This is a genomic window from Pseudomonas sp. GD03875 (assembly GCF_029840585.1).
Lineage (GTDB): Bacteria > Pseudomonadota > Gammaproteobacteria > Pseudomonadales > Pseudomonadaceae > Aquipseudomonas > Aquipseudomonas paralcaligenes.
Genome location: NZ_JAOCCV010000030.1, coordinates 1 through 57,552, shown reverse-complemented (window position 1 = coordinate 57,552; position 57,552 = coordinate 1). Strand labels below are relative to the sequence as shown.

The following is a 57,552-nucleotide window of genomic DNA, read 5'->3' as shown; positions in this document are numbered from 1 at the left end:
CTGGGCAGGCGCACCAGGGTGTAGTACTGGTCGGCCTTGAGGTTGACCGGCAGCGACTTGCCCGCGGCACTGGCGCTGTAGCTGCCCGCCGGCAGGAAGGAAAAGTCGCTGCTGCCACGGGGCTGCACGTCCTTGATGTTGACCGAGCCGAGGCTCAGGTCCAGCTCCGAGGAGCCGGCGTTGTAGGCACGGACGAAGGCCGAGCCGGCCGGCGCGGTCGGGCCGTAGAGGCCGCCCTCGTCGGCGTGGGCGACGTTGAAGGTGGCTGCGAGGCTCAGGCAGCCCAGTCCCAGGGCCAGCTTGCGAAGGGTGGTTTGCATGGTCATCTCCTTTGGTGAGTGCTCGTCTTCAGGGCGCCGCCACGGATTTGGCGGGGCCTTTGGCGGCCAGCTGCTGCTGGGCCGGTTCACGGCCGGAACCCAGCTGGGCCAGCCATTGGGGATCGAATTCGCTGAGGTCGCTGGGCAGGGTCAGGTAGCGCTCGGGCACCTCCCACAGCACCAGCTTGAGGCCCTGGGTCTCTTCCTCGCCCTTTGCCAGCAGGCGCAGCATCGGCACCAGCGGGCCGTGGCCGTCCTCGGCGTAGTTGTAGAGGTCGGTGCCCAGCGACTGGCGCAGCGCGCCGAGGAAGTTCCACTTCGGGTTGGCGCTGTAGCTGGTGCCGACCAGGGCCACCTGGGGCGCGCTGTCGCCGAACAGGTCGCCACCCGCGTCGTCGCTCTGCTCGGTCACGCGCTTCTCCAGCGGCTCCTTGGCCGGCTGCATGGCGGCGAAGTACGGGTCCAGCGGCAGGTAGCTGAGCAGATCGCCCTTGTGGGTCTCGCTGCCGACCTGGCGGGTCGCGTAGCTCAGCTCACCGTGGGGCAGCAGGTGGCGCCGCTGCAAGTCGTCGGCCACGGCGCGGGCGGCCAGCTCGGCGCCCAGCGGCGTCCAGTGGGTGTCGGTGCGCAAGAACACCAGGCCCTGCTGCTTGCCGCCCTCCAGCGCGGCGTACAGGTCCGCGCCCTGCAGGCCGAGCTGGCCGAGGCGCTCGCGGGCCTGGTCGTACAGCGCCTGCTGCTCGGCCACCGGGCGCTGCTCGGCGACGAACTCCGGGTAGAGCCGGGCCTTGGCCGGCAGCAGCACGACCTGCAGCTGGATGCCCCGGCTGCGCAGCTCGTCGCGCACGCGGGTGATCAGCTTCCAGTTGTCCTCGACCTGGTCGGGCTTGGTCGCCGGCTTGAATTCCTCGCTGGTGAACAGCCAGCCGTCGCGGCCGATCACCACGCCGGGGCGGCCCTCGCCGAACAGGCCGTATTCCACCGCCGCCCAGACGTTGGTGCCGAACTCCTTGACCGGGAAACCCTTGTCGTAGTGCTTCTCGATGGCATGGGTCAGCTTGCCGTTGAGGAAGGTGGTCTCGCCGGCCGCCGAGAAGCGGAACAGGTTGGGCATCGACGCCAGCGACAGGGCCACGAGGACCAGGGCGAAGGTGGCGCTGTAGAGGATGTGGATGGTGCGCATGTCGGCTCCTCCTCAGAACTGGAAGTACAGGAAGGGTGAAAAGCTTTGCGCCGACAGCTTCAGGACCGAGGCGACAAACAGCAGCAGGACCAGCAGCCGGCCGAGCGCCACGGCGTAGGCCGGGGCGACGCCGGCGGCCACCGCGGTGGCGCCGCCAAGCGGGGCGACGGTGCCCTCCTCGCCCGCCTTGGCCTTGGGCGCGCGGCTGGCCAGGGGGTTGGTGTAGAACTGGCGCAGGCCGAAGACGACGATGACGCCATAGGCCAGCACCAGGGTGCCGATCTGCAGGCTGGTCAGCTGGGCCAGGGTCAGGTCGGACAGGCGCCAGTCGGAGAACTCGAACATGGCGGCGTACATGCGCCAGGCCACGTCCAGGTTCTCGGCGCGGAAGATCACCCAGCCGGTCACCACCAGCAGGAAGGTGAAGGCCCATTTCAGCGGGTTGATGGTGCGCGGCGCGGCGTCCACGCCCAGGGCCCGCTCGATGGCCAGCCACATGCCGTGCCAGGCGCCCCAGATCACGTAGGTGAAGTTGGCGCCGTGCCACAGGCCGCCCAGCAGCATGGTCAGGAACAGGTTGCGGTAGGTGGCGAAGGTGCTGCCGCGGTTGCCGCCCAGGCTGATGTAGAGGTAGTCGCGCAACCAGGTGGACAGGCTGATGTGCCAGCGCCGCCAGAACTCGGTGATCGACTGGCTGATGTAGGGCTGGTTGAAGTTCTCCATGAAGCGGAAGCCCATCATCAGGCCCAGGCCGATGGCCATGCTGCTGTAGCCGGCGAAGTCGAAGTACAGCTGCGCGGTGTAGGCCACGGCGCCCAGCCAGGCCTCGCCCGTGGTCGGGTCGGACAGGGCGAAGCAGTGGTCGGCGATGGGCGCCACGCTGTCGGCGATGAACACCTTCATGATGAAGCCCTGCATGAAGCGCGTGCAGCCCTCGGCGAACTTGTCCACGGTGTGGGTGCGGTGGTTGAACTGGTCCACCAGGTCGCGGAAGCGCAGCACCGGGCCGGCGATCAGGTGCGGGAAGATCGCCACGAAGGCCGCGAAATCGATCAGGTTGTGGGTCGCCGGGGTGTCGCCGCGGTACACGTCGATGATGTAGCTGATCGACTCGAACACGTAGAACGAGATGCCGATGGGCAGCAGGATGTGGGTCAGCACGAAGGGGTCCATGCCGAACGAGCTGACCACCATGTTGAAGCTCTCGACCCCGAAGTTGGCGTACTTGAAGTAGCCCAGCACGCACAGGTCGACCACCACCCCGAGTATCAGCCAGCGCTGGGCCGCCTTGGTGCGCACCCCCGCCGCGCCGATGCGCAGGCCGATCCAGTAGTTGAACACGGTGACCCCGGCGAACAGCGCGAGGAAGTCCACCCGCCACCAGGCGTAGAAGATGTAGCTGGCGACCAGCAGCAGCAGGTTGCGATACCGGTTCCCGCACAGGTAGTACAGCGTGAGGAAGATCGGCAGGAACAGGAACAGGAATACGTTGGACGAGAAAACCATCCTAGCTTCTCCAGAAAAGAGGTTGACCCAGGGCGCGCATCAGTTGCTCGCCATTCGCTGGCTGCCGTCGTGGCGACGGCACACGGTCGCCTCCACGGTGAGGCCTTCGGGCATGTTTTCCGGCGCGTCCACCTCGAGCCCCATCAGGGTCAGGTCGCGCCAGTCGCCCTCGTCACGCAGTTCGAAGAGGTAGCGGCCGCCGGTGTCGATGCGGTCGCTCTGCTCCAGGTCGAAGCGCTCCTTGCGCCCGCTGAAGTACCAGACGGTGGACTTGGTGTCGTGGATGCCCGGGTCGCTGAAGCGCAGGTCGATCATGTGGTCGGCGCTGCGCAGCTCCTTCAGCCCGCTGGTGCCGTTGAGGAACACCTGGGTGCTGCCCGGGCCCAGCTTGGCCTTGCCGGTGAGCAGCGCCGGCTGGCCGGCGCAGCCGTTGTCGACCATGGGCACGGCCTGGCGGTAGAAGTCGCGCAGGGACATGTCGTAGTGGGTGGCGAATTCCCAGACGACCACCTTCGGCGGCTTCTTCTGGAAATCCTCGCTGGCCAGCAGCTGCAGCATGGCGCTCTCGTAGCCGCCACCGGTGACCGCCATGTTCATCACCTGCACGCCGCTGTACTGCTCCAGGTAGCCGGCGAAGTTGTAGGCCACGCCGCTGTTACTGGTGCCCACCAGCACCACTTCCGGGCTGGACTCGTCGCCGAACAGGCTGTCGCCGGAACTCTCGTCGGCCGGCTCGGTGGCGAAGCGGTCGACGTACTCGGTGTCGTAGGTGTTGTTGCAGATCTTGCCCGCCGCCTCGCCCGAGCTGCCGGGGCTGCCGAGGATGCCGACGCGCTTGGTGACGAACTCCTTCTTCGGCATGTCGGCGTAGGCCGGAATCTGCTTCAGCACCTCGGCGGTCAGCTTGGCCGCGTCCTTGGCCCCGCGCGGGGTCCAGTGGTGGTCGTCCTTGAAGAAGAAGTCGGTGTCCTTGCCCTGCTCGTCGAACAGCGGCGAGTAGTCGGCGGCCCAGATGCCGATCCGGCGGAATTCGCCGATGGTCTTGATGTAGTTGGCGCGAGCGGTCTCCCAGTCGAACTTGCTCTGCCAATCGGGCGTCAGCTTGCGCCGGTTGACCAGGCCCTTGGTCGGCTGGAACACGATCAGCAGCTCCACCCCGCGCGCCTTGAGCGCATCGCGGAAGCGCTTGAGCTGGGCGTAGCCCTCCGGCGTGGTGCCGATGTCGGTGCGCAGGTCGTTCTTGGTGCGGAACAGCCAGCCGTCCTGGCCGTCGATCAGGGTGCTGTGGAAGTCGAGTTCCTTGGTGTCGTAGCTGGCGGGGTTGGACGCCGCCGGGCACAGGCCGCCGATCAGCTCGATGTCATAGGTGGGGAACTGCGCCGCCGCGGCGGACGAAGCGGCCAGCAGCAGGCCCAGCGCCAGGGCGCCGCGAGGGCTCGGGAAACGGTTCATCGTTTGGCCTCCATGTCCGTGCCGAGGTAGTCGATCAGCACCGGCTTGTCCTGCCGCACCAGCAGATCGAGGATCTTGTCCTGGTAGGGGCCGAGGATGCCCGGCAGGGTGATGCCGGCGCTCTTGGTCGGGGACAGCATCTGCACCCGGTACAGCTCCAGGCTCAGGGGCGAGTCCACCCCCATCGGTCCGGAGGCGTTGGCCACCAGCTTGCCGCCGACGATGAGCATGGAGATGTTGGTCTCGAAGGGGTCGAGCAGGAGGTCGCGGTCGGTGTTGCTGAGGTCCTTCACGTGGCCGTAGACGCCGAGCTTGCCGTTGCTCACCACTAGGTTCTCGTACAGCTTGACGTTGACGCTGTTGCGCACCCGGATGCCGTGGCGCTCGTTGTTGTAGGCCTTGTTGCCCCACAACAGGTTGTCGCCGCTCTCGTAGATGGTCACGCCGTCCGACTTGTTGCGGTACGTCTCGTTGTAGGCCAGCACGTTGTTCACGCTGCTGCGGTCGATGACGATGCCGGACAGCTCGTTGTCGTAGGAGCGGTTGTTGAAGATCCAGCTGTCGTTCACCTCCCGCGAGACGATGATGCCGTGCTTCTCGCGGGTGCCGTAGGCGGTGTTCTCGGCGATGATCAGCCGGCGCGAGCGGTCGTGCGGGTCGATGCCGTAGACCAGGTTGTTGCGGTAGGTGTTGCCGCGGATCACCACGTCGTCGGCCTCGTAGCAGTAGAAGCCGTACCACATGTCATCCCACATCGAGTTGAGCAGCCAGCCGGTGGGGTGGTCCCGGCCCATCTTCGGCGCCATCGACGGGCTGTACTGGGAGATCGAGAAGCCGTAGGACTTGCTCTTGGTGTAGCCGAGGCTGGAGATCGTCGAGTTGACGATGTAGGTCTCGGTGCCACCCCAGGCGTTGATGAACGGACGGAACTCGCCCTTCTTCTCGAACCAGTCCTGGCGGTTCTCGGCCTCGCGCCAGGCGGTGATCCGGCTGTCGGTGACGAACAGCTTGCCGTCGTTGATGACGAAGGCGCCGCGGTCCTTGGACAGGCGCAGGTCCTTGGTCTTCTCGTCCACGTGCAGGGTCGCGCCCGGCATCACCACCAGCGGCAGGCGCAGCACGTAGATGCCGGGCTCGACCTCGTGGAAGTACTTGGGCTGCGCCCTGGCCAGGTCGGCGGGGGTGACGTAGCCGCCCTCCACCACCAGCGCCTGGGGCATGCCGCCCTGGCGGGTCACCCATTCGCGCAGGCGTTCGTCGCCGCCGGTGAACTCGGTCAGCTGGTCCATACCGATCATGCGCCGCAGGCTGACCTGGCCCGCCGGCTTGGTGACGATCTTCTCGTACACGGCCTCGGGGGTGAACGGCGTCAGGTCCGGCAGCTTGGGCGGGTCCATCTTCAGCGGCTCGGCCGGCGCGCTGCGAATCTGGTAGGCCTCGGGCGATACCTCGGTATTCACCGCCTGGGCGCCGGCCGCGTAGAGCAGCCAGGCGCAGGTGCCTAGCACAAGGCTTCTGGTGGGCTGGATCATGGCTCGCTCCTCAATATCGCCAGATCACATCGAGCATGACCCGATGCATGCTGGAATCGGTGCCGCTGGCGAAGGCGTCGCCAGGGAAGAACACGCCGCCGCGCAGGCGCACCAGCGCCGAGTCGGCCTCGACCACACCCAGTTCGGAGCGGTCGAAGTAGCGGGTCAGCACCAGGTCGACTTCCTGGCCCAGGTCCTTGTCGCCGGGCTCCAGGGCGACGTTCAGGCCGCTGGCGCTGTCCAGGTCCTCGTCCACCCGCCAGAAGCGGTGGTAGACCAGGCTGGCGTCGTACTTCCGGTCCAGCACCCAGCTGCCGAACAGCGACGCGGCCTGCAGGTTGTTCAGCTCGCCGCGGTAGGCCTCGCCGAAGCGGTGGACGCTGGAGCGAGTGCCGGTGAAGCGCGCGCGGTTGCTCTGCAGGTCGGTCTGCATGAACTGCTCGGAATCGTCGGCGTCACCGCCGCCGCTGGCCCGCGACAGGGTGCCGCCGAGGCGCCAGTTTTCATCGATGTTCCAGCGCAGGCCGAGGTCGACGGCCCAGCCGTCCAGGTCCTGGTCGCGGCTGCCCACGGCTCGGCGCTCGCCGCTGGCGCTGCTGGTCTGCAGCAGCTCGGCGTCGCCGCGCATCAGAGTGGCGGCCACCCAGTAGTTGACGGGCGCGGTGCTGCGCGGGTTGAAGAAGTCGCCGTTGAGTTCGGCGCCGAACCAGGTGACGTCGCCGGTGTAGCGCTTGCTCAGCTCGTCGACCGTCTCGCCGGCGTGGGCCAGGCTGCCGTTGTCGCGGCTGTGGTGCAGTTTGAGCCCGGCCCAGTGGCCCGGGCGCCACTGGGTGGAGAGGCCGGCCAGGAAGTGCTGGCGGTCCTCGTCCTGGGGCGCCAGGTCGTCGAGGTCGGTGCGGTAGTCGCTGAAGCGCTCGGCCACCGCCACCTGGGCGTTGAGCAGGGTGGTGTCGAAGTTCCAGCGCAGCGCCTCGATGTTGGTGTCCCACCACAGGCCATCGTCGGCGCGGATGCGCTGGCGGCCGAAGCGCAGCGACTCGCCCGGGTAGGCGGTGAGGCCGGAGTAGTCGACCCAGAGTTCGTGCAGGGCGAGGAAGTTCTTCTCGCGCTCGCGGCTGTCGGTCGCCTCCAGGGTGTCGTTGTTGACCTGGGAGGACTCCAGCACGTCGGTGGCGACGAAGGCCTCGCCCATGGCGTAGCCGGACCAGTTGCCGCGCGAGCCGTACACCCAGGGCCGCGCGCTGGCACCGAGGCCGTTGAAGTCGCCGCCGTCGCGGGTGCCCAGGTCCAGGTCTTCGATGGATTGGGCGGTGAGCTTGAAGTTGATGCCGTAGTCGAGGCTGGACGCCTCGTCGGCACTCACGCCATTGACGGTCAGTGTCCCGCTGGCCGCGATGACGAAACTGAGAAACGATCTGCTGAAGGTCATAGCATGTCCCGTGCTTGATTATCGTTGGGTGTGCAGGCTGACCTGCTCGCCGCCGCTCCGCGCCGCCCTCTCCCGCTCCACCATGGAGCGCACCCGCGCCATGTCGCCGGGCTGCAGGCGGGGCGTCATGCGCTCCATCCACATGTCGGCCTGGGGCATGCCCTGCTCCTTGGCCAGGGTGGCGAAGCCGTAGGCGTACACCGGGTTGATGCGGATGCCGCGGCCATCGCCGAACAGCTGGGCCAGGGCGACGTCGGCCTGCGGGTTGCCCGCGCGCGCGGCGATCAGCAGCTGTTCCAGCGCCTTGTCGGCATGCACCCGGCCGAGCTTGCCCTCGCGATAGAGGCGGGCCAGGATGAGCCGCGCCTTGGGGTCCTGGGGGATGGCGGTGAGCAGGTACTGCTCGGCCTTCGCCGGCTCGGCCGGCACCAGCTGGCCGTTGAGGTAGATCTGCCCGAGGGCCACCGCGGCGCGGCCGGAGCCCGCCTCGACGCCTTTTTCCAGGTACTCCAGCACCTGCTCGGTCTCGCCCAGCTGCGGGTTGCGCCGCACCAGGTCGGCGAGGCCGGCCCAGGCGTCCGGCCACACGGGAGCGATGGCCTCGTACAGCTGCCTGGCCTCTTCCGGGCGCGGCTGCCCGGCGCCGTCGCCGGCCAGCACGCGGGCCACCGTCTGCACCTGGTTGGGCGCGACGCGCTGGGAACGGAAGTCGTTCTCCATGCGCTCGGCCAGCCCCTTCACCGCCTCCTCGTCACCCTGGATGCGGTAGACGGCGGCCAGCTCGGCGTAGCAGTCGCTCACCTCAGACAGCCAGGCCTCGCAGGACGCACGAATCTCGTCCAGGTGCGCCTCGTAGTCGCCACGGGCGCGGTACAGCATCACCCAGCCCAGGCGGGCCTGGGGCATGCCCTGGGCCTGCCACTCGGTCAGCTGCCGCTCGATGGCCGCCAGGTCGGCGGTCTGCGGGTCTTCCAGCTGCAGGCGCACCAGCGCCAGCAGCACGCTCTGGTCGCCGCTGGCGATGCCCGCCCGCAGCAGTTCGACCGCCTCCTGCCGCTCGGCCGGGGTCGCGTTGGGCTTGTTCACCAGCCACTTGCCGAGCTTGACCCGGGCAATGGGCGACTCCGCCGCCACGCGGCGGTAGATGGACTCGCCCTCGGCCTGGCGGGCCGCGTCGGGCTGCTGCACCAGCACATCGGCCAGCCCCAGCTCGGCGTCGGCGTAGCCCAGTTCGGCCAGCGGCCGGAAGTTCTCCTCCGCGACCTGCAGGTCGCCACCGGTCCTGGCCTGCTTGGCCAGTTCGAGATCGGGCAGCTGCGCGCAACCGGCGGCGGTCAGGCACAGCGCGATCGCTGACAGCCGCGCGTTCATTCGCCGGCCGCCACGTTGCGGGAGTCGCCGGCGGGCAGCAGCTTGCTGGCCAGCACTTCGCCCTCTTTCACCAGGCGATCGTCGAAGACGTTGCCGAACGGGCGGATGCGCACGTCCACCGGGCGCTTGGCCAGTTCGGTGCCGAGCGGCTCGTCCGGCTGGATCATGACCCGGATGTCGGACGCCAGGCCGCCGTCCTGCAAGGCCAGGGTGGTGATGTGGCCGGCTCGCTCCTCCTTCTCGCCGGCGACGATGAAGCTGACCGCCGTGCCGGGCTGCAGCTCGTTGAAGGCGCGGTACGGGAAGCGCGCCTCGACGGTGGCCACGCTGTCCACCGGCGACATCAGGAACACCGCCGAGCCCTTGCCGGCGGTCTGCCCGTCGCCGATCAGCTGGGCGGTCACGCGGCAGTCGCAGGGGCTGGTCAGGGTGCCCTGGAAGGTCTTGCCGAACAGGCGCTGGAGGTTGTCCGGGGTCAGGTCCTCGGTCGGCAGCACGCCCTTGAGCACGTCCATCATGTTCGACGAGAAGGTGCCCACCGGCGCGCCCTTGGCCACCGTGTCGCCGACCTTGACCAGGGCCTGCACCGCGCCCTCGCGGGGCATCGACACCTGCTGGCCGGGCACCGCGACCTGGGCCGAGTCGGCGTGGGTGATGAAATAGATGTCGTACAGCTGGTACAGCACGTAGCCGGCGGCGACCACGCCGACCATGAACAGGCCGAAGCTCAGGCTGACCGCGCGCATGCGGCCGAACAGGCCGGCCGGCGCGGCGTCACCGCCCTTGCGCGGCTTGGTGAAGTTGTCGCGCTGCAGGGTACTGATCAGGTCGCCGACGTTGATCAGCTCGCCGCTGAGGAAGGAGCTGATCACGTAGCGCAGTGCCGCCTGTTCGCGCGGGCGCAGGTGGTGGAACTCGCAGCCGGCGCGGCGCGAGCCTTCCAGCGAGCGGACCTGGAATTCCACGTCCATGGCGAAGCCGATGCCTTCGACCTCGAACATCAGCTTGCCGTGGCAGTACTGGCCTTCCTTGAGCAGGCTGTTGCCCGGCTGGAAGGAGAAACCGCCGACCGACAGATCGAGCAGCGGCGCCTCGATCTCCTGGCCCTGCGGGGTGACGTAGCGGATCCTGGCCGGCAGCTTGAGGCGCGCGTACTGTCGCTGGGCTTCGGCTTCGTGGACCACGTTGCTGTTGATGCTGGGGCTGATCACTGCGCTCATGTTCGTTCCTTTATGCAATCGAGAGTCTGGGGGCGAGAGTTCTGGAGAGTTGGCGGGCGGCCGCTCACACCATCCACATCAGGGTGGCGACGAAGACACTGCCGGCAGAAAAGGTCATGGCCCGCGACGACCAGGTGTTGAACCAGCGCTGGAAGCTGGCGAGATCGCGGTCGAGCTTGGTCTTCTGGCGCGTCCAGGACTGCTGGTCGAGGCGGAAGAACACGTACACCTTCACCAGTGCGCCGACGATCTGGTTGTAATAGAGGATCAGCGGGTAGGCCGGCCCGATGCTGTGGCCGGACGCCAGCAGCAGCAGAGTCAGCACCAGTCGGGTCAGGCCGATCCACAGCAGGTAGATCAGCAGGTAGGCGAAGCCGTACTTGATGCTGGCGATGATCGCCACCGAGGGGCCGAGCAGGCTGGTCCACATCGACACCCGCTGGTCCAGCAGGACCACGCTGGTGAAGGCGCCCAGGCGGCGGATGCCGAGGCCCAGGGCCCGCGAGTTCTGCCGCAGGTTGTTGCCGTACCAGCGGAACATCAGCTTGCGACTGGCCTTGAGGAAGCTCTTCTCCGGCGGGTGCTCGACGGTGTTGATCGAGGCGTCCGGCACGTAGAAGGTGTCGTAGCCCAGGCGCATCAGGCTGTACCAGCTGGACTTGTCGTCGCCGGTGAGGAACTTGAAGCGACCGAGGCGCCAGTGCTCCAGGTGGTCGTTCTCCACGTCCATGATGAAGCCCGGGTCGGTCACCACCTCGGCGCGGAACACCGACATGCGCCCGGTCAGGGTCAGCACCCGCTTGGACAGGGCCATCGAGCACATGTTGATGTGGCGCTGGGCGAAGCGCAGCTTGTGCCACTCCTGCATCACGTAGCTGCCGCGCACCTCGCAGAACTCGTTGGTGGTGAGCCCGCCGAGGTTGTCGAACAGCTTGAAGTACGGCGCGGTCTGGCGCACCACGCCGGCGGTGAGCACGGTATCGCCGTCCACCACCGCGACCACCGCGCGCTCGTCCGGCTGATGCCGGGAGATGGCGCGGAAGCCTTGGGCCAGGCCGTCGCGCTTGCCGGTGCCGGGAATCCGCACGATGTCCAGGCGCACCCGCTCCGGCGGCGCCAGGCGGTTCCACAGGTTCTTGACCAGCAGCTCGTCGGACAACTCGACGATCGAGCACACCACGGTGCTCGGGTAGCCGCAGTCGATCGCCTCCTGGATCACCGAGCGGTACACCGCCGCGGTGGTCAGCGCGTCGATGCGAAAGCTGGTGACCAGCAGGTAGACGTGGGAGGGATCGCCCGCCTCGCCCAGCCGGCGCGCCTTGCGCCGGTAGTACGGGTAGACGATGTAGAGGAAGATCAGGCCGCGAACGTAGTGGATCGCGCCCATCGAGTAGCGCCAGATGCCCACCACCCCGAGGAGCAGCAGGAAGTCGGCGGACTCCGGATCGAAGATGCTGTGGGGCAGCAGCAAGGCCATGCCACCCAACGCAGACAAATAGAACAGCCAGCCTGCGGCGTTGCGCAAGCTACCCTGAACACTTTCCATGAAATGTCACCCCGTTTGAGTTACCGCTCTGCAACGGGGGCGTCGTTGTTGTTGTTGTAACGCCCTGTGCACCTTGTCCTGCAGCAGTCGCTACCAGCAGAGGCCTTCTTTCACTTCATCGCTGCACTGGCGCATGAAGCCGACAAGGTCGATCAGCTTCTTGCCGGGCGGCAGTTGCTGAACCACGGTCTCGAACAGCTCGTCGCCGTTGCCCAGCACGATGACGTCCGCCTCGGCCACCACCTGGGCCAGGTCCGAGCGCAGCAGCGAGGAGACGTGGGGGATCTTGGACTCGATGTACTCGCGGTTGGCGCCGTGGACGCGGGCGTACTCGACGTTGCGGTCGAAGATCTTCAGGTCGAAGCCCTTGCCGATCAGCATCTCGGCCAGTTCGACCAGGGGACTCTCACGCAGGTCGTCGGTACCGGCCTTGAAGCTCAGGCCGAGCAGCGCGATGCTGCGCTTGTCCTGGCTGGCGATGAGGTTGTAGGCGTTGCGCACCTGGGCCTCGTTGCTCGGCATCAGCGAACTGATCAGCGGCGACTCGACGTCCAGTTGGGTGGCGCGGTAGTTCAGGGCGCGCACGTCCTTGGGCAGGCAGGAGCCGCCGAAGGCGAAGCCGGGGCGCATGTAGTACTTGGAGAGGTTGAGCTTGTGGTCCTGGCAGATCACGTCCATCACCTCGCGGCCATCGACGCCCACCGCCTTGGCGATGTTGCCGATCTCGTTGGCGAAGGTGATCTTGGTCGCGTGCCAGACGTTGCAGGTGTACTTGATCATCTCGGCGACTTCGACGCTCTTGCGGATGATCGGGGCGTCCAGCTCGCCGTAGATCTCTTCCAGCAGGTCGCCGGAGGTCTGGTCCAACTCGCCGATCACGGTCATGGCCGGGAAGTCGTAGTCCTTGATCGCGGTGCTCTCGCGCAGGAACTCGGGGTTCACCGCCACGCCGAAGTCCTTGCCGGCCTTCAGCCCGGAATAGCGTTCGAGGGTGGGGATCACCACGTTGCGCAGGGTGCCCGGCAGCACGGTGCTGCGCACCACCACGGTATGGCGGCTGTTCTTCTCCGGCAGGACCTTGCCGATCTGCTGGCAGACTTCCTCGATGTAGGACACGTCGAGGTCGCCGTTGCGCTTGCTCGGCGTCGGCGGCGCCAGGAAGGAAATGTCGGTGTTCAGCACCGCTTCGCGCATATCCAGCGTGCCGCGCAGCTTGCCGCTGGCGACCCCCTTCTGCAGCAGCTCTTCCAGCCCGGGCTCCACGATCGGCGACCTGCCGTCGTTGATCAGATCGATCTTCAGCGGCGAGATGTCCACCCCGATGATCTGGTGCCCTCTGGCCGACAGGCACCCCGCACACACAGCCCCAACATAGCCCAGCCCAAAGATGCTGATACGCATTGGACGATCTCCTCCTTGCGTGGATCGATGCGACAGCCCCATGGCTGACGCTCACTTCGCGACGAGACCGGACAACAGGTACTGCAACTTCCTCTGGTCTCTGTTTACCGCTTCGGCTGTTATCCGTTCAATCTAAAGTGAAACAGGAAGTTCAATCAGCCTCGAGCAAAACAGATGCCACTCAAAACAACAAAGTTCCGTGGCGGGCAGTAGGAAAGTTAAATATCTGAAAACAGTGATCTAGTTTTCATATTGAGGCGCCGCTTCGACACAAAGATGCCATTAGTTTGACACCAATCTGTAGGGGAGGCTCTGGAGCGCAGAATACAGCGGATTTTTAGAAAGCCAAACCTAGATTTCAAACGGCCATCAAGAATTAAAAGTGCAATTAGCATAACACTCCAAATTCTATCGACAATTTTATGACGCCATAAAACAGGCAATATCAATGACTATATGAAAGAGCGGCAAAGTGCCATGCCATGACAACTAAGCGGAGCGGCGACATAACTAACCACGATAAGTTTCATCACCACCCCGTGGAACTAATCGGCAATAAGGAGTCGGCAGCCCGAAAATACTTATCCGCTCGGACAGGTAATCCCCTAAACTTCCGCGCTCCACGGCCGATTTGCTAGGCATAGCCCACTCGAACAAGAAGCCCTCCGGATGAGAAACAACCAGCCCGTCACCCAGCGCGAACGCACCTTTCCCGACCAGCAACGGCTGATCTCCACCACCGATCTGAAAGGCCAGATCACCTATTGCAACCAGGCCTTCGTCGAGATCAGCGGCTTCGCCCGTGAGGAGCTGCTGCGGGCGCCGCACAACATCGTGCGCCACCCGGACGTGCCGCCGGCGGTGTTCGACCACATGTGGCAGACGCTGAAGAAGGGCCGCCCGTGGATGGGCGTGGTGAAGAATCGCAGCAAGAACGGCGATCACTACTGGGTCAACGCCTACGTCACGCCCATGCTGGAGAAGGGCCAGGTGGTGGGCTACGAATCGGTGCGGGTCAAGCCCACCGCCGAGCAGGTGCAACGGGCCGAGGCGCTGTACCAGCGGATCAATGCCGGCAAGGCGGCGATTCCCGCCACCGACCGCTGGCTGCCGGTGCTGCAGGCGTGGCTGCCGTTCATCCTGATCAGCCAGATCGGCTTCATGATCGGCCACTGGATCGGCTCGACCTGGGGCTTCCTGCTGGCCGCCCTGCTCTCCGTGCCGCTGGGCCTGGCCGGCCTCGGCTGGCAGACCCGCGGCGTCAAGCGCCTGCTGCGCCTGGCCGAGCAGACCACCTCGGACCCGCTGATCGCGCAGATGTACACCGACAGCCGCGGCGCCGAGGCGCGCCTGGAAATGGCCATGCTCAGCCAGGAAGCGCGCCTGAAGACCTGCCTGACCCGCCTGCAGGACACCGCGGAGCGCCTGACCAGCCAGGCCAAGCACGCCGACCACCTGGCCCACAGCAGCTCGGCTGGCCTGGAGCGCCAGCGGATCGAGACCGAGCAGGTGGTGACCGCGATCAACGAGATGGCCGCCACCACCCTGGAAGTGGCCAACAACGTGGCGCGCACCGCCATCGCCACCCAGGAGGCCAACCGCCTGACCGGCGAGGGCCGCCATGTCGCCTCGGAGACCCGCGAGGCGATCCAGCGCCTGTCGGTCTCCGTCGGCGAAACCGGCGAGACGGTGTCGCGCCTGGCCCAGGACAGCAACGAGATCGGCGGTGTGGTCGACGTGATCAAGGGCATCGCCGACCAGACCAACCTGCTCGCCCTCAACGCCGCCATCGAGGCGGCGCGGGCCGGCGAGATGGGTCGCGGCTTCGCCGTGGTGGCCGACGAGGTGCGCTCTCTGGCCCAGCGCACGGCGGAATCCACCGGGCAGATCCACGCGCTGATCGCCAAGCTGCAGCGCACCGCCGAAGAGGCGGTGATGACCATGGAGATCGGCCGCAGGCAGGCCGACGAAGGCGTGGAGCACGTGCTGCAGGCCGACCAGGCGCTGCAGGGCATCAGCGAGGCGGTGGGCAACATCGCGGACATGGCCAACCAGATCGCCGCGGCGGCCGAGCAGCAGAGCGCCGTGGCCGACGAGATCAATCAGAACATCACCACCATCGCCCAGCTGGCCGACCAGACCTCGGGCGAAGCGCAGAACACCGCGCTGCTCAGCGAGGAACTCACCTCCACCGCCCAGGACCAGTATTCCCTGGTGGAGCGCTTCAACCGCTGAGCGTCGCGTCACCCGCCGGCCCGCCCGGGCCGGCCGCTCACGCCCGTCCGAGATAATCCATCTTGCCGATTTCCAGGCCGTTGTGGCGCAGGATGGCGTAGGCGGTGGTGACGTGGAAGTAGAAGTTGGGCAGCACGAAGTGCAGCAGGTAGTCCGGGCCGCTGAACCGCAATTCGCTGCCCGGGACCTTCAGGACGATCTCGCGCCCTTCCCCGCTGTCGATCTGCTCGGGCGTCAGGCTGCCGATGAACTCCAGTGTGCGGCCGATGCGCGCCTGCAGTTCGGCGAAGCTGCTCTCCGTGTCCGCGAAGCTGGGCACCTCGACCCCGGCCAGGCGCGCCGCGCAGCCCTTGGCGGCATCGCTGGCGATCTGCACCTGGCGGGTCAGCGGGTGCATGTCCGGCGCCAGGCGCGCGTCGAGCAGCACGGCGGGGTCGATCTTCCTGGCTTCGGCATGGGCTGCGGCCTTGTCGAGAATGGCCGACAGGTTGCCGAACATGCGGACGAACTGGGGCACGGAGGCCTGGTAGAGGGACAGCGACATGGAGAACTCCTTGGCGGAAGAAGGACGAAACTCTGCTAGGTTAGCCGCACCAAGAAGGAGAGGCAGGAACCATGATGACCCCGGAGCAGATCGCCGCATTCTGCCTGCAGCTGCCAGGCGCGCGCGAGGACTACAAATGGGGCGGCGCCCGGGTGTTCTCGGTGGCCGGCAACAAGATGTTCGCCCTGCTCAGCGGCGGCCTGGCCTTCAAGGTGGCGCCGGAGCTGTTCCTCGGCATGGTCGACCGGCCGGGCATCCGTCCCGCGCCCTACCTGGCCCGGGCCTACTGGGTCAGCATGAACGAGCCGTACCCGCTGGGTGATGACGAGATGCGCGATCTGCTGACCCGCTCCCACCAGCTGGTGGTGCGCAAGCTGCCGAAGGTTCGCCAGGCGGGGCTGCTGCTCGACTAGAGCGGCAGCAGATGGCCCAGGTAACGCCCGCCCAGCACCAGCTGGTCGATCCAGAAGGCCTGGTGCAACGCGATTATCGCCCAGAACACCAGCTGGAAGGACACCTTGCGCGTCTTGTGGCGGAACACCTGCTGGGCCACCAGGGCGCCGGGCCAGCCACCCACCAGCTCGGCGATGTGCAGGCTGTTCTCCGGCGTGCGCCAGCGCCCCTTCTGCGCGGACTGCTTGTCCAACCAGTACTGGCCGAAGCTGAACAGGCTGACCAGCGGATAGGCCAGCGCCACCCAGACCACACCACGCTCCAGCAGCGCCAGGGCGCCCCAGGCCGGCAGCGCGCACAGCGCCGCCAGCACCAGTAGCTTGGCCTGCAGGTTGCGGATGGCCGGTGAATCCGGGCCGGGCTGACGCGGGTTCCTGGCGGCTTTTGGCGTGTCCTGGCCCGGTTTGCGGCGAATGGCCGGGCGATCCAGGCTGAGCGCCAGGTGGCGCATGTGCTGGGCGCGCGGCCGGCCCTGCTCGTCGCGCCCGGCGACATAGGCCACCGCATCGCCGGCCTGAGGGCGCCGGTCCCCGCGCACCGCGGAGATGTGCACGAACAGCTGCTCGCCGCCACCGTCAGGCAGGATGAAGCCGAAGCCCTTGTCGTCGTTCCAGCTCTTCAGGATGCCTTGTCGTTCCATGCTCAGCCCTGGGCGCTGCTCCAGTCGATCAGGTGGAACTGCCAGGTGGCCAGGATCAGCAAGCCGAAGGCGATGCGGTACCAGGCGAACAGCGCGTAGCTGTGGTTGGCGATGAACTTGAGCAGGCCGCGCACGGCGATCATGGCGAAGATGAAGGACACCACGAAGCCCAGGGCGAACACCGGCAGGTCGCCGGGCTGGAACAGGTCGCGGTACTTGTAGCCGGAATACACGGCCGCGCCGACCATGGTCGGCATCGCCAGGAAGAACGAGAACTCGGTGGCGGCGCGGCGCGACAGGCCGAACAGCAGGCCGCCGATGATGGTGGAGGCCGAGCGCGAGGTGCCCGGGATCATCGCCAGGCACTGGGCGAAGCCGATCTTCAGGGCTTCCTTCCAGGTCATGTCGTCCACCTCCTCGACGGTGATCTCGTGCTGGCGGCGCTCGGCCCAGAGCATCACCACGCCACCGACCACCAGGGCGACGGCCACGGTGACAGCGTTGAACAGGTACTCGTGGATCAGGTCGGCGAAGGCCACGCCGATGACCACCGCCGGCAGGAAGGCGATCAGCAGGTTGGCGGTGAAGCGCTGGGCCTGCCGCTGCCGCGGCACGTTGAACGCGGTGATGAGAATCTTGCGGCGGTACTCCCACATCACCGCCAGGATGGCGCCGAGCTGGATGATGATGTTGAAGGCCATCGCCCGCTCGCCGCCGAAGCCGAGCAGGTCGGCGACGACGATCTGGTGGCCGGTGCTGGAGATCGGCAGGAACTCGGTCAGGCCCTCGACGATGCCCAGGATCACTACCTGCAGGGCTGTCCACAAATCCATGAAATACCTCGGCACTGGCCGCCTCAGAGAAGCGGCCGATAACGGAATAGACGCCTGGTCGCAGACGGAAAACGGCGGGCATCCTACCAGATAGGCACCTCTGCGCGCCTCCTTGCCAACGGCGGATGGCGCAGCGCCTAGACTGGCTGTTGGCTATTACAAGAACTGACCCGGAGCCACCCCTCATGAGCAGCCTGCGCACCCTTCCCATCAGCCGCCGCCTGTGGCTGATCCTGCTGTCGTCCATCGTCATGCTGCTGCTCCTCACCGGGCTGATGCTGCAGCAGATCCACACCGGCCTGTACCAGGCCAAGGCCCAGCAGACCCGTCATCTGGTGGAAAGCGCCATCGGCGTGCTCAAGCACTACCAGGGCCTGGAGAGCGGCGGTCTGGCCCGGGAGGAGGCGCAGCGGCAGGCAATGGAGATCATCCGCGGCCTGCGCTACGACCAGGACGACTACTTCTGGATCAACGACATGACCCCGACCATGGTCATGCACCCGACCAACCCCAAGCTGGAAGGCCGCCAGCTCGGTGAACTGAAGGACCCGGACGGCAAGTTCCTGTTCAACGAGATGGTCGCCATCGCCAGGCAGAGCGGCGCCGGCCAGGTCGACTACCGCTGGAACAAGCCGGGCTCCGAGGAGCCGGTGCCGAAGATTTCCTACATCGAGCTGTTCCAGCCCTGGGGCTGGATACTCGGCACCGGCGTCTACGTCGACGACGTGCAGGCCGAGTTCCGCACCCAGGCCCTGCGCGCGCTCGGCATCCTGGCCGTGATCGCCCTGCTGCTGGCCGGCCTGGTCATCCTCATCGCGCGCAGCATCGCCCGCCCGCTGGACGAAGCGGTCGACGCCATGGCCAGCATCGCCAGCGGCGACGCCGACCTCACGCGCAGCCTGGACAACCACGGCCGCGACGAACTGACCGCCCTGGGCGGCCACTTCAACGCCTTCACCGGCAAGCTGCGCGGGGTGATCGGCGAGTCGCTGCAGGCCGCCGGCAGCCTCAACGAGGCCTCGCACTCCCTCGGCGGGATTTCCGCCAACGCCCGCCAGTACAGCCAGCAGCAATCGCAGCAGATGGAACTGGTGGCTACCGCCGTCAACCAGGTGTCGTACGCCGTGCAGGACGTGGCGAAGAACGCCGAGCACGCCGCCGGCGAGGTGCGCCAGGCCGAGCAGCAGGCGCTGCAGGGCCAGCAGAACATCGACGGCAGCCTGCGCCAGATCGACCAGCTGTCCGAGACCATCGCCCGGGCGGTGCAGGTGATCCAGGACCTGGCCCAGGAAAGCACCCAGATCGGCAGCGTGCTGGAGGTGATCCGCTCCATCGCCGAGCAGACCAACCTGCTGGCGCTGAACGCGGCCATCGAGGCGGCGCGGGCCGGCGAGCAGGGCCGCGGCTTCGCCGTGGTGGCCGACGAGGTGCGCATGCTGGCCCAGCGTACCCAGCAATCCACCGCCGAGATCCACGGCATGATCGAGCGCCTGCAGGGCAACTCCGAGGCGGCGGTGAAGGTCATCGACGCCAGCAGCCAGGCCTCCCGGCAGACGGTCGAGCAGGCCCGCCAGGCCGGCGAGAGCCTCGACCAGATCGCCGCCTCGCTGCGCAACCTGACGGGCTTGAATGCCTCCATCGCCAGTGCCACCCTGCAGCAGTCCCACGTGGTGGACGACATCAATCAGAACGTGACCCAGGCCGCCAGCCTGGCTCACGAGAACGCGCTGGCGGCCGAGCAGTTCAGCGAGGCCAGCGGTCACCTCGGCCAGCTCGCCGAACGACTGAACCGCCTGCTGGGCCAATTCCGGGTATGAGGTGACGATGAGCGGCATGGAGCATCAGGAGGTCGATCTCGGCCAGCCGCAGAACCAGGACCTGGTCTGGGACCTGGACAGCATCGCCCGCCGCGAGCTGGCCGAACGCTTCATCAGGCTGTTCGAGAACCGCCTGTGCGTCTATTCCGAATCCACCCGCCAGCTGTACACCAACTACGACCTGCACTTCCCCTCGGACTACGGGCGCAAGATGGTGGTGCTGCCCAATCCCTACGCCTTCCACGACACCCTGCACGGCATCGAGCCCGTGGCCGTGCGCAAGACCGGGCTCTGCGTGCTGCCCGGCGTGGTGCTGGGCAAGCCCGGCCTGCTGCTGACCACCCAGACCGGGGACGGCCGCCCGGCGCCCAGGACCATGCCGTTCAAGCAGGCCCTGGCGCAGATCATCGGCAACCAGAAGAAGGTCAACGACGTCTTCCTGCCCATCCTGATGAAGGGCGACCTGCGCGAGTTCGACCAGAAGATGCCCTACATCCACCTGCATCGTCTGCAGGTGCAGCGGCTCACCCGGCTGTCGTCGTTCGAGCGCGACGACATCCAGCAGACCATCACCCGCAAGCTGCTGATGCTCTACCGCCAGGCCGACAGCCTGGGCTGCTGAGGGGAGCGCGGCGCAGCCGAATCACGGACAAGTGTAATGGCGACTTGCCAGGGGCCTTACGGATTGGCATAACGTACCCCACAAGAAATAACCACAAGGATGTTGATGTCATGCGCCTGATACGCCGTGCTCTGCTGTTCATCCTCCTGCTGGCGCTCGGCGCCCTCGCCGTCGTCCTCTACTACGTCGCCCGCCCCAACATCCCGGTGTTCGACGAGCCGCAGCAGGTGCATTACCTCGACCAGTGGGACGAACAGGCCCGCGAGACCTACTACTACACGCCGCAGGGCACCACGGTGAAGGGCCTGCGCTACGACTGGTTCACCGCCCTGGAACTGCCCTTCTCCCGCGACAAGTTCGCCAGCCCAAACTACCTGGCCCGCTTCGGCTTCCTCACCGACCCGCGGCAGCAGGCCAGCGAACTGAACCCGGGCAACCTGCCGGTGGGCTTCGCCCGCCACCCGGACGACGAGGCCGGCATCCACTACCTCGACATCACCTGCGCCGCCTGCCACACCGGCGAGCTGCGCTACAAGGGCCAGGCCGTGCGCATCGACGGCGGCGCCGCCCTGCACTCCCTGGCGTCCACCGTGCCCACCCTCAAGGGCGGCGGCTTCGGCCAGGCACTGGGCATGAGCATGGCCTTCACCTACTACAACCCGATCAAGTTCGAGCGCTTCGCCCGGAGCGTGCTGGGCGAGCACGACGATGCCGCCCGGCGCCAGCTGCGCGCGGACTTCAAGGCCGTGCTCGACCGCCTGCTCGGCACCGCCTACAACGACTGGCACCGCAGCCTCTACCCGACCGAGGAAGGCTTCGGCCGCACCGACGCCTTCGGCCGCATCGCCAACGGCGTGTTCGGCGACGCCATCGACCCGTCCAACTACCGCGTGGCCAACGCGCCGGTCAGCTATCCGCAGCTGTGGGACATCTGGAAGTTCGACTGGGTGCAGTGGAACGGCTCGGCCATGCAGCCGATGGCCCGCAACATCGGCGAGGCCCTCGGCGTGGGCGCCACCCTGCACCTGTTCGGCGAGAACGGTGGCCAGCTGCCGGAGAACGAACGCTACCCCTCCAGCGTGCGCCTGCACGACCTCTACACCCTGGAGGAAACCCTCAAGCAACTGAAACCGCCGACCTGGCCGGAAGCCATCCTCGGCAAGGTGGACCTGGCGCTGGCAAGCCAGGGGCGAGCCCTGTTCGCCGAGAACTGCGCCTACTGCCACGCCCCCAACCCGGTGCCGCCGGACCGCCGCCTGGCGCCGGAACGCGACCCTGAGTGGCACATGCGCATCGTGCCGACCCGCATCATCGGCACCGACCCGACCACCGCCGACAACATCGCCGACCACCGCTTCGACATCCGCCGGCTGGGCTGGCGCAAGGACGAACTGGCCCGGCTCGACGTCAAGCTGTTCGGCTCCAGCCTGGAGCAGGTGGATTTCGCCAGCATCTCCAGCGCCAAGGGCCTGGCCTACGTCACCGCCTACGTCGAAAACCGCGCCTACCACGACGCCGGCATCGAGCAGCCCGAGCGCGGCCGCATGGACGGCTACGACCTGGCCATCGGCGTGCAGGAAATCCGCGGCTACAAGGCGCGCCCGCTCGACGGCATCTGGGCCACCCCGCCCTTCCTGCACAACGGCTCGGTGCCCAACCTGTTCCAGCTGCTGTCGCCGGTGGTCGAGCGCGACACCCGCTTCTGGGTCGGCAACTTCGAGTACGACCCCCAGCGTGCCGGCTTCCTCACCGGCGAATTCAAGGGCGGCTTCCTGTTCGACACCCGCGTTACCGGCAACGGCAACCGCGGCCACGAATTCCGCGACGGCTGCCGCAATGAGGGCGTGATCGGGCGCTACCTCGAACCGCAGGAGCGCTACGCCCTGATTGAATACCTCAAGGTGATGGGCGACGAGCGCCTGGAAAGCCAGCTCGTGCCCGTCGAAAGCCGCCCCTGGGCGCCCGGCCCCAACTGCCAGAACTATTGAGGAACACCGCCATGCTGAAACGTTTCTGGCTCTGGCTCGGCCGCCTGCTCGGCCGCGTACTGCTCGTCCTGCTGGTGGTCGGCGCCCTCGGCTGGGGCCTGGGCAGCGCCTACTACGCCTGGAAGTTCTCCGGTCCGGTCCCGGCCGAGGAGCAGATCCCGAAGGACGAAGCGGCCCTGACCCAGGGCATCATCGAGGACGCCGTGCGCATCGTCGAACAGCACCGCGACAACACCCGCGTGCTGCGCGACGCCCACGCCAAGGCCCACGGCTGCGTGAAGGCGGAGATGACGGTGCTGCCGAACCTGGCGCCGGAGCTGCGCCACGGCGTGCTGGCCGAGCCGGGCAAGACCTGGCAGGCCTGGATGCGCTTGTCCAACGGCAACGCCTACCCGCAGTTCGACAGCGCCCGGGATGCCCGCGGCATGGCCATCAAGCTGCTCGACGTGCCCGGTGAGAAGCTGCTCAGCAGCAAGGCCACGGCCGGCAACCAGGACTTCGTGATGTTCAACAACTCGGTGTTCTTCGTCCGCGACGTGGCCGAGTACAAGCAGAACTTCGCCGCCCAGGCCTCCGGCCAGAAGGTGCTGGCCTTCTTCCCCGGCTGGGACCCGCGCACCTGGGAAATCCGCCACATGCTGATCGCCCTGAAGACCCTGGCCCCCGCGCCGGACAGCCCGGTGGCCGCCACCTACAACTCCATCGCGCCGTTCAAGCTCGGCCCGCACAACATCAAGTACCGGGTCGTGCCCGATCCGGAGCGCTGCCCGGCCTACGAGCTGCCGGCACAGAACACCGCGCTGCCCAACTTCCTGCGCAACGCGCTGTACCAGCAACTGTCGCTGGACCGGGTGCCGGCCTGCTTCGCCCTGCAGGTGCAGCGCCAGAACCCCGACTACTACATGCCCATCGAGGACACCAGCGTGGAATGGAGCGAGAAGATTTCGCCCTTCGAGACGGTGGCGACCCTCCGCGTGCCAGCTCAGGACTTCGATACCCGCGAGCAGAACCTGTTCTGCGACAACCTCTCCTTCAACCCCTGGCACGCGCTACCGGAGCACCGCCCCATCGGCGGTATCAACCGCCTGCGCAAGGCGGTGTACGAGGCCGTCAGCGTCTACCGCCACCAGCGCAACGACGCCCCGCAGGCGCACTAGGTTCTATACGAAAAGTGCCTGCGCTCGGCGATGCTGCGTTAAAAACAGGCCGGGACGCGGCGTCTCAGAATGCTCATTTACAGCACGTAAACTCGTGTGCGAGCCCAGTCCGTTCTTCGCCTGTTTTTGTGGGGGCGCCTAGCCCTTGCCTCACCTTCGCTCGACGACTTTTCGTACAGAACCTAGAACGCGCCTTGCTGCCCGCCAGGGCGCAAGGCGCCCCGGCGATCAGCGCGGAAAACCCCGCGCCCGGCGCGGCCCCATGATCAGCCAGTTGAACAACCCGAGCAGCGGGAACAGCACCAGCAGCGCCACCCAGAGCACCTTCTGCGGGCGCCGGCTGGCGCTGCCCAGCACATGCCACAACGCCCAGGCGGTCAGCAGCAGATAAAGCAGCGCAGGTACGCCGTAGAACAGCCAGTCCGGCAGATCCATCACCATTGCAGCCACGGTCACTCTCCCAGTCTCTTTCTCACTAGGAAGAGGTTTTCTCGCGCCAGGTTCCATCGCTCGGCTTGCGGAGGCTCGGTCGGCCCGGATAGCATGCGAATGATTCTTATCTGATGCCGCGCGATCTGCACCACAGGGATAGTCGTCGATGTCCGCAGACGCACCGCCGCTCCAGCAGGCACTCCACAGGCTGTACAGCGATCACCACGGCTGGCTGTTCATCTGGCTGCGGCGCAAGCTGGGCTGCGCGCACAACGCGGCCGACATGGCGCAGGACACCTTCGTGCGCATCATGGCCTCGCGCGATGCGCTGGCCGCCATGCGCGAACCGAGGGCCTATCTGGCCACCACGGCCAAGCGCCTGATCATCGACCGCAGCCGCAGGCGCCAGCTGGAAGAGGCCTACCTGCGCGAGCTGGCGCTGACCGCCGAAGCGCTGGCCGGAGCGGGGTTTCGTTCGCCGGAGCAGATCCACGAGACCCTCGAGGCGCTGGAGCAGATCGCCTTCGTACTCCAGGGCCTGAGCGCCAAGGCCCACCAGATATTCCTCCTGTATTTCCTGGAAGGCTGCAACCAGGCCGAGATCGCCCATCGCCAGGGCATTTCCGAGCGCATGGTGCGCAAGTACCTGACCCAGGCCCTGGCCCACTGCAGCCGCGCGCTGGACATATGAGGATGAGCTCCATCCACGACCAGGCTGCCGACTGGCTGCTGCGCCTCGACGAAAGCGAGACCGACGACCGGGAACGCGCCCGCTTCGAGGCCTGGTGCGAGGCCGACCCGCGCCACGCCGAAGCCGTGGAGCGCATGCGCGGATTCGTCGGCCAACTGCAGGGGCTGCGCGACCAAGGTGCGCCGGCCCACGCGGCCCTGAACGCGGCCTTCGCCAGCCGCCGCCCACCACGCGGGAAGCGCGGTACCAATGCCCTGCTGCTGGTACTGGCACTGCTCCTGCCCGGAGCGCTGGTGTGGCGCAGCATCGAGACAGGCCACCTGATGGCCGATCACGACACAGCCCGGGGACAGTGGCGCAGCCACGTGCTCAGCGATCAGTCGCGCGTCACTCTGGGCGGCAACAGCGCCATGGACGTCCGTTTCGACGCCGAGCAGCGGCGTATCCATCTGTTGCGCGGCGAAGTGCTGGTGGAGGTGGCTCATGACGCCGTGCGCCCCTTCATCGTCGCTACCGAGCAAGGCGAGATCCGCGCCCTCGGGACGCGCTTCGTGGTTCGCAGAGAGGCAGACTCGACCCTGCTGCTCATGCTCGAGTCGCGAGTGGCCGCCCACGGCAGCCGCAACCCCGCCGCCACCCGGGTCGAGGCAGGACAACAGGCGCGCATTCTGCCGGATCGGGTCGAGCCGCTGGCCGACATCGACAGTGCCGTGGTCGAGGACGCCTGGCGCAACCACCAGTTGGTGGTGCAGGACCAGCCGCTGGGCCTGGTGCTCGACCAGCTGGCCCGTCAGCGTCGAGGCTATCTGCACTACGACGCCGAGGAGCTGGCGGACCTGCGCATCTCCGCGGTCCTGCCGCTAGACGACAGCGAGCGCGCCCTGCAACTGATCGGCGAGGCCCTGCCGATCCAGGTACGGCGGGTCACACCCTGGCTGCTGCTGGTCGAGCGCCGCTGAAAGATCTTCGGCTGGTTCCGCATTGTTCGAGCGGTCCGTCAAGGAAGGAGCCAATACGACAACAGGAAGCTCCTCCGACATGACCATGAAGTCCTCGCGCCCCCGCCGGGCACCAGTTGCCCTCGCCCTCCAGCTGGCCTGCGCCAGCTTCGCCTGTGTCCTGCCCGCCATGCCGGCCATGGCCCAGGACGTCGCCAACCGCCACTACGACATCCCCGCCGGCCCGCTGGGCACCACCCTCAACCGTTTCGCCCAGCAGGCAGGCGTCGCCCTGGTATTCCAGGAGCAGAACGTCAGCGGCCTCGGCAGCCAGGGACTGCAGGGCAGCTACGGAATCGACGAGGGCTTTGCCCGCCTGCTGAAAGGCAGCGGCTTCATGGCCCAGCGCAGCGGCAGCGGCTACGTGCTGCGCGCCGTACCGCAAGGCGACAGCTCGCTGGAACTGGCCCCGACCAGCGTGACCGGACGGGTGCTGGGCGCGACCACCGAAGGCACCGGCACCTACACCACCGGTGCGACGGCGACCGCCACCAAGCTGCCGCTGTCCATCCGCGAAACCCCGCAATCGGTCAGCGTGATCACCAGTCAGCGCATCCGCGACCAGGACATGAACAGCCTCGAAGACGTGCTGGCCGAGGCGCCGGGCGTTCTCTACAAGAAGAAGAGCACCTCCTCCGACGAGGAAGTCGGCATCTTCTCCCGCGGCATGAAGATCGAGACCTTCCAGGTCGACGGCATCCCGACCATCTTCGAGCCATCGATGAGCAGCCAGTCCAACGACATGGCGGTCTACGACCGGGTCGAGATCGTGCGCGGTGCCACCGGCCTGCTCAGTGGCACCGGCAACCCGTCGGCCACCATCAACATGGTGCGCAAGCGCCCGACCCGCGAAGTCCAGGCGTCTATCCAGGGTACCGTCGGCTCCTGGGACAACTACCGCACCGAGTTCGACGTGTCCGGCCCGCTGAGCGAAACCGGCAACGTGCGTGGCCGCCTGGTGGGCGCCTACCAGACCGCCAACTCGTTCATCGATCGCCTCGGCACCGAGCGCCAGGTCGCCTACGGGGTCATCGAGGCGGACCTGAGCGAACGCGACACCATCAGCCTCGGCATCGACTACCAGGTGCGCGACTGCGACGCCTGCGCCTACTTCGGTTTCCCGGCGTTCTACAGCAACGGCGAGCGCACCGACTTCAAGCGCTCGTTCAACTCGGCGGCGGACTGGAGCTATGCGGACCGCCAGCGCACCTCGATCTTCGCCACCTACGAACACCGCTTCGACAACGACTGGCTGGCCAGGGTGGCCTACACCAACATGCGCGACGACAACGACGTCGAGTACGGCTGGTTCAGCAGCTACGGCTACCCCGACCCGCAGACCGGCGCGGGCAGCGGCCTGTTCATGGCCAAATGGCCGAGCAGGCCGGAGCAGAACTCGGTCGATGCCTACCTCACCGGCCCGTTCAGCCTGTTCGGTCGCGAGCACGAACTGGTGGTGGGCGTCAGCGCCAACAAGTACCGCAGCAACACCGGGGCCTATCCGCTGTGGTACGACTACAGCGGCAGCGGCTGGGACCCGGCGATTCCCAACGTCCACGACTGGCGCGGCGACATCGAGAAGCCGCCGCTGGATCGCCTGGGCGACATCGAGTACGCCCAGCGCCAGTACGCCGGCTACACCTCGGCCCGCTTCAGGCCGACCGACGATCTCTCGCTGCTCCTCGGCGCGCGGGTCAGCTACTACAAGGTCGAGCAGTCGCAGATCTACTACGGCGACCCGACCGACTACGCACCCGGTGACGGCAAGAAACAGGAGAACGGCGAGATCACGCCCTACACCGGCCTGGTCTACGACCTGGATCGGCACCACTCGGTCTATGCCAGCTACACCAGCATCTTCAAACCGCAATCGAGCAAGACCCCGGAAGGCGCCTTCCTCGATCCGACCGAGGGCGACAGCTATGAAGTCGGGACCAAGGGCGAGTACTACGACGGCCGCCTCAACGTCAGCGGCGCGCTGTTCGAGTCCAAGGTCGGCAACTACCCGGTCGGCACCAGCTTCTACTTCGACAATGGCGAGGAAGCGGTACGAGCCGCCGATCTCAAGGTGCGCGGCGTGGAACTGGAGGTCGCCGGCGAACTGCTCCCCGGCTGGCAGATGCAGGCCGGCTACAGCCACGTGAACACCTATTACCCGCAGGGTGTGGACGTCAACGTCGGCTTCCCGCGCAACAGCGTCAAGCTGTTCACCACCTACAACCTGCGGGGCGAATTGAACCGCCTGACCCTCGGTGGCGGTGTGCGCTGGGAAAGTGAAACCAGCTATGGCAACACCGAGGTCATCCCCGGCACCACGCTGGAAGCCACGCAGGGCAGCTACGCCATCGTCGACCTGCTGGCGCGCTACCGCTTCGACGAGCACTTCACCGGCACGCTCAACGTCAACAACCTGTTCGATAAGGAGTACTACGCCAGTACCAGCGTCTACAGCGACCTGTATGGCGAGCCGCGCAGCCTGAGCGCCACCCTGCGCTGGGAGTACTGAGGTCGCAGGGTGGACGGGAACAGCGGGGTGCGGGGTGCCGTCTCGAAACAGCCGGTGATCGGCTTCCGCACCTGAGCTGAGCCGGAGGTACACATGGAGAGACGTGGGCGCGGCGTGCGCCCGCCTCAGTCCTCCAGCCGGGGGAAGCGACTGGCGATCTCGTCGCCGGTGACCTGGGCCGGATTGTCGAACAGGCGGATCGCCACAAGGTGCGGGAACTCGCCCATGTCGAACCAGTGGCGGGTACCGGCCGGCACCGAGATCAGGTCGTTCTTCTCGCACAGCACGGCGTACATGTAGTCGTCGATGTGCAGGGTGAACAGGCCGCGCCCGGCGACGACGAAGCGCGCCTCGCCCTCACCACGGTGCTCGTCGAGAAACCTGGCACGTAGCTCGTCCTTCTGCGGGTGGTCCTTGTTCAGGCTGATCACCTCGACGGTGGCGTAGCCGCGCTCGCTCATCAGCCTGTCGATCTGTGTGCGGCAGGCGGCGACCACCTCCTCCTGGCTGGCGCCCGGCCGGACCGGCGCGCCGGCCTGCCAGCGCTCGAAGCGCACGCCGACCTCGGCGAGCGTCGCGGCGATGTCCTCGACATGGGTCAGCACCTTGTTCGGCACCTCGGGACTGGACTGGTGGTAGACGGTCAGGCTGCTCATGGTCGATCTCCTACCCAATCGGGCACTCATGTTCCGTGGGGTGCGCCATGCGCACCGTGCTGGCACCCAGCGTTACAAGGCACGCACCTGGCGCCTGGCCCCGACGAACTGTCGGGCCAGTCGCTCGCGGTTCATGTCCGCCGCTCGTGCAGACGGACGGCAATGATAAGAGCCGCGGCCAGCGCCACCAAGCTGGCGATGGCGAAGGTCCAGGCCGGGCCGAGGTCGGCCCAGCTGTAGCCGGCGTACAACGCGCCAAGGGCGCCGCCGGTGCCGGCCAGGGCGGCGTACAGGGCCTGGCCCTGGCCCTGCTGGTTGGGCCCGAAGCTGCGCTGGACGAAATGGATGGCGGCGGCGTGGAAGCTGCCGAAGGTGGCGGCGTGCAGCAGCTGGGCGAGCAGCAGCACGGCCAGGTGCTCGGCCAGGGTGCCCAGCAGCAGCCAGCGCAGCGCCGCCAGCAGGAAGCTGGCCGCCAGCACCTGGCGCACCGAGAAGCGGGTCAGGATGCGCGCCATGAACAGGAACAGGACGATCTCCGCCACCACGCCCAGCGCCCACATCTGGCCGATGAAGCCGCGCTCGTAGCCCAGGTGTTCGAGGTGCAGGGTGAGGAAGGTGTAGTACGGGCCGTGGGACAGCTGCATCAGGCACACGCAGAGGAAGAACGCCGGCACGCCCGGGCGCAGCAGCTGGGCGAGGAAACCGCCCTCGCCGCCCTGCCCGGCCCGCGCCTGCGGCACTGCGTTGGGCACCCACAGGGTGCCGACCAGGATGCCGGCGAGGATCAGCGCCACCATGGCCGGGAACAGACCCGGGCTGAAGCGCTGGAACAGCTCGCCCAGGCCGATCACCGCGACGATGAAACCGATCGAGCCCCACAGGCGGATCTGCGAGTAGCGCGCCGTCTGCTCCTGCAGGTGGGCCAGGGTGATCACCTCGAACTGCGGCAGCACCGCGTGCCAGAAGAAGGCATGCAGCGCCATCACCAGGGCCAGCCAGGCGTAGCCCTGGTCGACGAAGATCAGACAGAAGCTGAGCAGCGTGCACAAGGCGCCGAAGCGCACGATGCGCAGGCGCTGGCCGCTGCGATCGCCGAGCCAGCCCCACAGGTTGGGCGCCAGGCAGCGCATCAGCATGGGAATCGCCACCAGCTCGCCGATACGTGCCGGCGAGAAGCCCAGGTGCTGGAAGTACAGCGGCAGGAAGGGCGCGGTGGCGCCCAGCATGGCGAAGTAGAAGAAGTAGAACGCGGACAGCCGCCAGTACGGCAGCGGCTGGTCGGTCACAGCTGCGGCAGTACCGGGGTGTCGACGCGCACGCCGGCGTTCTGCGCGCGATGGCGCAGCAGGTGGTCGAGCAGCACGATGGCCAGCATCGCCTCGGCGATCGGCGTGGCGCGGATGCCGACGCAGGGGTCGTGGCGGCCCTTGGTGATCACCTCCACCGGATTGCCGTCGACGTCGATGGAACGGCCCGGGGTGGTGATGCTGGAGGTCGGCTTGAGCGCCAGGTGGGCGACGATCGGCTGGCCGCTGGAGATGCCGCCGAGGATGCCGCCGGCGTTGTTGCTCAGGAAGCCGTCCGGGGTCAGCTCGTCGCGGTGCTCGGTGCCGCGCTGGGCGACGCTGGAGAAGCCGGCGCCGATTTCCACGCCCTTGACCGCGTTGATGCTCATCAGCGCGTGGGCCAGGTCGGCGTCCAGGCGGTCGAAGATCGGCTCACCCAGGCCGGGCATCACGCCTTCGGCGACCACGGTGATCCTGGCGCCCACCGAGTCCTGGTCGCGGCGCAGCTGGTCCATGTAGGCCTCCAGCTCGGGCACCTTGTCCGAATCGGGGCTGAAGAAGGCGTTCTGCTCGACGCTGTCCCAGGTCTTGAACGGAATCTCGATCGGGCCGAGCTGGCTCATGTAGCCGCGCACCCGGATGCCCAGGCCGACCAGCACCTTCTTGGCGATGGCGCCGGCGGCGACGCGCATGGCGGTCTCGCGCGCCGAGCTGCGGCCGCCGCCCCGGTAGTCGCGGATGCCGTACTTGTGGTGGTAGGTGTAGTCGGCGTGGGCCGGGCGGAACAGGTCCTTGATCGCCGAGTAGTCCTTGGACTTCTGGTCGGTGTTGCGGATAAGCAGGCCGATCGGGCAGCCGGTGGTCCTGCCCTCGAACACCCCGGAGAGGATTTCCACCTCGTCCGCTTCCTGGCGCTGGGTGGTGTGGCGGCTGGTGCCCGGCTTGCGGCGGTCGAGGTCGCGCTGCAGGTCTTCCAGGGACAATTCGATGCCCGGCGGGCAACCGTCGACGATGGCGACCAGGGCCGGGCCATGGCTCTCGCCGGCGGTGGTGACGGTGAACAGCTTGCCGTAGGTGTTGCCGGACATGCAGGGCGCTCCGCGAAATCTGCCGCTAACAAAGGTCGGCGAGTATACCCCCGGCGCCCGGCCAGTTCACCTGCGCCGGGTAAATGGGGCTGGGCGCCTATACGGAGATTCCGTCATTCCCGCGCAGGCGGGAATCCATAGGCTGTCCCTGGCAACGTGCATCTGGGTCCCCGCCTGCGCGGGGAAGACGAGTGCCGGGGGTGTGCCTGCAACCGCTGCTCCATCCGATTGGCCAGGCAAATGGCCGAAGCGGACTGCAGTTGCCGGCAAAGTTGCCGATAATGGCTTTACGTGCACAGAAGGACGCCGTGATGACCGATACCGACGCCCAGCCGACCGAAGAACAGGCCGAGCAGGCTCCGCCGCCACCCCATCCCTGGGAGGGGCTGGAAGCGGAGCATTTCCAGCTGCTGCGCCTGGCGCCGCTGCCGGCGGACCGCAACACCGGGCTGCGCCCCCTGCGCTTCGTCCGCCTCGGCCGTGCCGAGCGCCAGGGCAGCGAGCAGAGCCTGCTGCGCCTGTCGGTGGACATACCGGGCCAGCGCCTGCGCCGCGAACAGAACCTGCTGGAAGTGTGGGCCGACCACCGCACCCGCGAGGTGCGCTTCGGCGCCGACAAAGGCCTGCTGGTCGAACCGCTCAACCGCGGCCTGGGCCGCTTCCTGCTGGCCCAGGGCATCGCCTGGGCGCGCCAGCGCTGGGGCAGCTACACGGTCGAGGGCGGCGTGCTGCCGAACAAGGACGTGCTCAACGAGGACGCCCGCCTGCGCCGCGACCATTTCCTGCGCATCCAGGGCTTCGAGGTGACCTACCAGGACCTGGCCCAGGTCAAGGCGACCTATGGCGCCAGCCGGGTGAGCGTGCTCAACCCGGAGTGGAACCGGGAGAAGGTACAGGTCATCGACCTGCTGGACTGCGCCGCCATGCTGCAGCAGGCCGACCAGAACCTGCACGAGCAGGAGGTGAAGATCAGCAAGCTGGAGCGCCGCATCGACGCGTTCAAGCGCGAGGACAGCGGCCTGCGCTTCACCATCGCCTGCCTGGTGGCGCTGGCGCTGTTCCAGGCGGGGCTGCTGATCTGGATCGCCACCCGGTAGCACGCACAGTGCCGGTGCGCGCGGCGCACCCTACGGCTTCAGCTCCCGAGGCGGGAACGGAACAGCTTCTGGTACTCGCGGCACTGGGCGGCGGCCAGCAGGAACACGCCATGGCCGCCCTGCTCGAACTCCAGCCAGGTGAAGTCCACCTCCGGGTACAGCGCCTCGACATGCACCTGGCTGTTGCCGACCTCGACGATCAGCACACCCTGCTCCGTGAGGTGATCGGCGGCTTCGGCCAGCATGCGCCGCACCAGGTCCAGGCCATCGTCGCCGCAGGCCAGTCCCATCTCCGGCTCGTGATGGTATTCGGCCGGCATGTCGGCGAAATCCTCGGCGTCCACATAGGGCGGGTTGGACACGATCAGGTCGAAGCGCTGCTTCGGCAGGCCATCGAAGCCATCGCCCTGAACGGTGTAGACCCGCTCCTCCAGGCCATGCCGCTCGATATTGTGGCCGGCCACCTCCAGCGCCTCGAAGGACAGATCGCCCAGCGCCACCTCCGCCTCGGGGAAGGCATAGGCGCAGGCGATGCCGATGCAGCCGGAGCCGGTGCACAGGTCAAGGATGCGCATGGGTTCCGCCGGCAGCCAGGGCTCGAAGCGCCGGTCGATCAGCTCGGCGATGGGCGAACGCGGCACCAGCACGCGCTCGTCGACGATGAACGGCAGGCCGCAGAACCAGGCCTCGCCCAGCAGGTAGGCGGTCGGCACGCGCTCCTCGACGCGCCGACGGATCAGCGCCAGCAGGTGCTGCTGCTCGTCCTCTTCCAGGCGGCAGTCCAGATAGCCCTCGGCCATCTCGAACGGCAGGTGCAGGGCGCCCAGCACCAGTTGCCGGGCATCGTCCCAGGCATTGTCGGTGCCGTGGCCGAAGAACAGGTCTGCTTCGTGGAAACGGCTGACGGCCCAGCGGATATGGTCGCGCACGGTGCGCAGGCGGGATGGGGACACGGTTCGTACCTCGGAAAACGATGCGCGATTCTAGCAGGACAACGCGCAATGGCTCGCCCGGTGGCGGTTTCGGGCCAGCGCGCCCGGCGGACTCGGCCCGCCGACGCACAAAAGGTTCACAGATCGGGCCAGCGAGCAGAGAATAGACGCATCGCCGCCAAAGGAGCCCTCCCATGTCCGATCCGAAAACCCTGTTCCAACTGCTCGGACGCGGTTATGCCCCGGCCACTCTCGGCAAGGCCACCCTGCTGATCATCGACGCCCAGGAAGAGTACCGCAGCGGTGCCCTGCAGTTGCCGGACATCGAGCCGGCGATCGCGGAGATCTCCAGCCTGCTCAACGCCGCCCGCAGCCTCGGCGCGCCGGTCATGCACGTGCGACACCTGGGCATTCCCGGCGGCCTGCTCGACCCGCAGGGTCCGCGCGGCCACTTCATCGATGGCCTCGCGCCGCTGCCCGGCGAACAGGTGGTGGAGAAACGTCTGCCCAACGCCTTCGCCGGCACCGAGCTGCATGAACACCTGCAGCAGCTGGGGCACCTGGACCTGATCATCTGTGGCTTCATGACCCACTCCAGCGTGAGCACCACCGTGCGCGCCGCCAAGGACTATGGTTATCGCTGCACGCTGGTGGACGCCGCCTGCGCCACCCGCGACCTGCCCTACGACGGCGAACTGATCCCGGCCCGCGCTCTGCACCGCATGACGCTGGCGGCCCTGGCCGACAACTACGCGATGGTCGTGCCGCAGGTGCGCGCACTGATCTGACCCCCCCTCAGGAACCCGGGCCGACAGCGCCGGTCATAGCGCCGATAGTCAGGAGGAAGAATCGGGATGAAGTTGTCGGAAGATGGTTTCGATGCACGCCGCTTGCGGCCTCGCGGCTCCGGCGGTTGGCGCTGGCGCTGCCTCGGCGCGCTCGCGGCCCTGTGCGCGGCGCTGGGGGTGATGCTCGGCATGGCCGGGGCGGCCACCCTGCTGGGGCGCCCGACGGCCCTCGGCCCGTTGAACGACAGCATGGGCGCGGCCTTCATGCTGTTGCTGTTCGGCCTGTTCCTGCTGTGGGGCGGGGTCAGCGTCTGGCGGCGATGCCGGCGCCGCCTGCGTCGGCGCCATGGCGACGAGCTCAGCCTGTCGCCGCATCTGCTGAAAAAGCACGACTGAAGCCGGTAAACTGGTCTCTTCCGTGGAGGCCATTCATGCAAGACGACGATTTTTCCCTCTTCCAGTCCGCCGTGCGCGGGGTCAAGCCGATCAGCCATGATCGAGCCGACACCGGCAAGCCCAAGGCCGACCGCCAGCGCCTCCAGACCCTGCGCCAGGCGGCAACGGTCAAGACCGACGAGACCCGGGTAGATGGCCTGTCCGATCAGTTCGTTATCGACGTGGGTGCCGAGGACGAACTCTTCTGGACCCGCGACGGCGTGCAGGACGGCCAGATGCGCAAGCTCAAGGCCGGCCAGGTCGCCTTCGAAGGCAGCCTGGATTTGCACGGCATGAACGTAGAGAAGGCCCGCGAGACGCTGTGGAGCTTCTTCGCCGAAGCCGCCCGCATGGAAGTGCGTTGCGTGCGCGTCACCCACGGCAAGGCGGTGCGTACCGACGGCAAGCGACCGATGATCAAGAGCCACGTCAACACCTGGCTGCGCCAGCACCCGCAGGTGCTGGGCTTCACCTCCTGCCTGCCCAGGCACGGCGGCACTGGCGCCGTGTATGTGCTCCTCAAGCGCACCATGCTGGAAGGACGTGACGAGTTCTAGGTGAATGCGGTGCACAAAAAAGCCGACCACGAAGGCCGGCTTTTCTTTTTCTGTTCGACGCCCGGCCAGGAAGGCCATGACGCCGGAGATTGGTGCCCGAGGCCGGGATCGAACCGGCACGACGGTTAGGTCGGGGGATTTTCGTACCACTTCGGCTTTCGCCGCCAGCTTGCGCTGTTCGTGGTCTGGAGCACGCCTTCACCATAGCCACAGGCCGTAGGTGCCCGCCGTCTGCTCTCTACACCTTCCCGAATCGTGCGATCCAGGCTTGGCTCGGCGTTGGCTCGAATGCGGGGCACTCAGGGCGTTCGCCGAATTTGACGGGCTTCACCTCCGGGGTTTCCCCCCGAGGGCTCAAATTGATTCAAGTCCCCTGTGTCTACCAATTTCACCACTCGGGCATCTGCGTTGGCAGCCCTGCACGTCCCCGGAAACGGGAGCGGTGCAGCGAGGGCAGGACTATATACACCCTGCCCCGAGCGGGCAAGGTTATCGGCAGGCAAATAAAAACCTCAGCAGATCAAGGACATCCTGTATGCAGGTACGACGCCTCTGCGTGCGCATGGCTACAGACAAGGCTTCGCGAGCAGAAGCTCGCGCCCACCAGAGACGGCAGAACAAGACACGCCCCGGAAAGAAAAAAGGCCCGCGATGCGGTAATGCTGTTCCCTTATGGCTGCCCCGTGGGAGCGGCCTTGGCCGCGAAGCCTTGCTATCAACCCCGTTCGCGGACAAGTCCGCTCCCACACAGGATCAATGGCGCTCGCCAACCATGGAAAATGCCTTAACCGACTGGCATTACCGCGATACAGACTCTTTTCGATCAGCGGGCCTTTACAGGCTCAGCTCGCGATCGGACGCCTTGAGGAACTCGCGCTTGAGGTCTTCGTAGGTGTGTACCGCCGGGAATTGCGGGAATTCGCGGATCACGTTGTCCGGCGCGTGGAACAGGATGCCGGCATGGGCCTCCGACAGCATGGTGGTGTCGTTGTACGAGTCGCCCGCGGCGATCACGCGGTAGTACAGACTCTTGAAGGCGATCACCGACTGGCGCTTCGGGTCCTTCTGGCGCAGCTGGTAGCCCACCACACGATCGCTCTCGTCGGTGATCAGCCTGTGGCACAGCAGAGTCGGGAAGCCGAGCTGGCGCATCAGCGGTTGGGAGAACTCGTAGAAGGTGTCGGACAGGATCACCACCTGGAAGCGCTCGCGCAGCCAATCAACGAACTCCACCGCGCCCTCCAGGGGCTTGAGGGTGGCGATCACCTCCTGGATATCGCGCAGCTTCAGGCCGTGCTCGTCGAGGATGCGCAGGCGCTGCTTCATCAGCACGTCGTAATCGGGAATGTCGCGGGTGGTGGCCTTGAGCGCGTCGATGCCGGTTTTTTCGGCGAAGGCGATCCAGATTTCCGGAACCAGTACACCTTCAAGATCGAGGCAGGCGATTTCCACGGGCGTCTCCTAAATGCGATGGGGCTGTCGAGGGCCGGCACTCTAGCAGCATGGCGAGGCGCCGGTAAACCGGGCGGGCCGGTGGTTGAGGGCGTCACAGGCTGGTAACATCGTCGCCCTCGCATTCACTGCCCACAGGACCGCTCAGATGACGTTCGATCTGGCCACTATCAACGCCGAACTCGGGAAAGACGCCGAAAAGCTCGTGGAATGGGCCCTGGGATTGGGCAAGACGGCCATCTGCACCACCAACTTCCGCCCCTTCGAAGCGGTCATCCTGCACATGGTCACCCGGGTGAAGCCCGATACCCAGGTGATCTGGATGGACAACGGCTACAACACCGAAGCGACCTACAAGTTCGCCGACGAAGTGACCAGGCTGCTCGACCTGAACCTCAAGACCTACCTCCCGCTGCGCTCGCGCGCCCACCGCGAGGCCGTCGACGGACCGGTACCGGCGCTGGACGATCCGCGCCATGCCGCCTTTACAGAGGAAGTGAAACTGGAGCCCTTCGCCCGTGCACTGCGCGAAGCCGCCCCTCAGGTCTGGTTCACCGCCCTGCGTGCCAGCGACACCGCCGTGCGTGCGCAGATGGACCCGGTAAGCATCAACCCGGACGGCCTGATCAAGGTCGCCCCGCTGCTGCACTGGAGTTCCAAGGAGCTGTACCAGTACCTGGTACAGCACAACCTGCCGAACAACTTCGACTACTTCGACCCGACCAAGGGCGAGGAAAACCGCGAGTGCGGCCTGCACCTCAGTCACTGAAGCAATAAAAAGGCATCACCTCGAATGCCGTTCACCGGGCGCCGGTGAGCGGCATTTTTCTTATCGCCCTCAGAAAGCCTTCATCTATTGAAGAGGCTCAGAGCCCGTCCTTCGCCAGGTGATCGAAGTCCACCGTCTCGCCCGGCTTGGCGCCCAGCTTGTCGCGGATGTCCTCGAACATGCGGTCGAACTCGTTGTGGCCGCGCATGATCAGCGAATGATTGGTGGGCAGGCCGTGCTTGGCGGCCATGCGGGTGGCCACGCTGGCGAAGTTGAAGGCGGTGTCGCGGTGCAGCTCGAACTCGTCCTTGAACGCCTTGCCGGCGATCTGCCCTTCCATCCGGAAGTGGATCATCTGACCCTCGCTGGGGTCATTGCGCACCTCGTAGAACAGATCTACGGCGAAGTCGGTCTGGCCAGGCAGGCTGGCGCGGTGCAGATGGCCCGGTTCGAACATGATGGCTCTCTCCCTGCGGATCGGAAGCTGATTCTAGACCAGCTTCGGCGAAGCAATCTTGCCCTCGATCAGTGCATCGTCGCACCAGTGGCGCGCTCCTGGATCAGTACCCAGGGCGATACCACAACGGCCCACAGCTCGGGATCGCGCGCCAGGTAGTCCTGGGCGTGGCTCTCGTCGACCCTGGCCACCCGCCCCTCCTGCAACCAGGCGGCGACCTTGCCGCTATCGTCGTCGGCCACGGCCAGTGCGACCTCCACCAGGTCCGTCGAGGATTCGACCCGGAGCAGTTGGCCCCTGGCGAAGAAGGGCTGGAGCTCCTGCCAGGAAATCCTGGCCGTTTCGCCAAGTAGCTTGGCATAGAGGGTGCTAGTTTTTTCTTTCATGACTCGCTCTGTGTAGAAAGCACACACCGAAGGGCGGCCGCCATCATAGCGCCGCTCTTTTCACAGGCAAGTCGAACCATCCACCTCCCTTTCATGTAGAAGGACCGCTTAGTAACCAAAAGACGCGCCGTTATTCTGTACGTTTATTTCAAACAAGCGACAAACACCCTTCAGGCTTCCCAATGTGCGCTTTCCAAGCCGCAAAACAGAGTTCTACACTGTGCCGGTACAGTTGCCGGGGGAGCATGACCGGGTACCCCTACCGGTCCAGCAGCTTCTGGCCGCATGGATTACAAAAACGAAAACACTATAAGAGTGGAGCACTATGAAACAGGCTACCAAGCAAGTGACCAAGCTGTTCGTCGCCATGGCCCTGGCTGGCGCCGCCAGCTATTCGATGGCCGCCGATACCATCAAGATCGCTCTGGCAGGCCCGGTGACCGGTGCCGTCGCCCAGTATGGCGAGATGCAGTTCATCGGCGCCCAGATGGCCATCGAGCAGATCAACAAGGCCGGCGGCGTGAACGGTGCGCTGCTCGAAGGCGTGAAGTACGACGACGCCTGTGATCCGAAACAGGCCGTGGCCGTGGCCAACAAGATCGTCAACGACGAAGTGAAGTATGTCGTTGGCCACCTCTGCTCCAGCTCCACTCAGCCGGCGTCCGACATCTACGAAGACGAAGGCATCCTGATGATCACCGCGGCTTCCACCAGCCCGGACATCACCTCCCGCGGCTACCAGCTGATCTTCCGCACCATCGGCCTGGACAGCCTGCAGGGCCCGACCGCCGGCAACTTCATCGCCGACCACATCAAGCCGAAGGCCGTTGCCGTCGTTCACGACAAGCAGCAGTACGGCGAAGGCATCGCCACCGCGGTCAAGCAGACCCTGGAAGGCAAGGGCACCAAGGTCGCCCTGTTCGAAGGCATCAACGCCGGCGACAAGGACTTCTCCGCCCTCATCGCCAAGCTCAAGCAGGCCAACGTCGACTTCGTCTACTACGGCGGCTACCACCCGGAACTGGGCCTGCTGCTGCGCCAGGCTTCCGAGAAGGGCCTGAAGGTCAAGTTCATGGGTCCGGAAGGCGTGGGCAACTCGGAAATCTCCGCCATCGCCGGCCCGGCCTCCGAAGGCCTGCTGGTGACCCTGCCGCGGTCCTTCGACCAGGATCCGAAGAACCAGCCGCTGGTCGACGCCTTCAAGGCCAAGAAGCAGGACCCGAGCGGCCCGTTCGTATTCCCGGCCTACGCCGCCGTGCAGGTCATCGCCGACGGCATCAAGAAAGCCGGCGAGAACGATCCGGCCAAGGTCGCCGAAGCACTGCGCGCCAATACCTTCGAGACCCCGACCGGCACCCTCGGCTTCGATGAGAAGGGGGACCTGAAGGACTTCAGCTTCGTGGTCTACGAGTGGCACCAGGACGGTACCAAGACCGAAGCAGCCCACTAAGAAGGGGCTTCCCGCCTGAACCCAAAGCCCACTGCGCGAGCAGTGGGCTTTGTTTTATCGAGTCTTTCCGGCCATCCGTCGCGTCACAAGCGCCGCTTCACGGACCGCGCCGAGGAGTTAGGTAATGCCTGAGCTCTATCACTACCTGCAACAGCTGGTCAACGGACTCACCGTTGGCAGCACCTATGCCCTGATCGCCATCGGCTACACCATGGTCTACGGCATCATCGGCATGATCAACTTCGCCCATGGCGAGGTGTACATGATTGGCTCGTACGTAGCCTTCATCGTCATCGCCGGGCTGACCCTGATGGGTCTGGACAGCCTTCCCGTGCTGATCGTCTGCGCCTTCGCCGCGAGCATCGTCGTCGCCAGCGCGTACGGCTACAGCATCGAACGGGTGGCCTACAGACCGTTACGCGGCAGCAACCGCCTGATCCCGCTGATCTCCGCGATCGGCATGTCCATCTTCCTGCAGAACGAAGTGCTGCTGGCCCAGGACTCCAAGGACAAGGCCATTCCCAACCTGCTGCCGGGCAACTTCGTGTTCGGCGAGAGCACCATGAACGGCGTGGTGATCTCCTACATGCAGGTGCTCATCTTCGTCGTCACCATCGCGGTGATGTACGGCCTAACCATGTTCATCTCCAGGTCCCGCCTGGGCCGCGCCTGCCGGGCGTGTGCCGAGGACATCCGGATGGCCAACCTGCTGGGCATCAACACCAACAACATCATCGCCCTGACCTTCGTCATCGGCGCCACCCTGGCCGCCGTGGCCGCGGTGCTGCTGGGCCTGCAGTACGGTGTGATCAACCCGCACATCGGCTTCCTCGCCGGCATCAAGGCGTTCACCGCCGCCGTGCTCGGCGGCATCGGCAGCATCCCCGGCGCCATGCTCGGCGGCCTGCTGCTCGGCGTGGCCGAAGCCTTCGGCGCCGATATCTTCGGCGACCAGTACAAGGACGTGGTGGCGTTCAGCCTGTTGGTTCTGGTTCTGCTGTTCCGTCCGACCGGCATCCTCGGCCGTCCGGAGGTCGAGAAAGTATGATGACCAAGAACCTCAAGACCGCCTTCTTCAGCGCCTTGCTGGTGCTGGCCGTGGCCTACCCGGTGCTCGGCCTGAAGCTCACCGTGGTGGGCATCAAGCTGGAAGTGCACGGCGCCAGCCCGGCCGTGCTCTGGACCATCGCCGGCGCCGCCATCGCCATGTTCTTCTGGCAGCTGTTCCGCGACCGCCTGCGCAGTGCCTGGGCCGGTGCGCCCAGCCTGCCGAAGATGCCAGCCGGCGCCAGCAACTTCCTCACCCTGCCCTCCACCCAGCGCTGGGTCATCCTCGGCCTGGTGCTGGTCGCCCTGGCCTGGCCGTTCTTCGGCAGCCGCGGCGCCGTGGACATCGCCACCCTGATCCTGATCTACGTGATGCTCGGCCTCGGCCTGAACATCGTGGTCGGCCTGGCCGGCCTGCTGGACCTGGGTTACGTCGGCTTCTACGCCGTGGGCGCCTACAGCTACGCGCTGCTGTCGCACTACTACGGCCTGGGCTTCTGGGTGTGCCTGCCGATCGCCGGCCTGATGGCGGCTTTCTTCGGCTTCATCCTCGGCTTCCCGGTGCTGCGCCTGCGCGGTGACTACCTGGCCATCGTGACCCTCGGCTTTGGCGAGATCATCCGCATCCTGCTGCGCAACCTCACCGGGATCACCGGCGGCCCCAACGGCATCAGCAACATCGAGAAGCCGAGCCTGTTCGGCCTCTCCTTCGAGCGCCGCGCGGCCGAGGGCATGCAGACCTTCCACGAGTACTTCGGCGTCGCCTACAACTCGATCAACAAGGTGATCTTCCTCTACGTGATCGCCCTGCTGCTGGTCCTGCTGACCCTGTTCGTGATCAACCGCCTGCTGCGCATGCCGATCGGCCGTGCCTGGGAAGCGCTGCGCGAAGACGAGATCGCCTGCCGCGCGCTGGGCATGAACCCGACCGCGATCAAGCTCTCCGCCTTCACCCTCGGCGCCTGCTTCGCCGGTTTCGCCGGCAGCTTCTTCGCCGCCCGCCAGGGGCTGGTCACGCCGGAGTCCTTCACCTTCATCGAGTCGGCGATCATCCTCGCCATCGTCGTGCTGGGTGGCATGGGCTCGCAGCTGGGCATCATCCTCGCCGCGGTGGTGATGATCCTCATGCCCGAGCTGATGCGTGAGTTCAGCGAGTACCGCATGCTGTTCTTCGGCGCCCTGATGGTGCTGATGATGATCTGGCGTCCGCAGGGCCTGCTGCCTATGCAACGCCCGCACCTGGAGTTGAAGTCATGAGCCGCCCGATCCTCGAAGTCAACGGGCTGACCATGCGTTTCGGCGGCCTGCTGGCCGTCAACAATGTCGCCCTCACCGTCCAGCCGAAGCAGGTGGTGTCGATGATCGGCCCCAACGGCGCCGGCAAGACCACCGTGTTCAACTGCCTGACCGGCTTCTACCAGCCCACCAGCGGCGTGATCCTGCTCAACGACGAGCCGATCCAGCACCTGCCGGGGCACAAGATCGCCCGCAAGGGCGTGGTGCGCACCTTCCAGAACGTCCGCCTGTTCAAGGAAATGACCGCGGTGGAGAACCTGCTGGTCGCCCAGCATCGCCACCTCAACACCAACTTCCTCGCCGGTCTGCTGAAGACCCCGGCGTTCCGCCGCAGCGAGAAGAAGGCCATGGAGTACGCGGCACACTGGCTGGAAGAGGTCAACCTCACCGACGTGGCCAACCGCCCGGCCGGCACCCTGGCCTACGGCCAGCAGCGCCGCCTGGAGATCGCCCGCTGCATGATGACCCGGCCGAGCATCCTGATGCTCGACGAGCCGGCCGCCGGCCTCAACCCCAAGGAGACCGAGGACCTCAAGCAGCTGATCGGCCTGCTGCGCAACGACCATGACGTGACCGTGCTGCTGATCGAGCACGACATGCACCTGGTCATGAGCATTTCCGACCACATCTACGTGATCAACCAGGGCACGCCCCTGGCCGACGGTACGCCGGAGCAGATCCGCAACAACGCGGATGTGATCAAAGCCTATCTGGGGGAGGCGTAAGCATGCTGAATTTCAACAACGTCTCCACCTTCTACGGCAAGATCCAGGCCCTGCACGGCGTCAGCATCGAGGTCGAACAGGGCGAGATCGTCACCCTGATCGGCGCCAACGGTGCCGGCAAGTCGACCCTGCTGATGACCCTGTGCGGCTCGCCGCGCGCGGCCAGCGGCAGCATCCGCTACATGGGCGAGGAGCTGGTCGGCCAGGAATCCTGCGACATCATGCGCAAGAGCATCGCGGTGGTGCCGGAAGGCCGCCGCGTGTTCGCCCGCCTGACCGTGGAGGAGAACCTGGCCATGGGCGGCTTCTTCGGCACCAAGGAAGACAACCAGGAGCAGCTGGATAAGGTCCTGCATCTGTTCCCGCGGCTGAAGGAACGCTTCGACCAGCGCGCCGGCACCATGTCCGGCGGCGAACAGCAGATGCTCGCCATCGGTCGCGCGTTGATGAGCAAGCCCAAGCTGTTGCTGCTCGACGAGCCGTCCCTGGGCCTGGCGCCGATCATCATCCAGCAGATCTTCGACATCATCGAACAGCTGCGCGAGGACGGCGTGACCATCTTCCTGGTCGAGCAGAACGCCAACCAGGCGCTCAAGCTGGCCGACCGCGCGTATGTGTTGGAGAACGGTCGGATCGTCATGCAGGGCACCGGCGAGGCGCTGCTCACCGACCCGAAGGTGCGCGACGCCTACCTCGGCGGCTGACCCATGCCGGCGTGAAGGAAACGGCCCTCACGGGCCGTTTTCATTTGTACCGATGGATGGCCGACAGGCCAGGGCTCCACGGAGCCACCTTTTTCATCTACGCCCACCGCAGCCCGGAGGGCCAGGAACCGGTCGCCGCACCACCCGGCGACCGTCTCGCGGCCAGCGCCCACCGGCGCGCCGCGCACCACAGGAGCACCAGCATGACCCTTCGTCCCCTGCTGCAGTTGATCACGCGCACCAGCCTGGTCCTGCAGATCGCCATCGGCCTGATCGCCGGCATCCTTTTCGCTCTGCTCTTCCCGCAGGCCACCGCCAAGGTCGGCTTCTTCGGCGAACTGTTCATCGCCGCGCTCAAGGCCGTGGCACCGGTGCTGGTGTTCATCCTGGTGGCCTCGGCCATCGCCAACCACAAGCCGGGGCAGCCCACCCACATCCGCCCGATCCTGATGCTGTATGTGATCGGCACCCTGTCCGCCGCCATCGTCGCGGTCATCGCCAGCAGCCTGTGGCCATCCACCCTGGTGCTGACCGAAGCCGCCACGGGCACCACACCGCCAGGAGGCATCGCCGAGGTGCTCAAGAGCCTGGCGCTGAACGTGGTGGACAATCCGGTCAACGCGCTGATCAAGGGCAACTTCATCGGCATCCTGGCCTGGGCCATCGGCCTCGGCATCGCCATCCGCCATGGCAGCGAGAGCACCCGGATGGTGTTCGCGGACCTGGCCCACGGCGTGACACTGATCGTGCGGGTGGTGATACGTTTCGCCCCGCTCGGCGTGTTCGGCCTGGTCGCCACCACCTTCGCCGACGCCGGCCTCAAGGCCCTGCTCGGCTATGCCCACCTGCTCGCCGTGCTGGTCGGCTGCATGCTGTTCGTCGCCCTGGTGGTCAACCCGCTGATCGTGTTCAGCCAGATCCGCCGCAATCCCTACCCGCTGACCCTCACCTGCCTGCGCGAGAGCGGCATCACGGCCTTCTTCACCCGCAGCTCGGCGGCCAACGTGCCGGTCAACATGCAGCTGGCCGAGCGCCTGGGCCTGCACGAGGACACCTACTCGGTGTCGATCCCGCTGGGCGCCACCATCAACATGGCCGGTGCGGCCATCACCATCAGCGTGCTGACCCTGGCGGCGGCCCATACCCTGGGCATCGTCGTCGACCTGCCGACCGCGATACTGCTCTGCGTGGTCGCCTCGGTCTGCGCCTGCGGCGCGTCCGGCGTGGCCGGCGGCTCGCTGCTGCTGATCCCACTGGCCTGCAGCCTGTTCGGCATCCCCAGCGAAACCGCCATGCAGGTGGTGGCCATCGGCTTCATCATCGGCATCCTGCAGGACAGCGCCGAGACCGCGCTGAACTCCTCCACCGACGTGCTGTTCACCGCCGCCGTGTGCCTAGCACGGGACAAGGACTAAGTCAGGGCGCGTAGGGCGGGTGAAACCCGCAAGTCGAGGGCGCGCGGGTTTCACCCGCCCTACGTGTGCCGCTTTCCCGAGTGTGCGCTACTCGCTGGCACTTCGCCGACTGGCTGTGGCAGAAAGCGTCATCGCCGCACAAAAGGACAGCCCGATGAACGCCCCTGACCCCATAGTGCTTGGCCCCTACTGGTTCGACCTGGACGGCATCCGCCAGCGGCATGCCGAGGGGGCCGATCCGAACGCCCTGGACGACAGCGGCCATATACCCCCCTGACTGAGGCCATCGGCGGCGGCACGGGCTATCCCAAGGTCGTCAGGCTGCTGCTGGAGCTGGGCGCCGATCCCCATCTGGCCGACGCCCACGGCCTGACGCCCTGGCAAACCTGCCTGACTCGCCGCCATGACCGGGTGGTGGACAGGGAATACCGCAAGATCCGGGCGCTGCTCGAAGAGGCCGGCGCCGACCGCCGTGGCGAGGAACTCTTCGAACTCGAGGAGAGGGCCGCCGCAGGCGACCTGCCCGCGGTGCTGGCCCTGCTGGACGGCGGCTGCCCGGTGGAGGCCGCGCACGCGATACCGCTGGGCGTCGCCTTGTACAACGGCCACGGCGCGGTGGCCGAGGCGCTGCTGCGGCGAGGCGCCAAGGTCGAGGGCCTGGATGTCGAGGCCCACGGCATGAGCCTGCTGATGAGCAGTGCCAATCGGGGAAACCTGGAGATGGTGCAGTTGCTGGTGCACCACGGCGCCGATGTCTGCCGGGCGATCGATGGCCCGGAGGGGTGCATGACCTCCGCCTGGTACGCCCGCCAGGCCGGGTACCATGAAGTCGCCGACTGGCTGGCGGCGCAGCATCCGGGCGCCGAACGCAGTCCCATTCCGAAGTCGGCGCTGAACGGCGGCGCCAAGGCCAAGTACCTGGACCTCTATCGCCACTACACCAACGGTGCGAACCAGGGCCTGGATACCGGGGCCATCGTCAAGCGCCTGCAGCGCTGGGACAAGGAACATGGCGTGCACGTGCTCGACGTGGCCACGGACCGTTTCACCCTGCAGTTCGAGCGCCTGCCCGAGGACACCGGCAAGCTGGCCAGGGAAATCGCCAGGTTCTGCCCGGACGCCGCCGACGGTTTCGCCGTGCTGGCCGAGCAGGTCGAGCGCCCGAGCGATCTGCCGGAGGATATGCAGGCCCTGCTCCAGGGCCTGAAACCCGACGACAAGCGCTTCGGCCTCAAGGCGCTCCAGCGCTGGCTGGAGACGCACAAGGCCGTGCAGCTCTGGTGGGATTGACGGCACGATCTCCCGTGTACCGAGAACACATACCGTAGGAGCGGCTGTCTGCTGCTCTCGCAAGGTCGTGGGCGGACTCTCAGGCGTTGCCGGCCAATTTCAGCCGCGCGGCCTGGGTGAAGTCGAGCATGCGCTTGAGCGGGCGTACCGCGCGCGGGATCAGCGCCGGTTCCACGAAGATTTCGTTGCTGCCCTCGCGCAGGCACTGCAGGGTGCGCTGCAGGGTGTTCATAGCCATCCACGGGCAGTGGGCGCAGCTGCGGCAGGCGGCGCCGTTGCCGGCGGTGGGCGCCTCGACGAATTTCTTGTCGGGGCACAACTGCTGCATCTTGTAGAAGATGCCGCGGTCGGTGGCGACGATGAAGGTCTTGTTGGGAAGGGTCTGGGCCGCCTTGATCAGCTGGCTGGTGGAGCCCACCGCGTCGGCCAGCTCGATCACCGCCTCGGGCGATTCCGGGTGGACCAGGATGGCGGCCTCGGGATGCAGCGCCTTCATGTCTTCCAGCTGCTTGGCCTTGAACTCCTCGTGGACGATGCAAGCACCGTCCCACAGCAGCATGTCGGCGCCGGTCTCGCGCTGGATGTAGCGCCCCAGGTGCTGGTCCGGCGCCCAGAGTATCTTCTCGCCGTTGTCCATCAGGCTCTCGACGATCTCCAGCGCGCAGCTGGAGGTCACCACCCAGTCGGCGCGCGCCTTCACCGCCGCCGAGGTGTTGGCGTAGACCACCACGGTGCGGTCCGGGTGCTGGTCGCAGAAGGCGGAGAATTCGTCGACCGGGCAGCCGAGGTCCAGCGAGCAGGTGGCGTCCAGGGTCGGCATCAGCACGCGCTTTTCCGGATTGAGGATCTTCGCCGTCTCGCCCATGAACTTGACGCCCGCGACTACCACCGTCTGCGCTTCGTGCTGGTTGCCGAAGCGCGCCATTTCCAGCGAGTCCGACACGCAGCCGCCGGTTTCCTCGGCCAGGGCCTGGATCACCGGGTCGCAATAGTAGTGGGCCACCAGCACGGCGTTCTGCTTCTTCAGCTCGGCGGCGATCTCGCTCCGGTAGAAGGTTTCCTCTTCCGGGGTCAGCACCCTGGGCTGCTTGGCGGCGAGGTGAGCCTGAACCAACAGGCGCTCGGAAATCTGGGTCATGTCATCAGGCTCTGAATATGCTTTCAGTGCGCCGATTATACGCGCCAACCACGCCGCCGAGCGAAGCCCGACAGAAAGAGCCCCGGCGCCAGGCGAAATCCAGGCAGGAAAAGGCCCGCCGCCCTCGCGGACGGCGGGCCGGGTGCCACGTCAGGCCACTTTCAGGCTGTGGTCGTCGAGCAGGCCGTTGATGACGGTCGCCGCATCCGTGCTGCTGTAGTAGGCGGCGCTGGACAGGTCGATGCCGTCAACCACCACGGACATGTCGACCGAGCTGCCACCCTCGGCGCCGTTCTTGTCGACGCTGATGGTGGTCGCGCTCGCCGAGAAGCTGAACGTCAGGTAGCTCGACAGCTCGTCGCCATCCGGGCTGTCGGACAGCCCGGTAAGCAGCTGCGACAGGTCCAGCACATCGGAGGTGACGCCATTGACGGCGAAGCTCAGATGATCGGCGACCGGGTTGTCGGCCCCCTGCTCGACAAGAAGCGTCTGATCCTCTTCCTGCTCCGGCGGAGCCATGGACAGCGCAGGGTCGTCCTCGGCAACCAGGGCGACCAGTGTCTCGTCCCCTGCCGGGGCCTGGGGCTCGGCATCGTCGTCGACCACCGGCTGATCCTGCTGGCCCGCATCCGCCACGACCATGGCCCTGAGCGTGGTGCCCGTGGACTCGAGGCCGATCACCAGTTGCGCGGTATCGCTGTCGCCATCGGGCTGAGTCAGCTTGTAGCTGAACACGTCCTCCTGTCCGACGCCGTCGAGCGTGGGGTTCGGCGTGTAGGTGTAGGAGCCGTCCTTGTTGATCAGCAGGCTGCCCCAGTCCCCCGCGACCGAGGTGCCAATGCCCACCTCGACATAGGCGGTGCCGTTCCAGATGCTGAGGACCGCGCCCTCGCTGCCCTTGTCGTCCACCGCGCCCAGGGGGTCGCTGCTGGAGGACCAGGTGTTGGGATCGGCCAGCACGTTGCCGGACACGGCGGTCACCTCGATCACGGGGATGGCAGCCGCGATCGTCGTCAGCGTGATGTTGTCCACGCGGATACGGTAGCTGTTGCTGTTGTTGGTACGGTCGTTGGCCTCGAAGAACAGGCGGTAGACACCTTCGCCGAAGGTGTCGGTGGTCACCGTGGTTGCGCCGCTCGTCCCGTGGCTGCCGCTGTCCACCAGCGTCCACGAGGCGCCGTCCTGCCGGTAGAGGACCCAGTTGAACTGGTCGTTGGTGGCGTGGTTGTTGATGCTGCCGAGCTGGAACGAGACGCTGCCCGTCTCCCCTGCCGCGATCTCGAACGTGGGTGTGGCGACCTTGCTGCTGATGCCGCCGTTGCTGCTGGTGTCTATCAGCTGCAGCGCGCTGCCCTGGACGCGCACCCCGTTGGCGTTGGTGCTGCCGGCGATGGCGGATACGCCCCACCTGTCGTCCGCGGCGGTCATCACATCGGCCAGGGTCGACACCGTCACGCCGCTGCCCTCCGTGTCGAAGATCCACGGGTTCGGCGATGAGGTGCTGTTGCTGGTGGTGGAGAAGCTGGCCAGCACTTCGCTGCCGGGCGGCGGTGTCACCATCGTCTCTTCGACGGTGGCCGAGCCGTGGTTGTCGTAGGCATACACCTCGCTGCTGTCGGTGGTGGTCAGGCTCAGGGTGGCCGATACCCCGTCGCCGTCGGCATCGACGAGGATGTAGACGAAGGTCTCGGTCAGGTCGTCGGCCACGTCCTTGTTCAGGCTGTAGCTGTACTCGCCGGTCTGCAGGTTGATGCTGAAGCTTCCGCCTTCGGCGGTGGTGAAGACCAGCTTGTGGGTGGCGCCGTCGTATTCCGGCGAACTCGCGTCGTAGGTCTTCGCCCCATGCTGGATGGAAACCACCGGCAGGTCCGCCGGGCCATCCGCGCCGAAGCCGTTGGCGCCCTCCGCCAGCAGGTTGCCGGTGATGGTCGGCGCGCTGACGGTGCCTTGCAGGGTGGCATCCAGCTGGCTCAGGTTGGTGACCAGGATGCCGTTGGTGTTGGTGCCAGTACCGATGCCGTCATAGGCCACCGGGTTCAGCTGGGCCAGGTCGCCGGCGGTGCCCTGCCCCATGCCCAGGGCGTAGGACTTGATCTCGTTGTTGTTGAGGAAGCTGGTCCAGACGGTCTCCTCGGCGGCGACGATGCCGTTGTTGCTGCCCGCGCCGATGCCCCAGCTGCTGCTGGTCGTCGGCTGCCCGTCGGAGAGGAAGTAGGAGATGTTCTGAACGTTGCCGCCGCTGATCTTGTCGCTGCTGTCGAAGGCCGAGATCGCCCGGATCAGGGCCGCGTCGTAGTTGGTGTTGCCATCGCCGTAGGTGTTCGACAGGGCGCCGATCACCGACTTGGCCTGGCTCGCCGTCAGCCAGATCTCGCCCGAGCCGCTCAGGTTGGAGGTGGCGCTGGCGTTGAAGGCCACCAGGCGCACCATCACGTCGCCCAGGCCGTCGTAGGCGTCGATCAGGTTCTGGATGGCGCTCTTGGCCAGCGCCAGCCGGGTCGAGAAGCCGCTCACCCCAGGGCTGTTGTCCATGCTGCCGGACACGTCGAGGATGATCATCAGGTTGGTGTTGACCCCGGTCGGCTCGGGAGCGGACTTGGCGATGTCGTTGGCCGCGGCCGGAGAATCGTCGTCCACGGTCACTGTCAGGCTGCCCGAGGCGGGCGCCGCCGACGGGTCGGCGTCCCAGACCTGGTAGCCGAAGCTCAGCGGCAGGTCGTTCTCGTCGCTGCCGCTGGCCGGCGGTTCATGGTCCAGCGGCTTGAACAGCTCGAACGTGTAGGCGCCGGTCGCGGTATCGGTCAGTTCGAGGATGAACACGGCCTCGCCGCCCACCATTGCGGTGAGCGTTCTGTCGCCGTTGCTCAGGTGGTAGCTCACGGCGCTTCCACCCGAGGTCAGGCCACTCGGCGCGGTGCCGTTCCAGGCGAACTGGCCGAAGGTGTCGACGCTGTAGCCCAGGGTGCCGCTCACGCTGACCGCCTGGCCCGGCAGGTCGTTCGGCCCGCCGGCCAGCCCCTGCGGCAGGCCGTCCTCGTCCACGGCATTGCTGGCCTGGCCGCCCTCGGGGTCCTTGCCGGTCAGGGTGATCTCGAACGTGGCGGTCGCGCTGTCACCGTCGCCATCGACGATGGAGTAGGTGAAGGTCTCGGTGCCCGCCAGGGCGCCCGGCGCGGCGGTGTAGATCAGGTTGCCGTCGACATCGATGACGACGGTGCCGCCCTGGCTGCCCGCCCCAACGATCTGAATCGGCGAGGTGGCCGAGGCGCCATCGGCGCCGTAGTGATCGTTGTCGAGGAGATCGTCCACCGTCCCGATGGTCACCTCGTGGGCGCCTCTCGACACCTCGCCGAGCACGTCGTCGGCGGCTTCGGGCGCGTCGTCGCGGAAGCTGATGCCCGGTCCGATGTCCACGCTGACGCTGTTCTGGTCGCCATCGCCGTCGGTCACGGTGGCCGTCAGCGACACCAGGTTGGAGCCCAGGGCGACGACTTCGTCGGGGTCGCTGGTGGGGTGCACGACGGAGCGGTCCTGATCCAGGGTGACGGTGCCGCCGGCATCGACGCTGAGGCTGAACACCAGCTCGTCGGAGGTTTCCGTGCGCCCTTCCAGAACGCTACCGTTCATGACCAGCACGATGGCCTCGCCGGTCAGCGTATCCACCAGGCCGGACACCGGGTTGACCACGCTCAGGCCATAGGCGATCGGGCCCTGCAGCCCATCGGCGCCGGCCTGGGCATGGAACAGGCCGCTGAAATCGGCCGTGGCATCGACGCCGAAATCCGACTCGTCGACCTGCAGCGACGCGCCCCAGGTCACGTTGGTGTTGACGTCGTTGTAGTCGTAGTCGGAGGTGTCGGTCTTGTCCTCCCAGTTCTGGTTGCCGGGCGCGGAAGTGTCCTGCAGGTGCGAGCCACCCGGGTTGAGCGTGGCGTCGCTGAACAGGATGTTGGCCCCATCGGCCCCCGTCAGCGGCGTGCCGCCCGCCAGCGCCTGCCATTTGCCGCCGACGAACTGGAAGGTGATGTCGGTGCCGTTGGCCAGCACGGCGTTGGCCCCGCCATGGGGAATGATGAAGAAGCCCGTGCTGGCGGGGTCCAGCCCGGCCAGGTCGAAGGTGTCGCCGACCGCCTGGTGGTGCACGTTCGCCCAGATCACCTTGCCGGACAGCGGCGTGCCGTCGGCGGCCTTGGTGTAGTAGCCATAGCTGTTGGCGAAGTTCGCACTGGTGCCGTGGAAGGTCACGAACGAGGAGAAGGACAGGTCGCCGGCCTGGATGGTCGGCGAGTCGTCGTCCACCGTGATGCTCAGGCCGCCATTGGCGGTGGAGCCGTCGCCGTCCTGCAGGGTGTAGGTGAAGTCGACGGTGATGTCGTTCTCGTCGCTGGTCCCGGGAGTGGCGGGCGCCTCATGGTCCAGCGGCGCGCTCAGGGTGAAACGGTAGTCCCCGGTACTGACATTGGTCACTTCCACGGTGAACACCGTGACGCTGCCTGCCGTGGCGGTCAGCACCAGCCCATCTGGGCTGACGCCGTAGGCCAGCGCGACACCGCCGGAAGTGAGCCCCAGCCCCGACAGGCCGGTGGTGTTCCAGGTGAAAGCGCCGGTCGTGGCCGCGCCGTCCGGCCCGAAGTTGTAGCCGAGGTTGCCGGTCACGACGGTTTCGTTGTCGGGCAGGTCGTTCGGACCGCCGGAAATGCCGCCGCTCAGCCCATCCTCGTCGACCGCGTTGCGCGCCTGGCCGCCGACCGGCACCGCGGCGTCGACGATGTCCAGGGTGATGCTGTCGCTGAGGGAGTCACCGTCGTTGTCGGTGATCCGGATCGAGAAGGTCTGGCTGCCCGCCGCCCCCTGATCCAGTCCGGCGCTCGCCTGGAAGCTCCACGAACCGTCGCTGCCGACATGCAGCGTGCCGGTCGGCAGCGAGATGTCGGTATCCAGATCGAACTCGCCTCCGTCGACCACCACCTTGATGGTGCCGGGGCCGTCGCCGCCATGGCTGCCGGTCCAGCTTCCGCTGTAGGTCGCGCCCTCTTCCACGCTGGGAGGAGCGCCATCCGGCAACAGGTCGATGACCGGCACGTCGTCCTCCACGTTGATCACGAAGCTGCCGGCCGGGATGCTTCCCACCAGCGGATCGCCGTCGCCATCGGTGGCGGTCAGCACACCCGAGAAGTCGATGCCCAGGCCTGGCAGCAGCTCGCTGTCCAGGGTCCCGTCATGAATGGGATGATCGACCGGCCCCTGCAACTCGAAGGTGTAGCTGCCGTCGGCGCCGACCGTCAGGGTGAAGATCGGCGTGCCGCCCGCCGTCGCGGTCAATACATTGCCGGAGACGTTGTAGCTCAGGGCGGTGCCACCGAACGTCAGCCCTTGCAGCTGCAGCGAACTCACATCGCTGGACAGGCCGAACGCTCCCGGACCATCGCCACCGAAGGCGACCAGTCCCGATAGCGCCCCGGCCGGGCCACTGGCGGAAGTGGTTTGCCCGCTCTCGGAGTTTCCGGTGCTCAGCGCATCTTCATGCACGGTGCCGCCTACCGGTACGAAGCCTTCACCCTGTTCGGCCACCACCGGCACGTCGTCTTCCACGTTGATCACGAAGCTGCCAGCCGGGATGCCTTCTGTCAGCGGGTCGCCATCGCCATCGGTGGCGGTCAGCACGCCGGAGAAATCGATGCCCAGCCCTGGCAACAGCTCACCATCATTGCCATCGGCCAGGGGATGATCCAGCGGCCCGAGAAGCGCGAACGCATAGCTGCCATCTGTGCCGACCGTCAGGGTAAAGATCGTTGCGCCACCTGCCGAGGCGGTGAGCACATTGCCCGAAACGCTGTAGCCCAGGGCAGTCCCACCAGACGTCAGCGCCTGCAGTACCAGCGAACTCACATCGCTCGACAGCCCGAATGCTCCCGGACCATCGCCGCCGAAGGCGACCAGTCCCGATAGCGCCCCTGCCGGACCACTGGCGGAGGTGGTTTGCCCACTTTCGGGGTTTCCGGCACTCAGCGCATCCTCATGGACTGTGCCGCCCACTGGTACGAACCCTTCGCCCTGCTCCGCCACCACCGGCACATCGTCTTCCACGTTGATCACAAAGCTTCCGGCCGGAATGCCTCCTGACAACGGGTCACCATCGCCATCGGCGGCGGTCAGCACGCCCGAGAAGTCGATCCCCAGCCCTGGCAACAGCTCACCGTCATTGCCATCGGCCAGGGGATGATCCAGCGGCCCGAGAAGCTCGAAGACATAGCTACCATCGGTGCCAACCGTGAGGGTGAAGATCGTCGACCCACCCACCGAGGCGGTGAGTACATTGCCCGAAACGCCGTAGCTCAGCCCGACACCACCAGAGGTCAGCGCCTGCAGCACCAGCGAACTCACATCACTTGACAGCCCGAACGCTCCCGGACCATCGCCACCGAAGGCGACCAACCCGGACAACGCGCCTGCCGGACCACTGATCGAGGTAGTCTGCCCGCCCTCTGCATTCCCGGTACCCAACGCATCCTCATGGACAGTGCCGCCCACTGGTACGAACCCTTCGCCCTGCTCGGCCCCCACCGGCACGTCATCCTCGACGTTGATCACGAAGCTGCCAGCCGGAATACCTCCTACCAGCGGGTCGCCATCGCCATCGGTCGCCGTCAGCACGCCTGAGAAATCGATACCCAGTCCCGGCAGTAGCTCACCATCATTGCCATCGGCCAAGGGGTGATCCAGTGGCCCTTGGAGCTGGAATACATAGCCACCGTCAGCATTGACTGTCAGGGTGAAGATCGGTGCTCCACCCGCCGTGGCAGCCAGCACATTGCCCGAAACGCTGTAGCTCAGCCCGATACCACCAGAAGTCAGCGCCTGCAGTACCAGCGAACTCACATCGCTCGACAGCCCGAACACTCCCGGACCATCGCCACCAAAAGCAACCAGCCCGGACAACGCTCCAGCCGGACCACTGATCGAGGTAGTCTGCCCACCCTCTGCATTTCCGGTACCCAGCGCATCTTCATGCACGGTGCCACCCACCGGCACGAAGCCCTCGCCCTGCTCCGCCACCACCGGCACATCGTCTTCCACGTTGATCACGAAGCTACCGGCCGGAATACCTCCTGACAACGGGTCACCGTCGCCATCGGTCGCGATCAGCACACCCGAGAAATCGATACCCAACCCGGGCAGCAACTCACCATCGTTGCCATCGGCCAGGGGATGATCGATCGGCCCCAGGAGTTGGAACGCATAGCTACCGTTGGCGCCGACCGTCAGGGTGAAGACCGGCACACCGCCCGCCGTGGCGGTGAGCACATTGCCGGACACGCTGTAGCTCAGGGCGGTCCCGCCAGACGTCAGCGCCTGCAGCACCAGTGAACTCACATCGCTCGACAGCCCGAACGCTCCCGGGCCATCGCCACCGAAGGCGACCAACCCGGACAACGCACCGGCTGGACCACTGATCGAGGTGCTCTGCCCGCCCTCTGCGTTACCGGTGCTCAGCGCATCCTCATGCACGGTGCCGCCCACCGGCACGAAGCCTTCGCCCCGCCCGGCCAGTACCGGCACGTCGTCTTCCACGTTGATCACGAAGCTGCCGGCCGGGAAGCCTCCCGCCAACGGGTCGCCGTCGCCATCGGTCGCGGTCAGCACGCCGGAGAAGTCGATGCCCAATCCCGGCAGGCGCTCGCCATCGTTACCGTCGGCCAGCGGGTGATCCAGCGGCCCCAGCAGCGAGAATGACCAGCTGCCGCTGGCATTCACGGTCAGGGTGAAGATGGTGGCGCCGCCGGCGGAGGCGGTGAGCACGTTGCCGGACACGCTGTAGCTCAAGGCCGCCCCGCCGGAGGTCAGCCCCTGGGCCTGCAGCGAGCCCACCGCGCCGCTCAGGCCGAAGGCGCCCGGACCATCGGCGCCGAAGCTGACCAGGCCAGCCAGGGAGCCGCCCGTGGCGCTGCTCAGCGCGGTGGTCTGGCCCCCGCCCTCCGGGTTGCCGCCGGGCAGCACGTCTTCGTGCACCACGCCGCCGATGACCGGCCGCGCGCCGCCCACCAGCACCGGGACGTCGTCCTCGATGTCGATGGTGAAGCTGCCGGCCGGGAAGCCCGCCAGCGGGTCGCCATCGCCGTCCGTGGCGAACAGGATGCCGGAGAAATCGATGCCCAGGCCCGGCAGGTCCTCGCTGTCCACGCCATTGGCCAGGGGATGATCGATCGGGCCGCGCAGCACGAAGGACCAGCTGCCATCGGCGCCCACGGTCAGGGTGAAGATGACCTGCGCGCCCGCCGAAGCGGTCAGCACATTGCCGGCCTGGCTATAGGTCAGGGCGATGCCACCGCTGGAAAGGCCCTGCCCCGCCAGCGAGGCGAGATTGCCGCCGATGCCGAAGCTGCCCGGGCCGTCCGCGCCGAAGTTGACCAGCGCGGTGAGCGAACCCGGTCCGCCACTGGCGGACACGGTCTGGCCGCCCTCTAGGTTGCCCTGGTGAGGTGCTCCCGCGCCCAGCGTCAGGGCATCCTCATGGACCCGGGCGGCCACCGCCCCGGCGCCCGCGCCGAACTGCGGCACGTCGTCCTCCACATTGATCACGAAGCTGCCGGCGCCGAAGGCCCCGACCGAATCACCGTCGCCATCCACCGCGGTGAGCACGCCCGAGAAGTCGATGGGCAGCGGCAGCAGCTCGTTGTCATCGCCATTGGCGAGCGGGTGATCGAGCTGGCCGACCAGGGTGAAGACGAAGCTGCCGTCGGCACCCACCTGCAGGGTGAAGATCACCGCGCCGCCGGCCGAGGCCGTGAGCACGTTGCCGGCCACGCTGTAGGCGAGCGCGCTGCCGCCGGAGGTCAGCCCCTGGGCCTGCAGGCTGGCGATGGCCGCCGGGCTGCCGGAAAGGCCGAAGCCGCCGGGGCCGTCCGCGCCGAAGTTGACCAGCGCGCCCAGGGTGCCCGGCCCGCCGGTGGCGACGTTGGTCACCGCGTCGTTGTCGGTGATGCCGTCGATGGTCTCGTCCTCGTCGACCTGGGCGACTACCTGCGCACCACCCAGCGCCAGTTGCGGGCCATCGTCGTTGATCAGCACGTTGAGCAGCACGGTGGGCGACACGTCGCCGTCCAGGTCGAACACCCGCACCGGGAAGCTCTCGCCGACCTGGTCCGCCTCGCCGGTCGCGTTGGGATTGCTGTGATCGAGGGTGTTGGCGGTCAGGGTGTAGGTCCAGTTGCCCGCCGCGTCCACGACCAGGATGCCGTACTGCCCCACCACGGTGCCGCCGTTGGTGACGTCGACCCAGACGCCGTCGAAGCCCTGGATCTGCAGCGAGGAGATGCCGTCCGGCGAGTTCACCACGATCCGCCCGTTGGCCTGCTCGGCGTCGCTGGCGGGGTTGGTGCCGTTGGCCAGGGCCTCCTCGTCGACCAGTGCCGGGCCCACGAAGAGGCTGCCGACGGCATCGAGGTATTCCACGTCCAGCAGCGGTGCGAAGTCCGGCTCGGGATCGTCGGTGGCCAGGGGCTCGGCATCGGGGAACAGCGGTCCGCCGGGTATGCCGGCGGTGGGGAAGCCGATCACCGGATCGAGCGCGCCGCCGACCTCGCCCAGCAGCACGAAGCCATGGCCGCTGCCCGCGCCGCCGGTGCCACCGGCACCCGCACCAGGCCCCGCCGCGGTGGCCTCACCGGCCACGGTCGGGTCGACGCCGGCCTCGATGGCGGCCTGCAGTCGCTCGACATCCGTCAGGTCGGCATCGGTGGGCGCCACCGCATCCTGGGCCTGGGGCGCGCCGGTCCGTTCGCCACCCGCGGCCAGCATCTGCTCGCTGAGGTTCAGGTTGCTGTCGCGCCCCAGCGTGAGCACATCGCCGTTGGTAAGGCTGATCGCCACCGCCCCGCCCGCTCCGGTCACCAGCTGCTCGCCGGCATAGACGCGATCACCTTCCACCAGCGGTCGGCGCGTTCCATCGCCGGCTACCGCGAAGACCTCGCCGACAACCTGACTGACGACACCCATCAAAGTAGCCATGTCCCATTCCTCCGCACTGCCACCGGCCACCGCCGGCGCGTTTCAAAAGGGCCAGACCGCCTTTCGAATCCTGGCTCAGTGCGAAGAAAGCTCCGCGAGAAAGAGCAGTACAGAAGGAAGATTTTTTAAAACGACAGAAAAATGTCGCATCAACTGTACTACTTCATTTCCGCAAAAATATCCCCGCCCCTTATGCTCCAAACTGCGATCGACCATTCGCTTTAACTGCGAAAAAGCCTGAAAGGCTTGATTTTCGCGGCATTGAGAAGAAACAATGTGCCCGATCTCACAGAGTGCATAAGACTTTTTCCGCATAACCCTTGTGAAGAATTTTTCTTAACCATTCTCCGAGATTGTTCTTATCTGTGATGTTACAAGCGAAAAGCGCTCCATCTGCCAATAAACGCCATAAAATTGGCGACAGGAACAAGATTCACACATCAAGGAGAAAACCCTCATGCGTGCCCTCACACCGCTGTGCAGTAGCATTTTGCTGGCCATGGCCTGTTATCAGGCCCAGGCCATGACACTCTCGGAAGCCATCCAGAGCACCATCGACAATCATCCCGAGCTGCACGCCAGCATGAATGATCGTCTGTCCGCGGATGAGGAAGTGAAGATGGCCAAGGGCGGCTATCTGCCGATTCTGTTGAAAAACTCGATGTGCGACAGAGCTGCTTGCTCGTAGCCGGAAAAATGT

45 protein-coding genes and 1 pseudogene (1 of these 46 only partly in view) are annotated in these 57,552 nt (G+C 66.6%); 23 read left to right on the top strand and 23 right to left on the bottom strand.

Annotation, left to right across the window (positions count from 1 at the left end; genetic code table 11):
* The 10 genes from N5D30_RS20970 to N5D30_RS20925 form a co-directional block, all read right to left on the bottom strand.
* Positions 1-326, bottom strand: the 5' portion of a protein-coding gene (locus tag N5D30_RS20970; RefSeq protein ID WP_279910548.1) for an alginate O-acetyltransferase AlgF. The gene continues 325 nt to the left of window position 1, outside the view; the window shows 326 of its 651 coding nt (coding positions 1-326); its start codon is at positions 324-326; the stop codon falls past the left edge of the window.
* Between the two features lie 22 nt (positions 327-348).
* Entirely contained in the window at positions 349-1,503 is a 1,155-nt protein-coding gene (locus N5D30_RS20965; protein ID WP_279910546.1) for an alginate O-acetyltransferase, read from the bottom strand.
* A 12-nt stretch (positions 1,504-1,515) separates the two neighbouring features.
* Complete coding sequence (locus N5D30_RS20960; RefSeq protein WP_220816007.1) at positions 1,516-3,009, bottom strand: MBOAT family protein; 1,494 nt, start codon at positions 3,007-3,009, stop codon at positions 1,516-1,518.
* Positions 3,010-3,048: 39 nt separating this feature from the next.
* Complete coding sequence (locus N5D30_RS20955) at positions 3,049-4,461, bottom strand: alginate O-acetyltransferase (RefSeq protein ID WP_279910544.1); 1,413 nt, start codon at positions 4,459-4,461, stop codon at positions 3,049-3,051.
* Positions 4,458-5,993 carry a mannuronan 5-epimerase AlgG gene (gene algG / locus N5D30_RS20950; RefSeq protein WP_279910542.1) on the bottom strand — a complete coding sequence of 512 codons (1,536 nt, stop codon included), beginning with the start codon at positions 5,991-5,993 and terminating at the stop codon, positions 4,458-4,460. The genes N5D30_RS20955 and algG overlap by 4 nt, the downstream gene beginning before the upstream one ends.
* 10 nt (positions 5,994-6,003) lie before the next feature.
* Positions 6,004-7,422, bottom strand: a complete 1,419-nt coding sequence (locus N5D30_RS20945) for an alginate export family protein (RefSeq protein ID WP_279910540.1) — start codon at positions 7,420-7,422, stop codon at positions 6,004-6,006.
* 18 nt (positions 7,423-7,440) lie between these two features.
* A complete protein-coding gene (locus N5D30_RS20940; protein WP_279910539.1) occupies positions 7,441-8,793 on the bottom strand; it encodes an alginate biosynthesis protein AlgK in 1,353 nt (450 codons plus the stop codon).
* On the bottom strand, positions 8,790-10,013 hold the full coding sequence (locus N5D30_RS20935; protein ID WP_279904490.1) for a PilZ domain-containing protein: 1,224 nt from the start codon (positions 10,011-10,013) through the stop codon (positions 8,790-8,792). The genes N5D30_RS20940 and N5D30_RS20935 overlap by 4 nt, the downstream gene beginning before the upstream one ends.
* Before the next feature lie 64 nt (positions 10,014-10,077).
* On the bottom strand, positions 10,078-11,559 hold the full coding sequence (locus tag N5D30_RS20930; RefSeq protein WP_279910538.1) for a glycosyltransferase family 2 protein: 1,482 nt from the start codon (positions 11,557-11,559) through the stop codon (positions 10,078-10,080).
* Between the two features lie 90 nt (positions 11,560-11,649).
* Positions 11,650-12,960 (bottom strand): UDP-glucose/GDP-mannose dehydrogenase family protein, encoded by a 1,311-nt coding sequence (locus N5D30_RS20925; RefSeq protein WP_220816013.1) that lies wholly within the window; start codon positions 12,958-12,960, stop codon positions 11,650-11,652.
* Between the two features lie 669 nt (positions 12,961-13,629).
* Between N5D30_RS20925 and N5D30_RS20920 the strand changes: the two genes are divergently transcribed.
* A complete protein-coding gene (locus N5D30_RS20920) occupies positions 13,630-15,195 on the top strand; it encodes a PAS domain-containing methyl-accepting chemotaxis protein (protein ID WP_279910537.1) in 1,566 nt (521 codons plus the stop codon).
* A gap of 37 nt (positions 15,196-15,232) precedes the next feature.
* Here N5D30_RS20920 and N5D30_RS20915 read toward each other — a convergent pair whose 3' ends face one another.
* Complete coding sequence (locus N5D30_RS20915) at positions 15,233-15,739, bottom strand: DUF1993 domain-containing protein (RefSeq protein ID WP_279910536.1); 507 nt, start codon at positions 15,737-15,739, stop codon at positions 15,233-15,235.
* A gap of 74 nt (positions 15,740-15,813) precedes the next feature.
* On the opposite strand from N5D30_RS20915, the gene N5D30_RS20910 reads away from it, so the two are divergent.
* On the top strand, positions 15,814-16,152 hold the full coding sequence (locus N5D30_RS20910; protein ID WP_279910553.1) for an MmcQ/YjbR family DNA-binding protein: 339 nt from the start codon (positions 15,814-15,816) through the stop codon (positions 16,150-16,152).
* Here the strand turns inward: N5D30_RS20910 and N5D30_RS20905 are convergent.
* Positions 16,149-16,832, bottom strand: a complete 684-nt coding sequence (locus tag N5D30_RS20905; RefSeq protein WP_279910535.1) for a DUF1294 domain-containing protein — start codon at positions 16,830-16,832, stop codon at positions 16,149-16,151. The two genes, N5D30_RS20910 and N5D30_RS20905, sit on opposite strands and share 4 nt — an antisense overlap.
* A gap of 2 nt (positions 16,833-16,834) precedes the next feature.
* Positions 16,835-17,665, bottom strand: coding sequence for an undecaprenyl-diphosphate phosphatase (locus N5D30_RS20900; RefSeq protein ID WP_279910534.1), 831 nt, complete (start codon positions 17,663-17,665; stop codon positions 16,835-16,837).
* 185 nt (positions 17,666-17,850) lie between these two features.
* On the opposite strand from N5D30_RS20900, the gene N5D30_RS20895 reads away from it, so the two are divergent.
* The 4 genes from N5D30_RS20895 to N5D30_RS20880 all read left to right on the top strand — a co-directional run bounded on the left by N5D30_RS20895 (position 17,851) and on the right by N5D30_RS20880 (position 23,249).
* Positions 17,851-19,482 carry a methyl-accepting chemotaxis protein gene (locus tag N5D30_RS20895; protein ID WP_279910533.1) on the top strand — a complete coding sequence of 544 codons (1,632 nt, stop codon included), beginning with the start codon at positions 17,851-17,853 and terminating at the stop codon, positions 19,480-19,482.
* A gap of 7 nt (positions 19,483-19,489) precedes the next feature.
* Positions 19,490-20,104, top strand: a complete 615-nt coding sequence (locus N5D30_RS20890; protein WP_220816019.1) for a hypothetical protein — start codon at positions 19,490-19,492, stop codon at positions 20,102-20,104.
* A gap of 110 nt (positions 20,105-20,214) precedes the next feature.
* On the top strand, positions 20,215-22,092 hold the full coding sequence (locus N5D30_RS20885; RefSeq protein ID WP_279910532.1) for a di-heme-cytochrome C peroxidase: 1,878 nt from the start codon (positions 20,215-20,217) through the stop codon (positions 22,090-22,092).
* A gap of 11 nt (positions 22,093-22,103) precedes the next feature.
* On the top strand, positions 22,104-23,249 hold the full coding sequence (locus N5D30_RS20880) for a catalase family protein (protein ID WP_279910531.1): 1,146 nt from the start codon (positions 22,104-22,106) through the stop codon (positions 23,247-23,249).
* 228 nt (positions 23,250-23,477) lie between these two features.
* On the opposite strand, the gene N5D30_RS20875 is transcribed toward N5D30_RS20880, so the two are convergent.
* Entirely contained in the window at positions 23,478-23,690 is a 213-nt protein-coding gene (locus tag N5D30_RS20875) for a PLDc N-terminal domain-containing protein (protein WP_279910552.1), read from the bottom strand.
* 157 nt (positions 23,691-23,847) lie between these two features.
* Here N5D30_RS20875 and N5D30_RS20870 point away from each other — a divergent pair, with 157 nt between their 5' ends.
* The 3 genes from N5D30_RS20870 (at position 23,848) to N5D30_RS20860 (ending at position 27,876) form a co-directional block, all read left to right on the top strand.
* On the top strand, positions 23,848-24,372 hold the full coding sequence (locus tag N5D30_RS20870; RefSeq protein ID WP_279910530.1) for a sigma-70 family RNA polymerase sigma factor: 525 nt from the start codon (positions 23,848-23,850) through the stop codon (positions 24,370-24,372).
* A gap of 2 nt (positions 24,373-24,374) precedes the next feature.
* Positions 24,375-25,331 (top strand): FecR domain-containing protein, encoded by a 957-nt coding sequence (locus N5D30_RS20865; protein WP_279910529.1) that lies wholly within the window; start codon positions 24,375-24,377, stop codon positions 25,329-25,331.
* Positions 25,332-25,410: 79 nt separating this feature from the next.
* Entirely contained in the window at positions 25,411-27,876 is a 2,466-nt protein-coding gene (locus N5D30_RS20860; RefSeq protein WP_279910528.1) for a TonB-dependent siderophore receptor, read from the top strand.
* A gap of 125 nt (positions 27,877-28,001) precedes the next feature.
* Here the strand turns inward: N5D30_RS20860 and N5D30_RS20855 are convergent, their stop codons facing one another.
* The 3 genes from N5D30_RS20855 to aroC form a co-directional block, all read right to left on the bottom strand.
* The gene (locus N5D30_RS20855; RefSeq protein WP_279910526.1) at positions 28,002-28,532 is read right to left on the bottom strand and encodes an acireductone dioxygenase; all 531 of its coding nucleotides are present in this window, start codon (positions 28,530-28,532) and stop codon (positions 28,002-28,004) included.
* Positions 28,533-28,663: 131 nt separating this feature from the next.
* Positions 28,664-29,818, bottom strand: coding sequence for an MFS transporter (locus N5D30_RS20850; protein ID WP_279910525.1), 1,155 nt, complete (start codon positions 29,816-29,818; stop codon positions 28,664-28,666).
* Positions 29,815-30,906 carry a chorismate synthase gene (gene aroC, locus N5D30_RS20845; protein ID WP_279910524.1) on the bottom strand — a complete coding sequence of 364 codons (1,092 nt, stop codon included), beginning with the start codon at positions 30,904-30,906 and terminating at the stop codon, positions 29,815-29,817. The genes N5D30_RS20850 and aroC overlap by 4 nt, the downstream gene beginning before the upstream one ends.
* A gap of 311 nt (positions 30,907-31,217) precedes the next feature.
* Here aroC and N5D30_RS20840 point away from each other — a divergent pair, with 311 nt between their 5' ends.
* Complete coding sequence (locus N5D30_RS20840; RefSeq protein ID WP_220816028.1) at positions 31,218-32,003, top strand: hypothetical protein; 786 nt, start codon at positions 31,218-31,220, stop codon at positions 32,001-32,003.
* 38 nt (positions 32,004-32,041) lie between these two features.
* Here the strand turns inward: N5D30_RS20840 and prmB are convergent, their stop codons facing one another.
* On the bottom strand, positions 32,042-32,956 hold the full coding sequence (prmB, locus tag N5D30_RS20835) for a 50S ribosomal protein L3 N(5)-glutamine methyltransferase (protein WP_279910523.1): 915 nt from the start codon (positions 32,954-32,956) through the stop codon (positions 32,042-32,044).
* Positions 32,957-33,129: 173 nt separating this feature from the next.
* On the opposite strand from prmB, the gene N5D30_RS20830 reads away from it, so the two are divergent.
* From N5D30_RS20830 to N5D30_RS20820, 3 genes are all read left to right on the top strand, one after another.
* On the top strand, positions 33,130-33,723 hold the full coding sequence (locus N5D30_RS20830) for a cysteine hydrolase family protein (protein WP_279910522.1): 594 nt from the start codon (positions 33,130-33,132) through the stop codon (positions 33,721-33,723).
* A gap of 66 nt (positions 33,724-33,789) precedes the next feature.
* Positions 33,790-34,119 carry a hypothetical protein gene (locus N5D30_RS20825; protein WP_220816031.1) on the top strand — a complete coding sequence of 110 codons (330 nt, stop codon included), beginning with the start codon at positions 33,790-33,792 and terminating at the stop codon, positions 34,117-34,119.
* 35 nt (positions 34,120-34,154) lie between these two features.
* On the top strand, positions 34,155-34,715 hold the full coding sequence (locus tag N5D30_RS20820) for a Smr/MutS family protein (RefSeq protein WP_220816032.1): 561 nt from the start codon (positions 34,155-34,157) through the stop codon (positions 34,713-34,715).
* Positions 34,716-35,549: 834 nt separating this feature from the next.
* Here N5D30_RS20820 and thrH read toward each other — a convergent pair.
* Positions 35,550-36,167: a bifunctional phosphoserine phosphatase/homoserine phosphotransferase ThrH gene (thrH, locus tag N5D30_RS20815; protein WP_279910521.1), complete on the bottom strand. Its 618-nt coding sequence runs from the start codon at positions 36,165-36,167 to the stop codon at positions 35,550-35,552.
* A 148-nt stretch (positions 36,168-36,315) separates the two neighbouring features.
* On the opposite strand from thrH, the gene N5D30_RS20810 reads away from it, so the two are divergent.
* Positions 36,316-36,936, top strand: a complete 621-nt coding sequence (locus N5D30_RS20810) for a phosphoadenosine phosphosulfate reductase family protein (RefSeq protein WP_220816034.1) — start codon at positions 36,316-36,318, stop codon at positions 36,934-36,936.
* A gap of 97 nt (positions 36,937-37,033) precedes the next feature.
* On the opposite strand, the gene N5D30_RS20805 is transcribed toward N5D30_RS20810, so the two are convergent.
* Positions 37,034-37,393 (bottom strand): DUF5064 family protein, encoded by a 360-nt coding sequence (locus tag N5D30_RS20805; RefSeq protein ID WP_279904509.1) that lies wholly within the window; start codon positions 37,391-37,393, stop codon positions 37,034-37,036.
* Between the two features lie 68 nt (positions 37,394-37,461).
* Positions 37,462-37,779, bottom strand: a complete 318-nt coding sequence (locus N5D30_RS20800; protein ID WP_279910520.1) for a DUF2288 domain-containing protein — start codon at positions 37,777-37,779, stop codon at positions 37,462-37,464.
* 325 nt (positions 37,780-38,104) lie between these two features.
* Between N5D30_RS20800 and N5D30_RS20795 the strand changes: the two genes are divergently transcribed.
* The 8 genes from N5D30_RS20795 to N5D30_RS20760 all read left to right on the top strand — a co-directional run bounded on the left by N5D30_RS20795 (position 38,105) and on the right by N5D30_RS20760 (position 45,706).
* A complete protein-coding gene (locus N5D30_RS20795; RefSeq protein ID WP_220816037.1) occupies positions 38,105-39,229 on the top strand; it encodes a branched-chain amino acid ABC transporter substrate-binding protein in 1,125 nt (374 codons plus the stop codon).
* Positions 39,230-39,353: 124 nt separating this feature from the next.
* On the top strand, positions 39,354-40,277 hold the full coding sequence (gene livH, locus N5D30_RS20790; protein ID WP_220816038.1) for a high-affinity branched-chain amino acid ABC transporter permease LivH: 924 nt from the start codon (positions 39,354-39,356) through the stop codon (positions 40,275-40,277).
* On the top strand, positions 40,277-41,533 hold the full coding sequence (locus N5D30_RS20785) for a high-affinity branched-chain amino acid ABC transporter permease LivM (protein ID WP_220816046.1): 1,257 nt from the start codon (positions 40,277-40,279) through the stop codon (positions 41,531-41,533). The genes livH and N5D30_RS20785 overlap by 1 nt, the downstream gene beginning before the upstream one ends.
* A complete protein-coding gene (gene livG / locus N5D30_RS20780; RefSeq protein ID WP_279910518.1) occupies positions 41,530-42,297 on the top strand; it encodes a high-affinity branched-chain amino acid ABC transporter ATP-binding protein LivG in 768 nt (255 codons plus the stop codon). Before N5D30_RS20785 ends, livG begins: the two co-directional genes overlap by 4 nt.
* Before the next feature lie 2 nt (positions 42,298-42,299).
* Positions 42,300-43,001, top strand: coding sequence for an ABC transporter ATP-binding protein (locus N5D30_RS20775; RefSeq protein ID WP_220816040.1), 702 nt, complete (start codon positions 42,300-42,302; stop codon positions 42,999-43,001).
* A gap of 203 nt (positions 43,002-43,204) precedes the next feature.
* Positions 43,205-44,416: a serine/threonine transporter SstT gene (sstT, locus tag N5D30_RS20770; protein ID WP_279910517.1), complete on the top strand. Its 1,212-nt coding sequence runs from the start codon at positions 43,205-43,207 to the stop codon at positions 44,414-44,416.
* 154 nt (positions 44,417-44,570) lie between these two features.
* The gene (locus N5D30_RS20765; protein ID WP_279910516.1) at positions 44,571-44,693 is read left to right on the top strand and encodes a hypothetical protein; all 123 of its coding nucleotides are present in this window, start codon (positions 44,571-44,573) and stop codon (positions 44,691-44,693) included.
* 137 nt (positions 44,694-44,830) lie between these two features.
* Positions 44,831-45,706 carry an ankyrin repeat domain-containing protein gene (locus N5D30_RS20760; protein ID WP_279910515.1) on the top strand — a complete coding sequence of 292 codons (876 nt, stop codon included), beginning with the start codon at positions 44,831-44,833 and terminating at the stop codon, positions 45,704-45,706.
* Positions 45,707-45,785: 79 nt separating this feature from the next.
* Here N5D30_RS20760 and nadA read toward each other — a convergent pair whose 3' ends face one another.
* The gene (gene nadA, locus N5D30_RS20755) at positions 45,786-46,844 is read right to left on the bottom strand and encodes a quinolinate synthase NadA (protein WP_279910514.1); all 1,059 of its coding nucleotides are present in this window, start codon (positions 46,842-46,844) and stop codon (positions 45,786-45,788) included.
* A 150-nt stretch (positions 46,845-46,994) separates the two neighbouring features.
* Positions 46,995-56,852 carry a retention module-containing protein gene (locus N5D30_RS20750; protein ID WP_279910513.1) on the bottom strand — a complete coding sequence of 3,286 codons (9,858 nt, stop codon included), beginning with the start codon at positions 56,850-56,852 and terminating at the stop codon, positions 46,995-46,997.
* A 457-nt stretch (positions 56,853-57,309) separates the two neighbouring features.
* Between N5D30_RS20750 and N5D30_RS20745 the strand changes: the two are divergent.
* Positions 57,310-57,495, top strand: a pseudogene (locus N5D30_RS20745) (channel protein TolC); the annotation flags it as partial.
* Positions 57,496-57,552: the final 57 nt, after the last annotated feature.

Coding starts and splice junctions, on each gene's coding strand:
- N5D30_RS20900 (WP_279910534.1), bottom strand. CDS start 17,665: ATGGATTTGTGGACAGCCCTGCAGGTAGTGATCCTGGGCATCGTCGAG.
- livG (WP_279910518.1), top strand. CDS start 41,530: ATGAGCCGCCCGATCCTCGAAGTCAACGGGCTGACCATGCGTTTCGGC.
- N5D30_RS20775 (WP_220816040.1), top strand. CDS start 42,300: ATGCTGAATTTCAACAACGTCTCCACCTTCTACGGCAAGATCCAGGCC.
- N5D30_RS20910 (WP_279910553.1), top strand. CDS start 15,814: ATGACCCCGGAGCAGATCGCCGCATTCTGCCTGCAGCTGCCAGGCGCG.
- N5D30_RS20945 (WP_279910540.1), bottom strand. CDS start 7,422: ATGACCTTCAGCAGATCGTTTCTCAGTTTCGTCATCGCGGCCAGCGGG.
- N5D30_RS20905 (WP_279910535.1), bottom strand. CDS start 16,832: ATGGAACGACAAGGCATCCTGAAGAGCTGGAACGACGACAAGGGCTTC.
- N5D30_RS20930 (WP_279910538.1), bottom strand. CDS start 11,559: ATGGAAAGTGTTCAGGGTAGCTTGCGCAACGCCGCAGGCTGGCTGTTC.
- N5D30_RS20885 (WP_279910532.1), top strand. CDS start 20,215: ATGCGCCTGATACGCCGTGCTCTGCTGTTCATCCTCCTGCTGGCGCTC.
- N5D30_RS20830 (WP_279910522.1), top strand. CDS start 33,130: ATGTCCGATCCGAAAACCCTGTTCCAACTGCTCGGACGCGGTTATGCC.
- N5D30_RS20880 (WP_279910531.1), top strand. CDS start 22,104: ATGCTGAAACGTTTCTGGCTCTGGCTCGGCCGCCTGCTCGGCCGCGTA.
- N5D30_RS20820 (WP_220816032.1), top strand. CDS start 34,155: ATGCAAGACGACGATTTTTCCCTCTTCCAGTCCGCCGTGCGCGGGGTC.
- N5D30_RS20960 (WP_220816007.1), bottom strand. CDS start 3,009: ATGGTTTTCTCGTCCAACGTATTCCTGTTCCTGTTCCTGCCGATCTTC.
- N5D30_RS20865 (WP_279910529.1), top strand. CDS start 24,375: ATGAGCTCCATCCACGACCAGGCTGCCGACTGGCTGCTGCGCCTCGAC.
- N5D30_RS20935 (WP_279904490.1), bottom strand. CDS start 10,013: ATGAGCGCAGTGATCAGCCCCAGCATCAACAGCAACGTGGTCCACGAA.
- N5D30_RS20765 (WP_279910516.1), top strand. CDS start 44,571: ATGAACGCCCCTGACCCCATAGTGCTTGGCCCCTACTGGTTCGACCTG.
- N5D30_RS20860 (WP_279910528.1), top strand. CDS start 25,411: ATGACCATGAAGTCCTCGCGCCCCCGCCGGGCACCAGTTGCCCTCGCC.
- N5D30_RS20805 (WP_279904509.1), bottom strand. CDS start 37,393: ATGTTCGAACCGGGCCATCTGCACCGCGCCAGCCTGCCTGGCCAGACC.
- N5D30_RS20890 (WP_220816019.1), top strand. CDS start 19,490: ATGAGCGGCATGGAGCATCAGGAGGTCGATCTCGGCCAGCCGCAGAAC.
- livH (WP_220816038.1), top strand. CDS start 39,354: ATGCCTGAGCTCTATCACTACCTGCAACAGCTGGTCAACGGACTCACC.
- N5D30_RS20855 (WP_279910526.1), bottom strand. CDS start 28,532: ATGAGCAGCCTGACCGTCTACCACCAGTCCAGTCCCGAGGTGCCGAAC.
- N5D30_RS20785 (WP_220816046.1), top strand. CDS start 40,277: ATGACCAAGAACCTCAAGACCGCCTTCTTCAGCGCCTTGCTGGTGCTG.
- N5D30_RS20925 (WP_220816013.1), bottom strand. CDS start 12,960: ATGCGTATCAGCATCTTTGGGCTGGGCTATGTTGGGGCTGTGTGTGCG.
- N5D30_RS20810 (WP_220816034.1), top strand. CDS start 36,316: ATGACGTTCGATCTGGCCACTATCAACGCCGAACTCGGGAAAGACGCC.
- N5D30_RS20920 (WP_279910537.1), top strand. CDS start 13,630: ATGAGAAACAACCAGCCCGTCACCCAGCGCGAACGCACCTTTCCCGAC.
- N5D30_RS20750 (WP_279910513.1), bottom strand. CDS start 56,852: ATGGCTACTTTGATGGGTGTCGTCAGTCAGGTTGTCGGCGAGGTCTTC.
- N5D30_RS20955 (WP_279910544.1), bottom strand. CDS start 4,461: ATGAACCGTTTCCCGAGCCCTCGCGGCGCCCTGGCGCTGGGCCTGCTG.
- N5D30_RS20795 (WP_220816037.1), top strand. CDS start 38,105: ATGAAACAGGCTACCAAGCAAGTGACCAAGCTGTTCGTCGCCATGGCC.
- N5D30_RS20965 (WP_279910546.1), bottom strand. CDS start 1,503: ATGCGCACCATCCACATCCTCTACAGCGCCACCTTCGCCCTGGTCCTC.
- N5D30_RS20940 (WP_279910539.1), bottom strand. CDS start 8,793: ATGAACGCGCGGCTGTCAGCGATCGCGCTGTGCCTGACCGCCGCCGGT.
- nadA (WP_279910514.1), bottom strand. CDS start 46,844: ATGACCCAGATTTCCGAGCGCCTGTTGGTTCAGGCTCACCTCGCCGCC.
- sstT (WP_279910517.1), top strand. CDS start 43,205: ATGACCCTTCGTCCCCTGCTGCAGTTGATCACGCGCACCAGCCTGGTC.
- N5D30_RS20915 (WP_279910536.1), bottom strand. CDS start 15,739: ATGTCGCTGTCCCTCTACCAGGCCTCCGTGCCCCAGTTCGTCCGCATG.
- N5D30_RS20895 (WP_279910533.1), top strand. CDS start 17,851: ATGAGCAGCCTGCGCACCCTTCCCATCAGCCGCCGCCTGTGGCTGATC.
- N5D30_RS20800 (WP_279910520.1), bottom strand. CDS start 37,779: ATGAAAGAAAAAACTAGCACCCTCTATGCCAAGCTACTTGGCGAAACG.
- N5D30_RS20875 (WP_279910552.1), bottom strand. CDS start 23,690: ATGGTGATGGATCTGCCGGACTGGCTGTTCTACGGCGTACCTGCGCTG.
- N5D30_RS20825 (WP_220816031.1), top strand. CDS start 33,790: ATGAAGTTGTCGGAAGATGGTTTCGATGCACGCCGCTTGCGGCCTCGC.
- algG (WP_279910542.1), bottom strand. CDS start 5,993: ATGATCCAGCCCACCAGAAGCCTTGTGCTAGGCACCTGCGCCTGGCTG.
- N5D30_RS20870 (WP_279910530.1), top strand. CDS start 23,848: ATGTCCGCAGACGCACCGCCGCTCCAGCAGGCACTCCACAGGCTGTAC.
- N5D30_RS20840 (WP_220816028.1), top strand. CDS start 31,218: ATGACCGATACCGACGCCCAGCCGACCGAAGAACAGGCCGAGCAGGCT.
- aroC (WP_279910524.1), bottom strand. CDS start 30,906: ATGTCCGGCAACACCTACGGCAAGCTGTTCACCGTCACCACCGCCGGC.